This is a genomic window from Streptomyces longwoodensis (assembly GCF_001514125.1).
GTDB classification, from domain to species: Bacteria; Actinomycetota; Actinomycetes; order Streptomycetales; family Streptomycetaceae; genus Streptomyces; species Streptomyces longwoodensis.
The window spans coordinates 491,673-545,118 of sequence record NZ_KQ948553.1; the positions used below are offsets into that span (position 1 = coordinate 491,673).

At 72.2% G+C, this 53,446-nt stretch carries 58 protein-coding genes and 1 tRNA gene (2 of these 59 only partly in view); 23 read left to right on the forward strand and 36 right to left on the reverse strand.

Features of this window, described 5'->3' with window-relative positions:
- On the forward strand, window positions 1-359 hold the end of the coding sequence (locus AQJ30_RS17295; RefSeq protein ID WP_067234454.1) for an NAD(P)/FAD-dependent oxidoreductase. The gene continues 1,036 nt to the left of window position 1, outside the view; the window shows 359 of its 1,395 coding nt (coding positions 1,037-1,395); its start codon lies beyond the left edge, outside the window; it ends in the stop codon at window positions 357-359.
- 11 nt (window positions 360-370) lie between these two features.
- On the opposite strand, the gene AQJ30_RS17300 is transcribed toward AQJ30_RS17295, so the two are convergent.
- Window positions 371-784, reverse strand: a complete 414-nt coding sequence (locus AQJ30_RS17300; RefSeq protein WP_067234457.1) for an Imm10 family immunity protein — start codon at window positions 782-784, stop codon at window positions 371-373.
- Window positions 785-891: 107 nt separating this feature from the next.
- Between AQJ30_RS17300 and AQJ30_RS17305 the strand changes: the two genes are divergently transcribed.
- Both AQJ30_RS17305 and AQJ30_RS17310 read left to right on the forward strand, forming a co-directional pair.
- A complete protein-coding gene (locus AQJ30_RS17305; protein WP_067234458.1) occupies window positions 892-1,230 on the forward strand; it encodes a hypothetical protein in 339 nt (112 codons plus the stop codon).
- A 459-nt stretch (window positions 1,231-1,689) separates the two neighbouring features.
- Window positions 1,690-2,361 (forward strand): LolA-like protein, encoded by a 672-nt coding sequence (locus AQJ30_RS17310; RefSeq protein WP_245726966.1) that lies wholly within the window; start codon window positions 1,690-1,692, stop codon window positions 2,359-2,361.
- A gap of 67 nt (window positions 2,362-2,428) precedes the next feature.
- Here AQJ30_RS17310 and AQJ30_RS17315 read toward each other — a convergent pair.
- Window positions 2,429-2,502: transfer RNA gene (locus AQJ30_RS17315), tRNA-Thr, on the reverse strand.
- Window positions 2,503-2,720: 218 nt separating this feature from the next.
- On the opposite strand from AQJ30_RS17315, the gene AQJ30_RS17320 reads away from it, so the two are divergent.
- From AQJ30_RS17320 to AQJ30_RS17330, 3 genes are all read left to right on the forward strand, one after another.
- Window positions 2,721-3,806, forward strand: a complete 1,086-nt coding sequence (locus AQJ30_RS17320) for an ABC transporter ATP-binding protein (RefSeq protein ID WP_067234461.1) — start codon at window positions 2,721-2,723, stop codon at window positions 3,804-3,806.
- A 232-nt stretch (window positions 3,807-4,038) separates the two neighbouring features.
- Window positions 4,039-4,509, forward strand: coding sequence for a hypothetical protein (locus tag AQJ30_RS17325; RefSeq protein WP_245726967.1), 471 nt, complete (start codon window positions 4,039-4,041; stop codon window positions 4,507-4,509).
- A gap of 203 nt (window positions 4,510-4,712) precedes the next feature.
- Complete coding sequence (locus AQJ30_RS17330; RefSeq protein ID WP_067234464.1) at window positions 4,713-5,444, forward strand: nucleotidyltransferase family protein; 732 nt, start codon at window positions 4,713-4,715, stop codon at window positions 5,442-5,444.
- Between the two features lie 103 nt (window positions 5,445-5,547).
- Here the strand turns inward: AQJ30_RS17330 and AQJ30_RS17335 are convergent, their stop codons facing one another.
- The 6 genes from AQJ30_RS17335 to AQJ30_RS17365 all read right to left on the reverse strand — a co-directional run bounded on the left by AQJ30_RS17335 (window position 5,548) and on the right by AQJ30_RS17365 (window position 11,942).
- Window positions 5,548-7,233, reverse strand: coding sequence for a DoxX family membrane protein (locus AQJ30_RS17335; protein WP_079084105.1), 1,686 nt, complete (start codon window positions 7,231-7,233; stop codon window positions 5,548-5,550).
- 128 nt (window positions 7,234-7,361) lie between these two features.
- Entirely contained in the window at window positions 7,362-8,306 is a 945-nt protein-coding gene (gene rlmB, locus AQJ30_RS17340; RefSeq protein ID WP_067234469.1) for a 23S rRNA (guanosine(2251)-2'-O)-methyltransferase RlmB, read from the reverse strand.
- 88 nt (window positions 8,307-8,394) lie between these two features.
- Window positions 8,395-9,795 (reverse strand): cysteine--tRNA ligase, encoded by a 1,401-nt coding sequence (gene cysS, locus AQJ30_RS17345; protein ID WP_067234472.1) that lies wholly within the window; start codon window positions 9,793-9,795, stop codon window positions 8,395-8,397.
- A gap of 67 nt (window positions 9,796-9,862) precedes the next feature.
- Window positions 9,863-10,369 carry a 2-C-methyl-D-erythritol 2,4-cyclodiphosphate synthase gene (gene ispF / locus AQJ30_RS17350; protein WP_067234475.1) on the reverse strand — a complete coding sequence of 169 codons (507 nt, stop codon included), beginning with the start codon at window positions 10,367-10,369 and terminating at the stop codon, window positions 9,863-9,865.
- The gene (gene ispD / locus AQJ30_RS17355) at window positions 10,359-11,111 is read right to left on the reverse strand and encodes a 2-C-methyl-D-erythritol 4-phosphate cytidylyltransferase (protein WP_067234477.1); all 753 of its coding nucleotides are present in this window, start codon (window positions 11,109-11,111) and stop codon (window positions 10,359-10,361) included. The genes ispF and ispD overlap by 11 nt, the downstream gene beginning before the upstream one ends.
- Window positions 11,112-11,459: 348 nt before the next feature.
- Window positions 11,460-11,942, reverse strand: coding sequence for a CarD family transcriptional regulator (locus tag AQJ30_RS17365; RefSeq protein WP_003953493.1), 483 nt, complete (start codon window positions 11,940-11,942; stop codon window positions 11,460-11,462).
- Window positions 11,943-12,555: 613 nt separating this feature from the next.
- Between AQJ30_RS17365 and AQJ30_RS17370 the strand changes: the two genes are divergently transcribed.
- Window positions 12,556-13,215 carry a copper chaperone PCu(A)C gene (locus AQJ30_RS17370; protein ID WP_067234482.1) on the forward strand — a complete coding sequence of 220 codons (660 nt, stop codon included), beginning with the start codon at window positions 12,556-12,558 and terminating at the stop codon, window positions 13,213-13,215.
- A gap of 92 nt (window positions 13,216-13,307) precedes the next feature.
- Here the strand turns inward: AQJ30_RS17370 and phoP are convergent, their stop codons facing one another.
- Both phoP and phoR read right to left on the reverse strand, forming a co-directional pair.
- Window positions 13,308-13,979 (reverse strand): two-component system response regulator PhoP, encoded by a 672-nt coding sequence (gene phoP, locus AQJ30_RS17375; RefSeq protein WP_018568744.1) that lies wholly within the window; start codon window positions 13,977-13,979, stop codon window positions 13,308-13,310.
- Between the two features lie 5 nt (window positions 13,980-13,984).
- Window positions 13,985-15,292: a two-component system sensor histidine kinase PhoR gene (gene phoR, locus AQJ30_RS17380; protein ID WP_067234485.1), complete on the reverse strand. Its 1,308-nt coding sequence runs from the start codon at window positions 15,290-15,292 to the stop codon at window positions 13,985-13,987.
- Window positions 15,293-15,535: 243 nt separating this feature from the next.
- On the opposite strand from phoR, the gene phoU reads away from it, so the two are divergent.
- The 3 genes from phoU to AQJ30_RS17390 all read left to right on the forward strand — a co-directional run bounded on the left by phoU (window position 15,536) and on the right by AQJ30_RS17390 (window position 16,973).
- Complete coding sequence (gene phoU / locus AQJ30_RS17385) at window positions 15,536-16,222, forward strand: phosphate signaling complex protein PhoU (protein ID WP_067234488.1); 687 nt, start codon at window positions 15,536-15,538, stop codon at window positions 16,220-16,222.
- A gap of 158 nt (window positions 16,223-16,380) precedes the next feature.
- Window positions 16,381-16,545 (forward strand): hypothetical protein, encoded by a 165-nt coding sequence (locus tag AQJ30_RS37945; RefSeq protein WP_107119605.1) that lies wholly within the window; start codon window positions 16,381-16,383, stop codon window positions 16,543-16,545.
- A 179-nt stretch (window positions 16,546-16,724) separates the two neighbouring features.
- Window positions 16,725-16,973 (forward strand): SCO4226 family nickel-binding protein, encoded by a 249-nt coding sequence (locus AQJ30_RS17390; protein ID WP_067234491.1) that lies wholly within the window; start codon window positions 16,725-16,727, stop codon window positions 16,971-16,973.
- A 63-nt stretch (window positions 16,974-17,036) separates the two neighbouring features.
- Here the strand turns inward: AQJ30_RS17390 and AQJ30_RS17395 are convergent, their stop codons facing one another.
- A complete protein-coding gene (locus AQJ30_RS17395; protein WP_067234493.1) occupies window positions 17,037-17,837 on the reverse strand; it encodes a helix-turn-helix transcriptional regulator in 801 nt (266 codons plus the stop codon).
- A gap of 49 nt (window positions 17,838-17,886) precedes the next feature.
- Here AQJ30_RS17395 and AQJ30_RS17400 point away from each other — a divergent pair, with 49 nt between their 5' ends.
- The gene (locus tag AQJ30_RS17400) at window positions 17,887-18,312 is read left to right on the forward strand and encodes a DUF2000 domain-containing protein (protein ID WP_067234496.1); all 426 of its coding nucleotides are present in this window, start codon (window positions 17,887-17,889) and stop codon (window positions 18,310-18,312) included.
- A 53-nt stretch (window positions 18,313-18,365) separates the two neighbouring features.
- Here AQJ30_RS17400 and AQJ30_RS17405 read toward each other — a convergent pair whose 3' ends face one another.
- Window positions 18,366-19,688 (reverse strand): MDR family MFS transporter, encoded by a 1,323-nt coding sequence (locus AQJ30_RS17405; RefSeq protein WP_067234497.1) that lies wholly within the window; start codon window positions 19,686-19,688, stop codon window positions 18,366-18,368.
- 212 nt (window positions 19,689-19,900) lie between these two features.
- On the opposite strand from AQJ30_RS17405, the gene AQJ30_RS17410 reads away from it, so the two are divergent.
- Window positions 19,901-20,662, forward strand: a complete 762-nt coding sequence (locus AQJ30_RS17410; RefSeq protein WP_067234500.1) for a phosphoglyceromutase — start codon at window positions 19,901-19,903, stop codon at window positions 20,660-20,662.
- 461 nt (window positions 20,663-21,123) lie between these two features.
- Here AQJ30_RS17410 and AQJ30_RS36985 read toward each other — a convergent pair whose 3' ends face one another.
- Window positions 21,124-22,833, reverse strand: coding sequence for a GmrSD restriction endonuclease domain-containing protein (locus AQJ30_RS36985; RefSeq protein ID WP_245726968.1), 1,710 nt, complete (start codon window positions 22,831-22,833; stop codon window positions 21,124-21,126).
- A 664-nt stretch (window positions 22,834-23,497) separates the two neighbouring features.
- On the opposite strand from AQJ30_RS36985, the gene AQJ30_RS17415 reads away from it, so the two are divergent.
- Window positions 23,498-23,962, forward strand: a complete 465-nt coding sequence (locus AQJ30_RS17415; RefSeq protein ID WP_067234501.1) for a hypothetical protein — start codon at window positions 23,498-23,500, stop codon at window positions 23,960-23,962.
- A gap of 38 nt (window positions 23,963-24,000) precedes the next feature.
- Here AQJ30_RS17415 and AQJ30_RS17420 read toward each other — a convergent pair whose 3' ends face one another.
- Together AQJ30_RS17420 and AQJ30_RS17425 are read right to left on the reverse strand one after the other, a co-directional pair.
- Window positions 24,001-24,891, reverse strand: coding sequence for a DMT family transporter (locus AQJ30_RS17420; protein WP_067234836.1), 891 nt, complete (start codon window positions 24,889-24,891; stop codon window positions 24,001-24,003).
- Window positions 24,892-24,986: 95 nt separating this feature from the next.
- Window positions 24,987-25,613, reverse strand: a complete 627-nt coding sequence (locus AQJ30_RS17425; RefSeq protein WP_067234504.1) for a TetR/AcrR family transcriptional regulator — start codon at window positions 25,611-25,613, stop codon at window positions 24,987-24,989.
- Between the two features lie 104 nt (window positions 25,614-25,717).
- Here AQJ30_RS17425 and AQJ30_RS17430 point away from each other — a divergent pair, with 104 nt between their 5' ends.
- Window positions 25,718-26,374 carry a class I SAM-dependent methyltransferase gene (locus tag AQJ30_RS17430; RefSeq protein WP_067234507.1) on the forward strand — a complete coding sequence of 219 codons (657 nt, stop codon included), beginning with the start codon at window positions 25,718-25,720 and terminating at the stop codon, window positions 26,372-26,374.
- A gap of 17 nt (window positions 26,375-26,391) precedes the next feature.
- Here the strand turns inward: AQJ30_RS17430 and AQJ30_RS17435 are convergent, their stop codons facing one another.
- Both AQJ30_RS17435 and mshA read right to left on the reverse strand, forming a co-directional pair.
- Entirely contained in the window at window positions 26,392-26,904 is a 513-nt protein-coding gene (locus tag AQJ30_RS17435) for a type III secretion system chaperone family protein (protein WP_067234509.1), read from the reverse strand.
- Complete coding sequence (gene mshA, locus AQJ30_RS17440) at window positions 26,897-28,237, reverse strand: D-inositol-3-phosphate glycosyltransferase (RefSeq protein ID WP_067234512.1); 1,341 nt, start codon at window positions 28,235-28,237, stop codon at window positions 26,897-26,899. The genes AQJ30_RS17435 and mshA overlap by 8 nt, the downstream gene beginning before the upstream one ends.
- 428 nt (window positions 28,238-28,665) lie before the next feature.
- Between mshA and AQJ30_RS17445 the strand changes: the two genes are divergently transcribed.
- The 3 genes from AQJ30_RS17445 (at window position 28,666) to AQJ30_RS17455 (ending at window position 32,518) form a co-directional block, all read left to right on the forward strand.
- A complete protein-coding gene (locus AQJ30_RS17445) occupies window positions 28,666-29,457 on the forward strand; it encodes a class I SAM-dependent methyltransferase (protein ID WP_067234838.1) in 792 nt (263 codons plus the stop codon).
- Between the two features lie 271 nt (window positions 29,458-29,728).
- The gene (locus AQJ30_RS17450; RefSeq protein ID WP_067234514.1) at window positions 29,729-30,838 is read left to right on the forward strand and encodes a C40 family peptidase; all 1,110 of its coding nucleotides are present in this window, start codon (window positions 29,729-29,731) and stop codon (window positions 30,836-30,838) included.
- Window positions 30,839-31,156: 318 nt separating this feature from the next.
- Entirely contained in the window at window positions 31,157-32,518 is a 1,362-nt protein-coding gene (locus AQJ30_RS17455) for a PP2C family protein-serine/threonine phosphatase (protein ID WP_067234517.1), read from the forward strand.
- Between the two features lie 116 nt (window positions 32,519-32,634).
- Here the strand turns inward: AQJ30_RS17455 and AQJ30_RS17460 are convergent, their stop codons facing one another.
- The 5 genes from AQJ30_RS17460 to AQJ30_RS17480 all read right to left on the reverse strand — a co-directional run bounded on the left by AQJ30_RS17460 (window position 32,635) and on the right by AQJ30_RS17480 (window position 35,703).
- Entirely contained in the window at window positions 32,635-32,973 is a 339-nt protein-coding gene (locus AQJ30_RS17460) for a DUF2516 family protein (protein ID WP_079084125.1), read from the reverse strand.
- Window positions 32,974-33,137: 164 nt separating this feature from the next.
- Window positions 33,138-33,797 (reverse strand): hypothetical protein, encoded by a 660-nt coding sequence (locus AQJ30_RS17465; protein WP_067234523.1) that lies wholly within the window; start codon window positions 33,795-33,797, stop codon window positions 33,138-33,140.
- Between the two features lie 95 nt (window positions 33,798-33,892).
- A complete protein-coding gene (locus AQJ30_RS17470) occupies window positions 33,893-34,408 on the reverse strand; it encodes a helix-turn-helix domain-containing protein (RefSeq protein WP_067234525.1) in 516 nt (171 codons plus the stop codon).
- 109 nt (window positions 34,409-34,517) lie between these two features.
- Window positions 34,518-34,811, reverse strand: coding sequence for a DUF1330 domain-containing protein (locus AQJ30_RS17475; protein WP_067234528.1), 294 nt, complete (start codon window positions 34,809-34,811; stop codon window positions 34,518-34,520).
- Between the two features lie 13 nt (window positions 34,812-34,824).
- The gene (locus AQJ30_RS17480; protein ID WP_067234530.1) at window positions 34,825-35,703 is read right to left on the reverse strand and encodes a PhzF family phenazine biosynthesis protein; all 879 of its coding nucleotides are present in this window, start codon (window positions 35,701-35,703) and stop codon (window positions 34,825-34,827) included.
- A 152-nt stretch (window positions 35,704-35,855) separates the two neighbouring features.
- Between AQJ30_RS17480 and AQJ30_RS17485 the strand changes: the two genes are divergently transcribed.
- On the forward strand, window positions 35,856-36,218 hold the full coding sequence (locus AQJ30_RS17485) for a winged helix-turn-helix transcriptional regulator (protein WP_067234533.1): 363 nt from the start codon (window positions 35,856-35,858) through the stop codon (window positions 36,216-36,218).
- Between the two features lie 3 nt (window positions 36,219-36,221).
- On the forward strand, window positions 36,222-37,121 hold the full coding sequence (locus AQJ30_RS17490; protein ID WP_067234536.1) for a GNAT family N-acetyltransferase: 900 nt from the start codon (window positions 36,222-36,224) through the stop codon (window positions 37,119-37,121).
- A gap of 65 nt (window positions 37,122-37,186) precedes the next feature.
- On the opposite strand, the gene AQJ30_RS17495 is transcribed toward AQJ30_RS17490, so the two are convergent.
- The 5 genes from AQJ30_RS17495 to AQJ30_RS17515 form a co-directional block, all read right to left on the reverse strand.
- Window positions 37,187-37,681 (reverse strand): HAD domain-containing protein, encoded by a 495-nt coding sequence (locus tag AQJ30_RS17495; protein WP_067234538.1) that lies wholly within the window; start codon window positions 37,679-37,681, stop codon window positions 37,187-37,189.
- 85 nt (window positions 37,682-37,766) lie between these two features.
- Window positions 37,767-39,974 (reverse strand): HelD family protein, encoded by a 2,208-nt coding sequence (locus tag AQJ30_RS17500; RefSeq protein WP_107119608.1) that lies wholly within the window; start codon window positions 39,972-39,974, stop codon window positions 37,767-37,769.
- Between the two features lie 81 nt (window positions 39,975-40,055).
- A complete protein-coding gene (locus AQJ30_RS17505) occupies window positions 40,056-40,634 on the reverse strand; it encodes a TetR family transcriptional regulator (RefSeq protein WP_067234540.1) in 579 nt (192 codons plus the stop codon).
- A 92-nt stretch (window positions 40,635-40,726) separates the two neighbouring features.
- The gene (locus AQJ30_RS17510) at window positions 40,727-42,928 is read right to left on the reverse strand and encodes a phosphotransferase family protein (RefSeq protein ID WP_067234542.1); all 2,202 of its coding nucleotides are present in this window, start codon (window positions 42,926-42,928) and stop codon (window positions 40,727-40,729) included.
- A gap of 216 nt (window positions 42,929-43,144) precedes the next feature.
- Window positions 43,145-44,005, reverse strand: a complete 861-nt coding sequence (locus AQJ30_RS17515; RefSeq protein ID WP_067234544.1) for a winged helix-turn-helix domain-containing protein — start codon at window positions 44,003-44,005, stop codon at window positions 43,145-43,147.
- Window positions 44,006-44,191: 186 nt separating this feature from the next.
- Here AQJ30_RS17515 and AQJ30_RS17520 point away from each other — a divergent pair, with 186 nt between their 5' ends.
- Entirely contained in the window at window positions 44,192-44,374 is a 183-nt protein-coding gene (locus AQJ30_RS17520; RefSeq protein WP_067234546.1) for a hypothetical protein, read from the forward strand.
- Here the strand turns inward: AQJ30_RS17520 and AQJ30_RS17525 are convergent.
- Together AQJ30_RS17525 and AQJ30_RS17530 are read right to left on the reverse strand one after the other, a co-directional pair.
- Window positions 44,365-45,150: an HAD family hydrolase gene (locus AQJ30_RS17525; protein ID WP_079084109.1), complete on the reverse strand. Its 786-nt coding sequence runs from the start codon at window positions 45,148-45,150 to the stop codon at window positions 44,365-44,367. The genes AQJ30_RS17520 and AQJ30_RS17525 overlap by 10 nt on opposite strands.
- Window positions 45,099-45,980, reverse strand: coding sequence for a GntR family transcriptional regulator (locus AQJ30_RS17530; RefSeq protein ID WP_067234551.1), 882 nt, complete (start codon window positions 45,978-45,980; stop codon window positions 45,099-45,101). Before AQJ30_RS17530 ends, AQJ30_RS17525 begins: the two co-directional genes overlap by 52 nt.
- A gap of 194 nt (window positions 45,981-46,174) precedes the next feature.
- Here AQJ30_RS17530 and AQJ30_RS17535 point away from each other — a divergent pair, with 194 nt between their 5' ends.
- Window positions 46,175-46,357 carry a hypothetical protein gene (locus AQJ30_RS17535; RefSeq protein ID WP_067234554.1) on the forward strand — a complete coding sequence of 61 codons (183 nt, stop codon included), beginning with the start codon at window positions 46,175-46,177 and terminating at the stop codon, window positions 46,355-46,357.
- On the opposite strand, the gene AQJ30_RS17540 is transcribed toward AQJ30_RS17535, so the two are convergent.
- From AQJ30_RS17540 to AQJ30_RS17550, 3 genes are all read right to left on the reverse strand, one after another.
- A complete protein-coding gene (locus AQJ30_RS17540; protein ID WP_079084110.1) occupies window positions 46,347-47,273 on the reverse strand; it encodes a GntR family transcriptional regulator in 927 nt (308 codons plus the stop codon). The two genes, AQJ30_RS17535 and AQJ30_RS17540, sit on opposite strands and share 11 nt — an antisense overlap.
- Window positions 47,274-47,656: 383 nt before the next feature.
- Window positions 47,657-48,931: a GNAT family N-acetyltransferase gene (locus tag AQJ30_RS17545; protein ID WP_067234559.1), complete on the reverse strand. Its 1,275-nt coding sequence runs from the start codon at window positions 48,929-48,931 to the stop codon at window positions 47,657-47,659.
- Window positions 48,932-49,014: 83 nt separating this feature from the next.
- Window positions 49,015-49,731 carry an RsiG family protein gene (locus AQJ30_RS17550; RefSeq protein WP_342671631.1) on the reverse strand — a complete coding sequence of 239 codons (717 nt, stop codon included), beginning with the start codon at window positions 49,729-49,731 and terminating at the stop codon, window positions 49,015-49,017.
- 159 nt (window positions 49,732-49,890) lie between these two features.
- Between AQJ30_RS17550 and dtd the strand changes: the two genes are divergently transcribed.
- Entirely contained in the window at window positions 49,891-50,316 is a 426-nt protein-coding gene (gene dtd, locus AQJ30_RS17555) for a D-aminoacyl-tRNA deacylase (RefSeq protein WP_067234562.1), read from the forward strand.
- A gap of 33 nt (window positions 50,317-50,349) precedes the next feature.
- Here the strand turns inward: dtd and ygfZ are convergent, their stop codons facing one another.
- The 4 genes from ygfZ to AQJ30_RS17575 form a co-directional block, all read right to left on the reverse strand.
- The gene (ygfZ, locus tag AQJ30_RS17560; RefSeq protein ID WP_067234566.1) at window positions 50,350-51,315 is read right to left on the reverse strand and encodes a CAF17-like 4Fe-4S cluster assembly/insertion protein YgfZ; all 966 of its coding nucleotides are present in this window, start codon (window positions 51,313-51,315) and stop codon (window positions 50,350-50,352) included.
- A gap of 9 nt (window positions 51,316-51,324) precedes the next feature.
- The gene (locus AQJ30_RS17565; RefSeq protein WP_067234568.1) at window positions 51,325-51,762 is read right to left on the reverse strand and encodes a Fur family transcriptional regulator; all 438 of its coding nucleotides are present in this window, start codon (window positions 51,760-51,762) and stop codon (window positions 51,325-51,327) included.
- 90 nt (window positions 51,763-51,852) lie between these two features.
- On the reverse strand, window positions 51,853-52,428 hold the full coding sequence (locus AQJ30_RS17570) for a heme-binding beta-barrel domain-containing protein (RefSeq protein ID WP_067234571.1): 576 nt from the start codon (window positions 52,426-52,428) through the stop codon (window positions 51,853-51,855).
- 245 nt (window positions 52,429-52,673) lie between these two features.
- The gene (locus AQJ30_RS17575; RefSeq protein WP_067234573.1) at window positions 52,674-53,207 is read right to left on the reverse strand and encodes a hypothetical protein; all 534 of its coding nucleotides are present in this window, start codon (window positions 53,205-53,207) and stop codon (window positions 52,674-52,676) included.
- Between the two features lie 34 nt (window positions 53,208-53,241).
- On the opposite strand from AQJ30_RS17575, the gene AQJ30_RS17580 reads away from it, so the two are divergent.
- Window positions 53,242-53,446, forward strand: the 5' portion of a protein-coding gene (locus AQJ30_RS17580) for a DsrE family protein (protein WP_067234575.1). It continues 158 nt past the right edge of the window; the window shows 205 of its 363 coding nt (coding positions 1-205); its start codon is at window positions 53,242-53,244; its stop codon lies off the right edge, out of view.

The following is a 53,446-nucleotide window of genomic DNA, read 5'->3' on the forward strand; positions in this document are numbered from 1 at the left end:
TCGAGCACGCCTGGTCGGGCGTCCTGGGCGTCCCGCGCGACTGGTGCGCCACGGTCACCCTCGACCGCGCCACGGGCCTCGGCTGGGCGGGCGGCTACGTCGGCTCGGGCGTGGCCACCACGAACCTGGCCGCCCGCACCCTGCGCGACCTGGTCCTCACCGACACCCCCACCGACCTCACCACCCTCCCCTGGGTCCACCACAAGGTCCGCCGCTGGGAACCGGAACCCCTCCGCTGGCTGGCGGTCCACACCCTGTACGCGACGTACCGCACGGCGGACCACCGCGAAGAATCCCTCCGCACACCGGGCACGTCCCGCCTGGCAACGGCAGCGAACCGCATCGCGGGCCGCCACTGATCCGCCCCGCGCTATAGGCCGACCACGCTCGGGCGCGCCCCGGGGCGTCCGTACGCCACGACGCGCAGCAGCACCGCACGCATGCGTGCCACGTCGACGGCCGGTGCCCGCAGCAGGACCTCGACGACGGGGTCGGCCAACCCGAGCGCGTGCAATGCCGAAGGATCCAACGTCACCCGCAGCACGTCGCCGTCCAGTTCCACCCCACGCACACAGCCGTACGCGGTGCCCTGGTCGGGCGTGACAAGGCAGTGGGTGTCCATCCCCAAGGACACGTCCTGGGCGTCGGGCGCCTCGAAGCCACACATGAACAGCAGGGAGAACCCACCCTCGTCGTCCGACTCGGCCACACCTGCCATCACGCAGTCGTCCCGACCGGGATCATCGAACCCACAAGCGACCTGCGCCGTGAACCGGTAAGTCATAGGAAAGTTCCCCGCACTCGCGCCAAGACCGGCTGAAACTTGTTAGCTGTGGACGCCCTCAATGTCAGCATGGGACATCAGCCGCCGTCCCCTCCCGGAGTATCGGCATGGAGCAGCACCGCATAGCCGACCTCCTCCAGGACGGCTCGGAGGTGACGGCCTTGGCCCGGGCCGCCTTGCTCGACGGTGGCGTGGGCGTCGTCTGGGAGGGGACCACGGCCTCCGAGTCGCTCGCCAGGATCTATCGCCGCCGTCTTGGGCTCACGCAGCGCACGGGGCAGGAAACACTCGGGCTCGAGCGAGCCGTGGAGCTCCTGGACTCCCACCCGTCACCGATCCGGCTCGGACAGGTCACGTCACCGGACGGCCAATGGGTCTACATGCTCTTCCTCTCTGCAGATGCGCAGTCGCTCATCGCTTGTACTGGCGTCAGGCAGAGTCGATGACGGGGCCGCTGTGTCGGGCCGCACGCCCTCACGACCTCGTTGTCGAGTGGTCACGGCGTCCGTCTCAGGACGTGGCCCAAGGCGATGAGACCGAGCCCGATGACGACCAGTGACGGGCGGGCTAGGCCACCGGCCGCGACGAACAGAGCTCCCGCTCCCCACAGTCTCGGCTGCCGGACATGACGCGGTAGCCATGCACCCGGCAGCCTGCCCAGCAGCACACCGTGCAGGCCGAGAACGACACCCGCGAGCCACAGTCCTCCCACCAGCAGCACGATCGGCAGCAGGACGACTGCAAACGACGGCGACATCGCCAATTCCCCCGAGAGCTTCGCACGTTGACTCCGCCGCAGCAGTTTCGCACGCCCGTGCGGCACCCTCCTCGGGACTGCGGCGAGTCCCCTGGCATGATCGCGTTCAGACCTGAGGGGGGCTCTCGTGCGAACGACACCTACTGCCGTGACGACGGTCCTGGCGTGCTGCGTCATGGCCGGCGCCGTGACGGGCTGCGCGGGCGGGGGCACGAGCGAGCCACCTCCCGCCGCCGATCAGATGCTCGACGAGGCAAATGCCACGATGCGCGGCCTGAGGTCGGTCACCATCGACTCGGTCACCAGGTCGACCACGGGTGGTGACTTGTCCAGCAGGCTGACGACCGATCTCAAGGGCACGTGCGCGTTCGAGCTGACCTCGGACACGGGTGCCAGGCTCGACCAGATCCGGATCGACGGCACGGACTACGTCCGCCCGAACCGAACCTACGTCGAGGAGTGGAGCCGTTCGGTGGCCGGCACAGGCGAGCAGGGCTTCTGGGCCAGAACCCCGGTCAGCGCGTCGCGGGAGGGGGACGGGCTCTCCCAGTGCACGCATCCGTTCGCGTCCTTCGGCAAGGTGAAGAAGGGCCGGCCGACCGAGATCGACGGCGTCGCGGCGATGTCCCTGGAGGTGACCGACGCGACGTCCGGCGCCTACACCTTCTACGTCGCCACCGAGGGCAGGCCCTACCTCCTGAAGGTCGTCTACAAAGACGCCGAGATGGACACCACCACGTCGTTCAGTGCCTTCGACGAGCCACTGGACGTGCACCCCCCGGACCAGGCCAAGGTGCTGGACCTGGGCGGCACCGGCTGAGGACGGGTACGGCGCCGAACGCCCCGGACCGATCACCGGCCGGGGCGTTCGTGCCGCTGTGCGGCGGAGCCCCCTGTCGGATTCGAACCGACGACCTTCGCTTTACAAGAGCGGTGCTCTGACCAGCTGAGCTAAGGAGGCGTGCGCGGGTCCGTAGGACGCGTGCCCGTGCAGTGTACCCAGGTCGTCCGGGGGGCCCGGCGAGAATTTCCCCGAAGTTCACAGTCCTCCGGGTACTGACAGGGCGGGTGAATGGCAGGTACCGTCCTGACCCAGTTCACTCGTGTGGACTACACCAACCACCTTCCTACAACGGATCGTCCGGCACGTTCCTGCCGGTAGAAGGGGGCCCATTCACCATGGCCACTGTCACGTTCGACAAGGCGACCCGGATCTACCCGGGTTCCGACAAGCCCGCCGTCGACGCCCTGGACATCGAGATCGCCGACGGGGAGTTCCTCGTCCTGGTCGGTCCCTCCGGTTGCGGCAAGTCCACCTCCCTGCGCATGCTCGCGGGCCTGGAGGACGTCAACGGCGGAGCCATCCGCATCGGCGACCGCGACGTCACCCACCTGCCGCCGAAGGACCGGGACATCGCCATGGTGTTCCAGAACTACGCGCTCTACCCGCACATGACGGTCGCCGACAACATGGGCTTCGCGCTCAAGATCGCCGGCGTCAACAAGGCGGAGATCCGGCAGAAGGTCGAGGAGGCCGCCAAGATCCTCGACCTGACCCCGTACCTGGACCGCAAGCCGAAGGCGCTCTCCGGCGGTCAGCGCCAGCGCGTCGCCATGGGCCGCGCCATCGTCCGTGAGCCGCAGGTCTTCCTCATGGACGAGCCGCTGTCCAACCTGGACGCCAAGCTCCGCGTCTCGACGCGTACGCAGATCGCGTCCCTGCAGCGCCGCCTCGGCATCACCACGGTCTACGTCACCCACGACCAGGTCGAGGCCCTCACCATGGGCGACCGCGTCGCGGTCCTCAAGGACGGCCTGCTCCAGCAGGTCGACACCCCGCGCAACATGTACGACCGCCCGGCGAACCTCTTCGTCGCCGGCTTCATCGGCTCCCCGGCGATGAACCTCGTCGAGGTCCCGATCACCGACGGCGGCGTGAAGTTCGGCAACTCGGTCGTGCCGGTGCAGCGCGAGGCCCTGTCCTCCGCCACCGACAAGACCGTCACCGTCGGCGTCCGCCCCGAGCACTTCGACGTCACCACCGACCCGGCCACGGGTGTCGCGGTCGTCGTCAACGTCGTCGAGGAGCTGGGCTCCGACGCGTTCGTCTACGGCACCGCGCAGGTCGGCGGCGAGGCCAAGGACCTGGTCGTCCGCGTCGGCGGCCGTGAGGTCCCGGAGAAGGGCAGCACGCTGAACGTCGTACCGCGCTCGGGCGAGACCCACGTGTTCTCGACCTCCACGGGCGCGCGCCTCTCCGACTGACGTCACCGGCCGCCACACCGTCGGCCCGCCTCCCCGCGGGCAACCGGAAGGGCCCCGCAGCACGCGTGCTGCGGGGCCCTTCCGCTGTGTCTCCCCGCCGCTCCGACACCACGGTGGAACCGGCGTTCCGAGCGGTACCCGTCAACCCACTACCCAAAAAGGTGCACGGGTTCATCCCCCGACCGGGTGACTCAATGTCGCCAAATCACTACCGGGCGCTACCCTCACTCGCGTGAAGCACTCCGTGAAGCACTCCAGCTCCTCCCCCGCAACGCGACGCGGCCAGGGCCCCGCCCGCCACATCGGCCGCACCCTCGCGCTCGTCCTGCCCGTCGTCCTGGTGCTCTCCGGGACCCTCGCGGTGACCCGCGTCAACTGGTCGGGGAACCCGGCGGACTCGGTGCTCGCCGCGTCCGACGTCGCCGCCGCGGGCGACGCCAAGCACACCGCCCCGCGCGCCCCGCAGGACGTGCTGCGCGACCGGCTGCTCACCGAGCTCCAGGAGAAGGACCCGGGCACCGCGCTCACCCACCTCCAGGAGGCGGTCAACGGCAAGCCGTCGCTCGCGCGGCACTGCGCCTCCATCGCCCGCGCCCTCGGCCGCGCCGCGGTCCGCGTCTACGGGCCCACCCGTGCGCAGTCGTACGCCCGCCCGGTGTGCGACACCTCCTTCGCCTCGGGCGTCCTCGCGGCCCACAGCTGAGCCCACGGCGCAGGCGTACGGCCGTGGTCAGAGGTGAGGTACCGCCCGTGCCGTGACCGTCGTCGGCGACGACGGTCACGGCCACCGTCGGGAAAGGCCCGCACGCGACCTGCACGGGCCCGGAGCGGCGCCCACCAAGACGGCCGCCGGCGGACCCGGTTCCCGGCCTCAGGCGCCCGCGCGGCGCCACGTACAGTGCCGTCATGACCCATCCGCACGCCGCGTCCCGCCCGACACAAGCCGTCGTCCTGGCCGGTGGCCAGGGCTCCCGGCTGCGCCCGTACACCGACGACCGGCCCAAGCCGATGGTCGAGATCCCCGGCACGGGGACGCCGATCATAGGTCACCAGCTCGGCTGGCTCGCCGAGGAGGGCGTCACGGACGTCGTCGTCTCCTGCGGCCACCTCGCCGAGGTGCTCCAGCAGTGGCTCGCGACGGCCGACCTGCCGCTGAAGGTCACCACGGTCGTCGAGCACGAGCCGCTGGGCCGCGGCGGCGGCCTGAAGTACGCCGCCGCCCACCTGCCGCACCCCGACCGGCCCTGGTACGCCACCAACGGCGACATCTGGACCCGCTTCTCGCTGCGGGACATGGCCGACTTCCACACCGAGCGCGACGCGGTGGCCACCCTCGCCCTCGCCCGGCCCCGCATCCCCTGGGGCGCCGTCCAGACCGACGGCTTCGGCCACATCACGGACTTCATCGAGGCGCCGCCGTCGACCTTCGAGATCAACGCGGGCGTCTACGTCTTCTCCCCGGCGTTCGCCGACCTGCTGCCGGAGCGCGGCGACCACGAGCGCACCACGTTCCCGCGCCTCGCCCGTGAGCTGCGCCTGGCCGGCTTCCCGATCCCGCAGGGCGCCTACTGGCGGGCCATCGACACCGCCAAGGACCTGACCGAGGCCGCCAAGGAACTGGCCGCCCTCGGCCGCTGACACCGAGGGGCACCCGCGCCGCTCCCGCCCCACGACAGCCCACGGCAGAGGACCCCGCACCCGAAAGGTGCGGGGTCCTCTGCCGTGTGCAAGACGCGTTCCGCTAGCCCAGCAGACCGCCCACCAGGCCCGGGCGGTCCGAGTGGGACGAGCCGCCGTCCGAGCCACTGCCGCCGCCCGTCGAGCCGCCGCCGCCCGAGGAGCCGCCCGACGTCGGGCCGGAGGACGTGCTCGGCGCCTCCTGGACCGGCGAGGACTGCTCGGGCGGGCTGTCGTCGCCGACGGTGCCCTGCGTCTGGCTGGGTGCGCCGGTGCTCGAGGTGTCCTCGTCGCGCGGGGCGCCGGAGTCCTCGCGGTCCTCCCCGGCGGACGGCTCCGAGGTGGCGCCCTGCGTCGGGGAGGCCGACGCGGCCGGCTTGCGGCTCGCCCGGTGCTTGCCGGGCTCGCCGGGCAGCGGGGTCCCCGGCAGTTCGTTGCGCGGGGCCTCGCCGGGCCCGGGCACGACGACCCGGTCCGAGTCCCGCACCGCGCCGCCGAGCAGCGAGCCGACGAGCAGGGTGAGGCCGACGGTGACCGCCGTGACGAGGGCGCCCCGCCGCAGCACGTACCGGCGCAGCTCCCACAACTCGGAGCGGGGGCCGAGGCGCCGCCAGGCGCTCGCGGCGAGCCGGCCGTCGATCGAGTACACGGGCGCGCCCGCGATGATCAGCGGCGACCAGGCGGCGAGGTAGATGATGTCGGGCGCGTCGTAGACCGGGACGGTCTTCCAGCTGACGGTGACGATGAGCGCGGCGGAGAGCAGCGCGCCGACCACCGCCGCGACCCGCTGCCAGCAGCCGAGGACGGTGAGGACACCGACGACGACCTGGAGGAAGGCGATGACGAGCCCCGAGCCGATGGGGTGGTGCAGCGCGAACTGCCGCAGGGGCTCGGCCACTTCCCACGGGTGCAGGGTGTTGAGCCACTTGACCATGGAGCCGCGCTTGCCGCCGTCGAAGTAGACGGGGTCGCACAGCTTGCCCATGCCGGCGTAGAGGGAGATGAAGCCGAGAAAGACGCGCAGCGGGAGCAGGACGACGCCGAGGTTCATCCGGCGGCCGGGGTAGTAGGCGTGCCGCGCGGGGTCGTCGCCGTGCCGCTTGCCGCGCGCCGCCGCGCCGGGGGCGTCCGGGTCGTCGCGGTCGGCGTCGGCGTACCCGGCTCCGGGGAACGCCGCCGTCTCGGACAGCGCGCCGCCGTCGTAGGCGCCGTAGGCGCCGGTGTCGTCGTACGCGCTGCCGACCGTGCGCATCGGCGGGAGCAGCCGCTGGCCGCCGTCGCCGTGGCTGCGCTGGGCGCCGACGACCGGGGTCTCCAGGGTCTGCGCGGTGACGTCGTCGTAGCCGCCGACGTCGACGCGCGGAATGACCTGGGTGGCGCCGGCGTCGGCGCGGCCGTCCTCGCCGTGGCCGACGCTGCCCGCCCGCACCGCCTGGAGCAGCCGGTGGGCGCCGGTGTCGTCCGGGGCGGTCTGGCCGCTCCACACGACGGGCCGGCGCCGGGCGACGGCGGCGGCCTCGGCGGAGCCGGGCGTGCGCGCGGTGTCCTGGGCGGCGCTCACGGGCCGGGCGATCCGCGAGGAGGAGGCGCGCCACGACGAGGCGCCCAGCAGCACGCGGAAACTGGCGTGATTGACGATGATCTGCGCCGGATCGCTCGGCACCTTCACCATGCTCAGCGCGGGAGCGTCGTCGAGATCCGACGAGCGGTCCCCCGTGGGTGTGCGGGGTGTTCTGGTGTCCACACTCATCTAACCGAGTGACGTGTGGTTAGGACACTGCTTTGACCGGTCCGATCTGTCCGGACCCCGTCAAGGTTGCCCTGCTCCCGCACAACCCGCCGGAATCGACCCGTACGGGCGGCCTGCCGGACAGGTGTTCAGACCCGTCGGCGTGCCGCCTCGTAGAGCACGATGCCCGCCGCCACACCGGCGTTGAGGGACTCGGCGCCGCCCGGCATCGGGATGCGCACCCGGTAGTCGCAGGTCTCGCCGACGAGCCGGGACAGGCCCTTGCCCTCGCTGCCGACGACGATGACGACCGGGCCCCCGAGGGCGTCCAGCTCGCCGAGGTCGACCTCGCCGTCCGCGGCGAGCCCGACCACGACGACGCCCGCCTTCTTGTACGCCTCCAGCGCGCGCGTCAGGTTGGTGGCGCGCGCGACCGGCGTACGGGCGGCGGTGCCCGCGGACGTCTTCCAGGCGCCGGCGGTCATGCCGGCCGCGCGCCGCTCGGGCACGACCACGCCGTGACCGCCGAAGGCGGACACCGAGCGGACGACGGCACCGAGGTTGCGCGGGTCGGTCACCCCGTCGAGGGCCACGATCAGGGGGTCCTCGGCCGCCTCGGCGGCGGCGTCGGCCAGGTCCTCGGGGTGGGCGTACTCGTACGGCGGGACCTGGAGCACCAGGCCCTGGTGGTTGAGGCCGTTGGTCATGCGGTCCAGCTCGGGGCGGGGCGCCTCCATGAGGTTGATGCCGCCGCGCTCGGCCGCGAGCTGGAGCGCCTCGCGCACCCGCTCGTCGTTGTCGATGAACTGCTGGACGTACAGCGTCGTCGCGGGCACGCCGCCGCGCAGCGCCTCGACGACCGGGTTGCGGCCGACGACGAGCTCGGAGGCCGAGCGGCCGCCACCGCGCCGCTGCGGGGCACGGCCGCCCTGCGCGCGCTTGATCTTGGCCTGCGCGGCGCGCTGCTTGACGTGGCCCTTGCGCATTTCGGCGGGGGGCGTCGGCCCCTTGCCCTCGAGGCCCCGGCGCCGCTGGCCGCCACTGCCGACCTGCGCGCCCTTCTTGCCGGACATGCGGCGGTTGTTCCCGGCCATGACCTACCTGTCTTCGTGAAGCGGGTGAACGTACGTGAGTGCCAGTGTGCCGCCCGGCGGGCCGGGCGGCACACTCGTGTGCGGTCCGCTACCGCGGACCGAGGGTCCAGCGCGGACCCTGCGGGCTGTCCTCGATGGCGAGCCCGGCCTGCTGGAGCTGGTCGCGGATCGCGTCCGCGGTGGCCCAGTCCTTGCGGCCGCGCGCCGACTCGCGCTGGTCCAGCACGAGCCGTACGAGACTGTCGACGACGCCGTGCAGGTCCTCGCCGGCGTCGGCCTCGCCGGCCCAGTGCGGGTCGAGCGGGTCCAGGCCGAGGACGCCGAGCATGGCGCGGACCTCGGCGAGCCGGGCCACCGCCGCATCCTTGTCGTCGGCGGCGAGGGCGCTGTTGCCCTGCCGGACGGTGGTGTGCACGACGGCGAGGGCCTGCGGGACGCCCAGGTCGTCGTCCATCGCCTCGGCGAAGGCGGGCGGCACCTCGGCGGCCGGCTCGACGGTCTCGCCGACGAGTTCGACGACCCGCTGGGCGAAGCCCTCGATGCGGCCGAACGCGGCCTCGGCGTCGCGCAGCGACTCCTTGCTGTACTCGATCATCGAGCGGTAGTGCGGGGTGCCGAGGTAGTAGCGCAGCACGATCGGGCGCCACTGCTTGACCATCTCGGAGACCAGGACGCTGTTGCCCAGCGACTTGGACATCTTCTCGCCGCTCAGGGTCACCCAGGCGTTGTGCACCCAGTACTGGGCGAAGTCGTCGCCGTACGCCTTGGCCTGCGCGATCTCGTTCTCGTGGTGCGGGAAGATCAGGTCGAGGCCGCCGCCGTGGATGTCGAAGGCGCTGCCCAGGTACTTGTGGGCCATCGCCGAGCACTCCAGGTGCCAGCCGGGCCGGCCGCGGCCCCAGGGCGTCTCCCAGTCGGGCTCACCGGGCTTGGTCGCCTTCCACAGCGCGAAGTCCCGCGGGTCGCGCTTGCCGGTGATGCCCTCCTCGGAGGGCTGGCGCAGGTCGTCCAGGTCCTGCCGGGACAGCTCCAGGTACGCCGGCCACGACCGGACGTCGAAGTAGACGCTGCCGTCGGCCTCGTAGGCGTGGCCGCGCTCGATCAGGCCGCGCATCATCTCGACCATCTCGGTCACGTGGCCGGTGGCCCGCGGCTCGTAGGTGGGCGGGAGGCAGCCGAGGGCGGTGTAGCCGTCGGCGAAGGCCCGCTCGTTCTCGTAGCCGATGGCCCACCAGGGCCGGCCCTGCTCGGCCGACTTGGAGATGATCTTGTCGTCGATGTCGGTGACGTTGCGGATGAACGTGACGTCGTAGCCGCGGTAGGCGAACCAGCGGCGCATGATGTCGAAGTTCAGGCCCGAGCGGATGTGCCCGATGTGCGGGGCCGCCTGCACGGTGGCGCCACACAGGTAGATCGAGACGCAGCCCGGCGTGAGCGGGGTGAAGTCACGGATCTGCCGGGCGCTGGTGTCGTACAGGCGAATAGTCACGGGTCCAGGGTAGTGGGCGCGGGCCGCTGCGCGTGCCGTGCCGGGCATCACGCCCCGCGCCCTGCGGTCAGCGGTCCGGGCCGGCCTGCGCGACCAGCGCCGTCGCCACCGCCATCAGTCCCTCGTCCCGCCCCGGGAAGCCCAGTCCGTCGGTGGTGGCGCCGGACACGGTCACCGGGGCGCCGGCCGCGTCCGACAGGATCTTCTCCGCCTCGTCCCGGCGCTTGCCGATCTTCGGGCGGGGGCCGATCACCTGCACGGCGACGTTGCCGATGACCCAGCCGGCCGCGCGCACGATGCGGGCCGCCTCCGTCAGCAGGGTCACCCCGGACGCGCCGGACCACTCGGGCCGCCCGGTGCCGAAGTGCCGGCCCAGGTCACCGAGGCCGGCGGCGGAGAAGAGCGCGTTGCACGCGGCGTGGGCGACGACGTCGGCGTCGGAGTGCCCGGCCAGTCCCGGCCCCTCCCCCTCCCACTTCAGGCCGGCGCACCACAGCTCGCGGCCCTCCTCGAACGCGTGGATGTCGGTGCCGATGCCCACCCGGGGCAGCACGATCCGCGGCTCAGAAGCCATCGTTGAGCCTCCTGCGCGCCAGGACCGCCTCGGCGAGGACCAGGTCCAGCGGGCGCGTCACCTTGAACGCCTCCTCGTGGCCCGGTACGACCACGACCCGCTCGCCGAGCTGTTCCACCATGCTCGCGTCGTCGGTCACCTCGCCGGTCACCGACGCGTGGGCGCGGACCAGCGCCTCCCGGTCGAACCCCTGGGGCGTCTGCACCGCGCGCAGCCGGGCCCGGGACGGGGTGGAGAGCACCGGCTCGGGGTCGCCGGGCGTCCCGGCCGGCTCGACCTCCTTGACGGTGTCCGCGAGCGGCAGCGCCGGCACGACCGCCGGGGCGCCCTCGCGCACCGCCTCGATCACCGCGTCCACCGTGTCGACCGGCACCAGCGGCCGGGCGGCGTCGTGGACCAGGACGATCCGGTACTCGGGGGGCAGGGCCTCCAGCCCGAGCCGCACCGACTCCTGGCGGGTCCCCCCGCCGGGGACGACGACGAAGTCCGTGCGCTCGGGCAGCGCGTGCGCGTCGAGGAGGGACTTCACCTCCGCCGCGCCGTCCGGCGGGGCCACGACCACCACGAGGGACACCGCGCGCGAGGCGGCCAGCGCGCGCACCGCGTGGATGAGCATGGGGGTGCCGTTGAGCGTGCGCAGCGCCTTGGGGGCGCCGGGACCTAGGCGAACTCCCCTGCCTGCGGCGGGAATCACGGCCGCCGTACGGGCCGGCGGGGGCGCGGGAAGCGAATCGTCAGACATCGGTTCCTGTCAGGTTTGTGTGCTCAGCCTACGTGGGTATGGCCTGGGGAGTGCCGGGCGCGACGCTTGACCAGACCCTTCCGTGACGCACCGGTCGAGCCGCTCGGCCCGGGCCCGGCACGCCAAGTATCGGGGGCTTCCCCCGACGTACCCGCCCCAGGTGCCGGTCCTCGTGTGCCGTCGTGGCGGCATCGGTGACCCGCCGGAGCGCACCGGCGTCCGTACGGCAGCCGGGTACGAACATGCCGCAGCGCCCGGCGACGAGGAATTCGTCATCGGGCACCGCGGCATTTCGATGTGCTGCTGGATGCTGCTGTCTGGGCTGCGCCGGACCAGGGGGGCCTGACGTCAGGAGGCGAGAACCTCGTCGAGCAGCGCCTCGGCCTTGTCCTCGTTGGTGTTCTCCGCGAGCGCGAGCTCGCTCACCAGGATCTGGCGGGCCTTGGCGAGCATGCGCTTCTCACCGGCGGAGAGTCCGCGCTCGCGCTCACGACGCCACAGGTCACGCACGACTTCCGCGACCTTGATGACATCGCCGGAGGCGAGCTTCTCCAGATTTGCCTTGTAACGACGCGACCAGTTCGTGGGCTCCTCGGCGTACGGCGCGCGCAGCACCTCGAAGACCCGGTCCAGCCCGTCCTGACCGACCACATCACGCACGCCGACGAACTCCGCATTGTCCGCTGGCACACGCACCGTCAGGTCGCCCTGGGCGACCTTCAGCACCAAGTAGGTCTTGTCCACGCCTTTGATCTGGCGAGTTTCGATGGCCTCGATCAGCGCGGCCCCGTGATGGGGATAGACCACGGTGTCGCCAACCTTGAACGTCATGTGACAGGTACCCCTTCCGTGGCTATCCAGGGTAACACGGAAACCGGCGGTTCTGAATGGCGTTTTCGCAGGTCAGGGCATATCTCGGGGCTTGACAACAGCGACAGGAACGTGCTGCGCGGGGTGCCCGGAAGCAGGTATTCGCAGGTCGGAGCGGCTGTCCGAGCCGGGTGAAACGCGCACGTCACACGCGTCCGGAGCCCCGCGAAGACGCCCGAAACGCACCGAATGTCTGGTTCCAAGCGTGCGACTTCCGCTACTCCGTTCGGTGCGCGGAGTCGGATCCGCGTCGTTTCCGGAATTGATCACGACGACCCCGAACGAGCGGTGATCAATTCCGGGGACGGCAGCGCATTCCGCCACGGAAAATCCCCGGGCACGGGCCGTCGACGCTTATGTGAATGGCGGGCGTCGGAGTCAGTTGTGACTCCTGAGGCGCATGTGACAGGTGGGGCGGATGGTGCTCGATGACCTCCGCGACCGGCCCGGTGTGCCTTAGAGGCGGGTCGGGTGCGGCGCCCCGGGAACGGCTCGGTAACCTAAGGCCGCTGACTGACCCTTAGGGCGGCTTTGTCAAGGGAGCCGTCCGTGCGTTCAAGGAGTTGCCGCCGCCGTGAGCAGCAGCCTTCGACGCGGCGCCCTCGCCGCCTCCGCCCTCGCGTTCTCGATCGCCACGCTCGCCGGCTGCGCGGCCGGCAACAACGCCCAGACACTGGAGATCAAGCCGGACAACGCGGCCGTCCACGTCGGCGACATCAAGATCCAGAACGCCACCGTCATCACCCAGCCCGACCGCGAGTCCACCGGCCCGGCCGTGGTCGCCGCCACCATCTTCAACGGCGGTGACACCGACCAGACCCTCGACTCCGTGACCGTCGAGGGCGCGGACAAGGACGCCCAGCTCTCCCCCGCCAAGGGCCAGAAGGGCAAGCTGGTCGTCCCGGCCGGCGGCTCCCTGGTCCTCGGTGGCCAGGACAACGCCTCCGCGGTGCTCTCCGGCAGCCCCGAGGCCGTCCAGGACGGCAACGCGCAGAAGGTGACCTTCACCTTCAGCGAGACGGGCGAGGTGAGCCTGCGCGCCTTCGTCGTGCCGGCCAAGAGCTACTTCTCCGGCTGGGGCCCCACCGACGTCCCCAGCGCCTCGCAGAGCCCGTCCGCCTCGCAGAGCGCGCCCGCGTCGGCGAACCCGAACACGGACGTCTCGGGCGCGAGCGAGTCCCCGGCCGCCGCCGAGTCCTCCTCGCCGTCGGCGTCGGAGTCCGCGTCCCAGTGACCCGGCCCCGGGCCTGACGCCCGCGGAACCACGGAGAAGGGCGGCACCCCTTGGGGGTGCCGCCCTTCTCGTCGTCATGGGGTGCGGGCGGCCTACGGCTCGAACTTGTAGCCCAGGCCGCGGACCGTCACCAGGTAGCGCGGGGCGCCCGGGTCCGGCTCGATCTTGGCGCGCAGGCGCTTGACGTGGACGTCGAGGGTCTTGGTGTCGCCCACGTAGTCGGCGCCCCAGACGCGGTCGATCAGCTGCATGCGGGTCAGGACGCGGCCCGCGTTGCGCAGGAGCATCTCCAGCAGGTCGAACTCCTTCAGCGGGAGGTCGACCTTCGAGCCGGACACCGTCACGACGTGGCGGTCCACGTCCATCCGGACCGGCCCGGCCTCCAGCGCGGCCGGGGTGACCTCCTCCGGCTCGCCCCGCCGGCGCAGGACGGCGCGGATGCGGGCGACCAGCTCGCGCGAGGAGAACGGCTTGGTGACGTAGTCGTCGGCCCCTATCTCCAGGCCGACCACCTTGTCGATCTCGCTGTCCTTGGCGGTCACCATGATGACGGGGACGTTGGAGCGGCCGCGCAGCTGGCGGCACACCTCGGTGCCGGGCAGCCCCGGCAGCATCAGGTCGAGGAGCACGAGGTCGGCGCCGTTGCGCTCGAACTCGTCGAGGCCGTCGGGCCCGGTCGCCGCCACGGCGACCTCGAAGCCCTCCTTGCGGAGCATGTAGGACAGGGCGTCGGAGAAGGACTCCTCGTCCTCGACGACGAGCACACGGGTCACGGAAGGACCTCCGGGGCGGAAAGCGTTTCGTACGCGGTGGAGTCGGGGGATGCGGCAGAAGAGGGGTGGGACGGGCCGGCGGCGGAACGCCGGTCCCCGTCTCGGACGTCGTCCTCGTCGTCGAGAGCGGGGTGCTGCAGGGCCCGGTCACGGGCGGCGCCCGCCTCCGGGAGCCGCAGGGTGAACGTGGAGCCCTGACCCTCGGAGCTCCAGACCGTGACCTCCCCGCCGTGCGAGGCGGCCACGTGCTTGACGATCGCCAGCCCGAGCCCCGTACCGCCGGTGGCACGGGAGCGGGCCGGGTCGACCCGGTAGAAGCGCTCGAAGATGCGCTCCTTGTCCTTGTCGGAGATGCCGATGCCCTGGTCGGTCACGGCGATCTCGATGAGGTCCCCGCCGGGCGCGGTGATCCGGCGCACGGCGATCCCGACGCGGGTGCGGGCCGGGGAGTAGTTGACGGCGTTCTCGACCAGGTTGCCGAGCGCGGCGGCCAGCTGGCCGCGGTTGCCCCACACGTGCAGGTCCGCGGTGCCGCCGGCGGCCATGGTGATCTGCTTGGTGCCCGCCTGGTGCCGGCACCGGTCGATCGCCTCGGCGACCAGCTCGTCGATGCGGACCGGCTCGGCGTCCTCCAGCGGGTCGTCGTTCTGCACCCGGGAGAGGTCGATCAGCTCCTGCACGAGGTTGGTCAGCCGGGTCGCCTCGATCTGCATCCGGCCGGCGAAGCGCTGCACCGCCTCCGGGTCGTCCGAGGCGTCCAGGACGGCCTCCGACAGCAGGGAGAGCGCCCCGACCGGGGTCTTCAGCTCATGGCTGACGTTCGCCACGAAGTCGCGCCGGACCGCCTCGATGCGCCGCGCCTCGGTGAGGTCCTCGACGAGCAGCATCACCAGCCGGGAGCCCAGCGGGGCCACGCGCGCGGAGACCGCGAGCGCGTCGCCGCGGCCGGTGCCGCGCCGCGGGAGGTCCAGCTCGACCTGGCGTATCTCGCCGTCGCGCCGGGTGTCCCGGGCCATCTGGAGCATCGGCTCCACGGCCAGCTTGCCGCCGCGGACCAGCCCGAGGGCGTACGCCGCGGAGCTCGCCTTGACGACGGCGTCGGCCTCGTCGAGGACCACCGCGGAGGACCGCAGCACGGAGAGCACGGTGTCGACGCCGGGCGGGAGCACGGGGTCGGTGTGCAGGGAGGTGCGGGTGGGACGGCTCTGGTCGCGCTCGCTCCAGCGGAACGCCAGCATGGCGATGACACCGGTGAGCACCCCGGCGATCGCTGCCGCTGCGGCGACCGCCGCGTTCACGTCCATGCGTCCAGGTTAGGCATGCCGTCCGTGCTGGCCACAGCCATCGAGGTGCGACCTCGAACACTCGTCGCCCAGAGTTCACCTGGGAGCCAGGGGTGGTTCATTTGAGGGGACGGAAACCGACGCGTACGGGGCACACCGTGGGAACGTGGGGTTCGCACCGCCGGTTCCCGGACCGGGACGTCCCCGGCACCCCCGAACCCGGAACCCCCTGGACCCCAGGAACACATACGAGAGGGAAGCCTGATGCGGGACGCGTACCACGAGGAACTTGACTCGATCGGCGACGGTCTGGTGGAGATGGCCCGGCTGGTCGGCTCGGCGATCGGACGCGCCACCACCGCGATCCTCGACACGGACCTGAAGCTGGCCGAGAGCGTCATCGAGGCCGACAAGAGGGTCGACGAACTGCAGCACGAGCTGGAGGCGCGGGCCATAGCGCTGCTCGCCCGCCAGCAGCCGGTGGCGACGGACCTGCGCATCGTCGTGACGTCGCTGCGGATGTCCGCCGACCTGGAGCGCTCCGGCGACCTCGCCCAGCACGTGGCGAAGCTCGCCCGGCTGCGCTTCCCGGACCGCGCCGTCCCGCACGACCTGCACGCCACCATCCTGGAGATGGGGCAGCTGGCACAGCGGCTGATGGCCAAGGCGGCCGAGGTGATCGTCACCAAGGACGTCGACCTGGCGATGCAGCTGGAGCAGGACGACGACGAGATGGACCTGCTGCACCGCACGCTCTTCCAGCACCTGATGGACGAGCGCTGGCGGCACGGCATCGAGACGGCCGTCGACGTCACCCTGCTCGGCCGCTACTACGAGCGGTACGCCGACCACGCGGTGGCGGTCGCCAAGCGCGTCGTATTCCTGGTGACGGGCGAGCACGCGGACCTCCTCGGCGCGGACTACCAGCCCGAGATCCAGGCCGAGGCGTAGCCCGCGGCGTCCCCGCGCGAGCCGGCTGCGGGAAGCCCGGGGAAGCCGGAGGGGGCGGGCGGGTGCCCGGCGGGGCGTGGGCGAGCCACTGTGCGCCGTTGATGCGCCCAGCCCGGCGGGCATGCAATGGGTACAGGCACCAGCCTCGAGGAGGGTCCATGGCCGAAACCCCCAGCACCCCCGGTACGACACCCGACCCCACGCAGGAGCGCCCGACCGAGCGGCCCGCCGAGATCAGGAACCTCACCCTGATCGGCGCGTGCGGCTGCGGCTCGGGGTGCGGGTGCGGGTGCCAGTCGGGCAATCCGTGCCAGTGCGGGTGAGGTGAGCGAGGACGAGCCAGGGCCCCGGCGGGCTGCCGCCGGGGCCCTCGTCGTACGGGAGGCGTGCGCGCGGGGGCGTGCGCGCGTGCTGCGGTGTCGGCCGGTGATCGTCTGCGCGTCGGCGCGGGGCGGCGCAGCATGGAGGGAGGGCGGGTCGGAACCGAAGGAGGTGCGGGAACATGCCCAAGTTCATGGACGTCCACCGCGGCATGGCGGGCATCACCGAAGAGCAGCTGATGGAGGCCCACAACGCCGATCTCGCCATCGAGGGGGACGAGCACGTCCACTTCGAGAGCGCCTGGGCGGACCCGGAGGCCGGCGTCGTCTACTGCCTGTCCGAGGCCCCCTCGGCCGAGGCGGTCCAGCGCATCCACGAGCGCGCGGGACACAAGGCGGACGAGGTGCATCCGGTGCCGCTGAGCGTCTGAGGGAGGACCGTGCCGGGCGGGGCCGGGCTCCGGACCCCCGGACCAGGCCCGGCCCCGCTCGGTTCAGCGGGCCGAGCGGCGGTAGCGCCCCGGGGGCACGCCCACCAGCCTGCGGAAGTGGCGGGTCAGGTGCGCCTGGTCGAAGAAGCCGGCGGTGGTGGCGACCTCGCCCGGCGGGAGCCCGTCCAGCAGGAGCCGGCGGGCCCGGCCGACCCGGCGGGACGTCAGGTACTGGTGCGGGGCGATGCCGTAGGCGCCGCTGAACGCCCGTACGAGATGGGCGGGATGGGCGTGCAGGAGGCGTGCGGCCTCCTCCAGGGTGACGCCGTCCGTGACGCGCGCGTCGAGGAGCTCGCGGAGCCGGCGGGCGAGGGCGGGGTCCCGCGCGTCCCGCCCGGTCGGGCGCAGCCGTTCGTCCAGGCGCGCGCGCAGGTGCTCGGCGACGAACGTCAGCCGGCTCTCCGCCTCCAGCTCGTCGCCGGGGCGGGCCAGTGCCGTGTGCAGCCGACCCACGCGGCGGCGCAGCAGCGCGTCGCGCAGGTCGGGTCCGTCGACGGCCGCCCCGATCAGGTCCTCGCCGAGCACGCTCGCGTCGAGGTACACGACCCGCTTGCGGAAGCCGTGCGGGGTGGCGGGGGCGCCGTTGTGCGGGACGTGCGGGGGCAGCAGGGTGACCGTGTCGTGCGGGGTGCCGTGCTCGTGCCGCTCCAGGTCGTACCGCACGGCGCCGTCGTCGACGATGAGCAGCGTCCAGGCGTCGTGGACGTGCATCGGGTAGGCGTACTCGGTGAAGTGGGCGTGGAACACCTCGGTGACGCCCCGGACGCGGGGGCGCCAGGCGGTGACTTCCTGCCGGGCGGCCATGCAAAGAACGTACAAGACGGGGTCGTACGGGGCTCGGCAGTCTCGTGGCATGAGCACTGAACCCCTCCGTTTCGACACGAAGATCGCCGTGCTGCTGCGCGAGGACCTGGAGCCGTGGCAGCGGCTGAACGTCACCGCGTTCCTGGTCAGCGGGCTGGGCACCCAGGTCCCCGAGGTGATCGGGGAACCGTACGAGGACGCCGACGGGGTGGGCTACCTGCCGATGTTCCGCCAGCCCGTCCTGGTGTTCCAGGGCACCAAGGAGACCCTGAGGGCGGCCCACGCGCGCGTGCTGTCGCGGGCGCTGCCCCGGGCCGTCTTCACGGGCGATCTCTTCACGACGGGCAACGACCGCGACAACCGGGCGGCGGTACGGGCCGTGCCGACGGCCGAGCTGGACCTGGTGGGGCTGTCGGTGTACGGGCCGCGGAACGCGGTGGACAAGGTGGTGAAGGGGGCGCGGATGCATCCGTAGGGGGCGGTTGCGGGCGCCCGCTGGGCGGATCGCTCGCTCGGCGGGCCGCGGGATCAGGCGGGTTGGGCGGGGCGGTCGGAGTCGGTGGGGAGGTCGGCGTTGGTGGGGCGCTCGGCGTCGGTGGGGAGGGTGGTCCGGGGTGCGAGGGCGGCGGCCCCCTCCGTGTCCTCGTCCCCGTGGAGGCGGCGCATGAGGGCGGCGTAGCCGAGGCCCGCCACCGTGCCGACGACGGCGCACAGCCCCCAGAGCCACTCCGCCCCGAACCGGTCGATGACGAAACCGGACATCAGCGGCGCGACGAGGGCGGCCACGGCCCAGGAGAGGGTGTACATGCCCTGGTAGCGGCCGCGGCCGTGGACCGGGGAGAGGCGGACGACGAGCCCGGTCTGGGTGGGCGCGTTGACGATCTCGGCGAGCGTCCACACGCACACCGTGAGGGCGAAGGCTCCGACGGACCCGGCGAAGGCGGTGAGGCCGAAGCCGAACCCGGCGAGGACCGAGGAGACGACGAGCAGCCGGCGCGGGTCGCGGTGTTCGATGAAGCGGGTGACGGGGATCTGGAGGGCGACGATCAGGACGCCGTTGACGGCGACGGCCATGCCGTAGTCGGCCGGGGTGAACCCGGCGGCACCCATGGCGACGGGCAGGCCGACCGAGCCCTGCTGGAAGATCAGCGCGATGAGGAACGACAGTCCGACGACACCCATGAAACGGCCGTCGCGCAGGACGTGCCCGAGGCCGACGGCGTCGGCCGGGCCGGCGTCGGCCTTCGGCGCGGGGGCGGGCCGGGACTCGGGCAGCTTGAGGAAGACGACGACCGCGCAGGCGAGGGTCATGCCGGCCTCCAGGAGGAAGCCGGCGCGGTAGCTGACCTCGGCGATGAAGCCGGCGGCCATGGAGGAGACGGCGAAACCGAGGTTGATGGCCCAGTAGTTGAGGGAGAAGGCGCGGACGCGGTCCTCGGGGCGGACGATGTCGGCCATCATCGCCTGCACGGCGGGCCGGGAGGCGTTGGAGGCCATGCCGACGAGGAAGGCGACACCGGCGATCGCGGCCGGGTGCTCGACGAAGCCGAGCAGGGCGACGAAGACGGCGGTGGCGGTCTGGGCGACGAGCAGGGTCGGGCGCCGGCCGAGCCGGTCGGCCATGACGCCGCCGGCGAGGGAGGAGAGGACGCCGCCGAGACCGTGCAGGGAGGCGACGAGGCCGGCGAAGGAGGCGGAGTAGCCGCGGTCGAGCGTCAGGTACAGCGCCATGAAGGTGGCCACGAAGGCGCCGAGCCGGTTGACGAGGGTGCTCGTCCACAGCCACCAGAAGGCGGGGGGCAGGCCGGAGACCGACTCGCGGGTGGCGCGTCCGAGACGGGTGACGGGCATGGCGGGACCCCCGGTGGTGTGCGGATGCCTGGGAACGGCCGGGCGGACGACCGTGGTGACGGGTGACGATCGGCCGGGTAAGCGGCTGCAACGGCAGGCACACCTTACGAACGGGTCCGGCGGGGAGGCCACTCGATTAACAATCCCCGTCAAGCGTCCGCCTGTCGGGCACGGCCGCCCCGCGCCCAAAACCTTGGATTACGCTCATACGCATGGCCGACGCACCGTACAAGCTGATCCTCCTCCGCCACGGCGAGAGCGAGTGGAACGCGAAGAACCTGTTCACCGGCTGGGTGGACGTCAACCTCAACGAGAAGGGCGAGAAGGAGGCAGTCCGCGGTGGCGAGCTCCTGAAGGACGCCGACCTGCTGCCCGACGTGGTCCACACGTCGCTCCAGAAGCGCGCGATCCGCACGGCCCAGCTCGCGCTGGAGGCCGCGGACCGCCACTGGATCCCGGTCCACCGCAGCTGGCGCCTGAACGAGCGCCACTACGGCGCCCTCCAGGGCAAGGACAAGGCGCAGACGCTCGCCGAGTTCGGCGAGGAGCAGTTCATGCTGTGGCGCCGCTCCTACGACACCCCGCCGCCGCCGCTCGAGGACGGCACGGAGTTCTCCCAGTCGGACGACCCGCGCTACGCCTCCATCCCGCCGGAGCTGCGCCCGCGCACGGAGTGCCTGAAGGACGTCGTCGTCCGCATGCTGCCGTACTGGTACGACGGCATCGTCCCCGACCTGCTGGCCGGCCGCACGGTCCTGGTCGCGGCCCACGGCAACTCGCTGCGCGCCCTCGTCAAGCACCTCGACGGCATCTCGGACGCGGACATCGCGGGCCTGAACATCCCGACGGGCATCCCCCTCTCCTACGAACTCGACGCCGAGTTCAAGCCGGTGACCCCGGGCGGCAAGTACCTCGACCCGGAGGCGGCCGCGGCGGCGATCGAGGCGGTCAAGAACCAGGGCAAGAAGAAGTAGACAGTTTTGATCAAGCCCCCTGCCTGCGGCCTTCCCGTGGGCAGGGGGCTTGCTGCTCCCGTCGTCGACGTGCCCGGTCCGTCCCGCACTCGACGGCCCGGAGACAGCCCGCAGGCATGCTCGTCGAATCACTTATCTGCATACCCGAGTTGGAACGCCCCTTGCGCACTGTGAGCCGACGCTCACACTTGTGACCATGCGAGCGATCGGTCGCCGTGCCCCGGTCGACCCGCCTTGTGGCTCTCTGCCCGCGTGCGGCCGGGCCTCTGACCGACGCCACTGCCACGCACGCTCACGCAGCAATCAGCCGCCTGCAGTTCGAGAAGAGGTTTGCCGCGGCTGAGACGGTGGGCCTCACGGCTTCAAGCAGCCACTTCGAAACGTCACGCTCTATGTTCACCCATGCCCTTCGCACCAAACCCTGAATGTGCTTCACCGCCCTACTTGCAGGGCGTGCGCCGTCAACTGAACCCCTTTGCTAGCGCCGCAATCTTCCTAACTTCGGTGACTTCTTCCGTAGAAGATCCTCGCCTGATGAAGACACGATCCGCACAGTAAGAGAGATCGTTCTGGCCGGGAATCAGGACCCTAATGACCGAAAGTCCCTTGTATTCGATTGTATCCACACCGCTCAGGATCTGAGTAGCCAGCGGATCGCTGATTGGCTGCTGACTCAGTTTCGTCACAAAGCGCTGCACGTAAGCATCCAACGAGATCTTCAAGGCGTCTGCTTCCCTATCCACACCCACGACGTAATGGTGTCGGCCGACCGGGACAGCGGCCACAGAGTCTAGCGCTTCGACTCGCTTTACATCGGCCTCTTTGTCCGCCACTCCGATGAACAGGTACCCCTCATGCCCTCGCTGCACGTTAGCGATGCCGCAAATTGTTTCGGCTAGCCTCACAAAGAGCTCATCGTCCCTCGTCCTTCGGTGATCTAGCCTAAGAACTCCCTGCTTGAACTCATACCGACTGGTTTCGATCCTGGATCTGCGTAGCGAATTCTCGAAATCTAGCGCCAGGCCGGGGCCGTGTCCAAATACAGGCGGAACCTTGGCCACGAAATACCTCTGAATCAACCCCGTGATCATGTCGATATTAGAGGTACGATCCTCCGCCGAAGTATAATGACGTGCACTTTTGAGCCTGGGTCCCACATTCCTGAGAGCTGCCACGATGGCCGCATTATCGGCAGGCGAGTGCTGTTGACGAACAATGAGTTCGAAGAACGACATAAAAATAGCATAGAAAGGGGTGCGAATGGGGTTGCCGCTACCAGGACGAACTAGGTTTCTTAAGCCGTTCGGTCCAGCAACCTGGGAATCAATCACCTCAGTGAGGACGGAAAAAGTAGACTGGATTTCAGCTTGGAGACGTTTACCTCCATAAGCCGCCAAAGCCCTCTCCAGGCGTTTGTGCTTTTCGCTTTGCGAGTCATAGATTTCGTCGAACTCTTCCTTACTTGCAGGGAAGGGGTTTCCGGATAGAATGGAGGCGGAAATATCTGCCACCATCTGCTCATCATCCCCCTCCCGCAATTGCTTCACGTTAAGAATTCCATGCCTGATCCACACCGTATCCTCTGCCCGCACTCCGTATTGCTGGTTTTCCCGGGATGATTCGATAGAGATGCTCGGCATATCGTGCAACAAGAGCACGTCATCTGATACGTCACCCCGCAAAGAGCTCGCAACCGTTCGCACAAGCTCCGAGAAGGGGTTGAGCATTCCAGCTTGCCGCTTTTCCTGCGCGCTCAATTGGCGCCCATTAGAGTTGATCCGACTGAAGACATCGGTGATTTGCCCCTCAGTCTGAGTTGGAAAAATCGTGACAGCCAACTGGTAATCAACCAGGTTTGCGCACTTGTCGGCAGGCAGTAGGCTCTGAGTGTGAGCAGGCTTGAAAGCCCCGGCAGCAGCCGCTTGGCGCGCTCTGGCGCTCTGCCCTAGATCGAAATACATGCCATCATAATCAAACTTTTGTTCAATAAACGAAAAGATGGCATCGAGGCGCTGCATTCCGTCAATAATCTCATATTTCCCACTACCGTGAATCTCGGGCCTTTCGGCTAAAAGAATCAGAGGAATTGGATAACCGCCTAGGATGCTATCAATCAGAAGCTGTTTTTCGGCGACTGACCAGACGAGCTTTCGCTGATACCGTCGATTCACGAGGAGTGAGTCCTCTCTGAACAGTCGATACGCCTCCGTAACGCTCATACCTCGGGGGGTGATTGAAACGTGAACCTCAGAAGACAACATCCGCTCCCTCTTTTGACAGTTCTACCGTCACAGCTTGGCACGCACGAGCAGTCTGCGTCTGAGTTTTGGCCACGACTCATGGCTTCAACGGACGTCCGGCAAACGTGATCCGCCCCGGTTCTGCATCTCTGCGTGCTGCGTGCGACTGCAAGGGGACTAGCTGGCATGGGTGGCGCCACGAACACTGGCGCAGGCACCATGAGCGGTCCCGCACGTATGCCCCGACCAGGCAGGCACCTTGACTGACCGCGCTGTAGGCCAAACGCGGATAACGTTGGTCGCCCCCTCACGCCGGGCGCGCAGCCCCAGGGGCCGCTCCTAGTGCCAGACCCGTGCGATCGCTTGCGGGGAACCACAGACAGTGAGGGGGCAGGACAATCAGCCGGTCTGGTCCCGCTGACACTTCGTCGCAGGAGAGGCCCAGCAACCTTTCGCAAGCTCCGTACGCCGGAATGCCCGTCTCGGCTCCCGTAGTCCCTCCTCGGCATGCAAGCCTCATTGGCCTGAGCGGCGTTTCGGCGGCGAAGTCGGTCGACGGACCGACTGCTGCCCGGACACATGGTCAGCTAGAGGCGTGGAGTCCATCATCGCCAGCGCCGTAGCCGTCCTCGGGACCCTGCTCGGGTCCGGGATCACCCTGGCGTTCCAGCAGCGCACCACCGACCGGAGTCACCAGTTCGCCCGGCGCGAGAAGTTGCGGCAGGAGCGGCTCGATGCCTACTCCGCCTATGCCGGCACGCTGGTCAACTACCGCCGCTGTCTGATCCACCTCTGGTTCTGCGAGCACGAGCAGCCGCCGCCCGAGGAGCCGGACGCGGTGCGCATCCGTGCCTATGACCTGCGCTCCGCCGCGCAAGAGGCCCTTTTCCGGGTGCAGATGCTTACTGATGACGCCGATCTCAATCGGGCTGCGGGAGATGTGCTCGACGACGTCACGATGCTCCAGAAGGCGCAGGACAGGGTCGCACTGGACGAGTTGAGGGTCCGGACCCGGGACGACATTGCGCGGCTCGTCAGTTCGGCGAAGCAGCATCTGTGAGGGGGGCCGGGCAGCCCGTTCAGACGCGTGCCGGAGGCCTAGGCACCCGCATTGCCCCTCCACGTCAGCACCGTCAAGCACGCCCCCACCAACCCCACCCCCAACCACCCCACCCCCGGCAGGTGTTCCCCCACGATCAGTACCGCCAGTACCGCCGCCACCGCCGGTTCCAGCAGGGTCAGGGTCGTTGCCGTGCTCGGTCGGACGTGGGTGAGGCCCCAGCCGAAGAGGGCGTAACCCGTGAACATGGGGATCAGGGCCATGTACGTGCCGACCGCCGCGTTCGTCCAGGAGGCCAGCAAGGGTGCGCCCGTTGCCAGGAGGACGGGGAGCAACAGCAGGCCGCCCAGGCCGAAGACCGTGCCCATCGCCGCACGCGAGGAGATGCCGCGGGTGATCAGGCGGTGTGCTGCCCAGGAGTACAGGGCGTACGTCGTCGCCGCGACCAGGCCGAGGCACACGCCGAGGACCGTTTCCGCGGCCGAGCCCCCTCGGGCCGCGGACCCCGCCCCCATCGTCTCCGCCGCGCACAGCAGCACCGTCCCCAGCACGCCCAGCGCCGCGCCCGCCTTCCAACGCCGCGTCAGGCTCCCGCCGTCCAGCACCCGTTCGATCAGCGCCGATGCCAGCGGGGCCGTGCCCAGGGACACCACCGTGCCGACGGCCACCCCGGCCAGGCGCATCGACGTGTAGAACGCCAACGGGTACACCGCCACCGCCAGCGCGCCCAGCGCCACCGTGCCCCCACCGGCGCGCAGCGCCCGCCTCTCGCGCGCGATGTGCGCCCACGCCGTCAGCGCCTGGAGCAGACCGCCCAGGCCCATCGCCACCGCGCCGATCGCCAGCGGGCCCACCCCCGGTGCGAAGGTCGCCGCCGTGCCCGTCGTGCCCCACAGCACCGAGGCGGCCAGGACGCACAGGGTGCCCACGGTCGCCGCCGAGGGACGAGCCGTCGACGGTCGTAGGTCGGCGTCCGCCGGCCGGGTCCGTTCCGCGGCGGCCGCCACCGGCGAAGAACCCTCCTTCACGACCTGCCCACCCCCTCCAGCACGCGCGCCGCCAGCTCCCGCGCATGCCGTACGCGCGTGTCCTCGCCCTCCAGGCCCGCCCGGGCCATCGCGCCCTCCAACAGGAACGACAGGTGTTCCGCCGTCGCCCGCACCTCGTCCGGGCGGTCGGGCAGCAGGTCGCGCAGGTGCCCGGCGAGCAGGGCCTCGACCTCCTCCTTGTGGCGGCGCACGACCGCGCGCCCCTCGTCCCCGACGGGCAGTTCGGCCGCGGCGTTCAGCAGGCCGCAGCCGCGGAAGCCGCGCTCGTAGGCGAAGGCCGCGTGGTCGGCGTACGCGTCGAAGACCGCCAGGACGCCTTCGCGTGGGCCCTCCGCCCGGTCCAGGCGGGCGCGGTACAGGCCCAGCCACTCCTCGTGCCGGGCGTCGAGGTAGGCGCGGACCAGTTCGGACTTGGAGGAGAAGTTGTTGTACAGGCTCATCTTCGCCACGCCGGCGTCCGCCGTGATCGTGTCGATGCCGGTCGCCGCCACGCCGTCGGCGTAGAAGCGGCGGGCCGCGGCGGCCAGCAGGCGTTCGCGGGCGGGGCGCCGGCGCCGGCCCGCGGTCCCGACGTGCGCCGCCGATCCCTCGGTCTCCTTCATCGTTCACCCCAGCGACGTAGGTAGGTAGGTCGGTCTACCTAGCGTAAGCCATGGGTGGCCGGGCACGTCTAGTCCCACGTCCGTCCGCGCGCCGAGGGGGCCCCATGGACTGGCACACGTGGCACCGCGCCTACGACGCACCCGACTCCTACCTCAGCCGCCGCCTGGCGCTGGTGCGGGAGCGGATCGCCGAGGCCCTGGACGACGCGCCGGACGGGCCGTTACGCGTGGTCAGCGTGTGCGCGGGGCAGGGGCGGGACCTGATCGGGGTGCTGGCCGGGCACCCGCGCCGGGACGACGTACGGGCCCGGCTGGTCGAGCTGGACGAGCGCAACGTCGCCCACGCGCGCCGCGCCGCCGCCGCGGCCGGGCTCGACCGGGTCGAGGTGGTCGCCGGGGACGCCTCCGCGACCGACGCCTACGCCGGGATGGCCCCGGCCGACCTGGTGCTGCTGTGCGGGGTCCTCGGGAACCTCACCGACGCCGACGTACGGCGCACCCTCGACCACTGCACCCGGCTGTGCCGGCCGGGCGGCGTGCTGGTGTGGACACGGACGCGGCACCACGACACCGGGGTGTGCGGGTGGCTGGCGGAGCGCGGCTTCGTCCCGCTGTGGGTGTCGGGGCCGGAGGTGCCGTACGGCGTCGGCGCGCACCGGTACGCCGGTCGGGGCGGGCCGTGGCCGGCCGGGCGGCGGATGTTCACCTTCGTCGGGTACGACGCGCTGCACGGGCGTCCCGGGCCTCCGCCGCATCCCTGACCCGTCGGAGCAAGCAGCTAGGCCCGCTCGCCCTCCGGGCGGGTCAGGTGGGCGAACGCCTCCAGGTTGCGCGTGGACTCGCCGCGCGAGACCCGCCACTCGTACTCGCGCCGGATCGCCGACGCGAACCCCAGCTCCAGCAGGGTGTTGAAGGCGCCGTCGGCGGCCTCCAGGACCTGGCCGAGGAGGCGGTCGACCTCCTCCGGGGTGACCGCCGCCAGGGGCAGCTTGGCGGTGACGTAGACGTCGCCGAGGCGGTCGACGGCGTAACTCACGCCGTACAGCTTGAGGTTGCGCTCCAGGAGCCAGCGGTGGACGCCGGCCTCGTTCTCGTCGGGGTGGCGGACGACGAAGGCGTTCAGGGAGAGGGAGTGGCGGCCGACGCGCAGGGAGACCGTCGTGGCCAGCTTGCGGGTGCCGGGGAGCTGCACGACGTACGTGCCGGGCTCGGGGCTCTCCCACTCCAGTTCGGCGTCCCGGAGGGAGCCCTCGACGGTGGTCTGCGCGGCCTGTTGCTGTGCGTCACCCATGGTGCGAGCGTACGCGACGGCGGTGGGCGTGCAGGGCGGCCGTGTACACCTCGGCGGTCGCCCCCGCGGCCCGGTCCCAGCCGAAGGACTGCGCGTGCCGGGCGGCGGCCGCGCCCATCCGGGGGGTGAGCGCCGGGTCGTCGGCGAAGCGGGCCAGTACGCGCGCGTAGGCGGCCGGGTCGTGGCCCTGGACCAGGAAGCCGGTCTCGCCGTCGCGCACCGCGACCGGCAGGCCGCCGACCGCCGCGGCCAGCACGGGCGTGCCGGTGGCCTGCGCCTCTATGGCGACCAGCCCGAACGACTCGCTGTAGGAGGGCACGACCAGCACGGACGCGGCCCGGAACCAGTCGGCGAGCTGCTCCTGCCCGACGGGCGGCCGGAACCGTACGACGTCGGCGATGCCGAGCCGGGCCGCGAGCTTCTGCAGCCCCTCCGGCTTGGCGAGGCCGCTGCCGCTCGGGCCACCGACGACGGGGACGACGATGCGCGAGCGCAGCTCGGGACGCCGGTCGAGGAGGGCCGCCACCGCGCGCAGCAGCACGTCGGGCGCCTTCAGGGGCTGTATGCGTCCTGCGAAGAGCGGGACGAGGGCGTCCTGCGGCAGGTCCAGACGGGCGCGGGCGGCTGCGCGGCCGTCTGCGGTGCGGAAGCGGTCGAGGTTGACGCCGGGGTGGACGACGGCGACCTTGCCGGGGTCGGCCGCGTAGTGCCGGACGAGCTCGTCGGCCTCCTCGGTGGTGTTGGCGATGAGGCGGTCGGCGGCGTCCACGATCTGGGTCTCGCCGATGACGCGGGCGGGCGGCTCGGGGGTGTCGCCGGCCGCCAGGTTGGCGTTCTTGACCTTGGCCATGGTGTGCATGGCGTGCACCAGGGGGACGCCCCAGCGCTGGGCGGCGAGCCAGCCGACGTGGCCGGAGAGCCAGTAGTGGGAGTGGACCAGGTCGTAGTAGCCGGGGCGGTGGCCGGCCCAGGCCTGCATCACGCCGTGCGTGAAGGCGCACAGCTGGGCGGGCAGGTCCTCCTTGGCGAGGCCCTCGTAGGGGCCCGCGTCGACGTGCCGGACGAGGACGCCGGGGGCCAGCTGGACGGCGGGCGGCAGGGCCGCGGTGGTCGCGCGCGTGAAGACCTCGACCTCGATGTTGAGGGCGGCGAGGCGCTGCGCGAGCTCCACGATGTAGACGTTCATGCCGCCGGCGTCGCCGGTGCCGGGCTGGTGCAGCGGTGAGGTGTGCACGGAGAGCATGGCGACGCGGCGTGGCCTGCGGTGCGGCAGCCGGAGCCGTGAGGGCGTGGCGGGAGAGCGACGCCCGAGCCTGCTGACGTACTGGCTCACGTGGCGTTCCTCCTAGCTGCGGGCATGCCGGACGGAGGGGGTGGGGCTCCCTCCAAGCTGGTGCAACGTCGGAGGGGCGGACTCCCATTCCGGTCGGGGCGGTTTTTGCCGAGGGATTACCGGGCTTCGCTCAACCGTTCGACGCGGCGCTGCGTCACGGGTTTCGTGGGGTCATGGGGTCGTGGTCTGCGTCAGGGGATTCTCGGGCCGGTGTCCGACGCGGTGCGCGGCGAAGGGCCAGCCGCCCCGGTGCGCAGCGAAGGGTGTGTCGCCGCGGTGTGCGGCGAAGGGTTCTCCGCCGCACACCGTCGATCGACCGCCACCCCACGTGGTACGTCCCGGGTGCCCCGCTTCCCGCGCCGCATACCCTCGTACGCATGACCTCCCGCACCACCCCCCGTTCCCCGGGCACGGCCGCGCGCCGCCCCGTGGGCACGGTCACGCGCGGGACGACGAACCCCAACCGGCTGCGGCGCATGGACCGCTGGATCGCGGCCGCGCACGGCGCCGAGCTGCGCCGGGCCGCCGACCCGGTGGCGGTCGACCTCGGCTACGGCGCCGCCCCCTGGACGGCGGTCGAGCTGCTGGCGCGCCTGCGGTCCGTCGCGCCGCACGCGCGCGTGGTCGGCGTCGAGATCGACCCCGCGCGCGTGGCGGCCGCCCGGCCCTACGAACGGGACGGGCTGGTCTTCCGGCACGGCGGCTTCGAGGTCCCGCTGGCCGGGCACCCGTCGCTGATCCGGGCGGCGAACGTGCTGCGGCAGTACGACGAGGACGAGGTCGCCGGGGTCTGGGAGCGGCTGTGCGCGCGGCTCGCTCCGGCCGACCCGGCGTCCGGGTCGCGGGGCGGGCTGCTGGTCGAGGGGACCTGCGACGAGATCGGCCGGCGGCACGTGTGGGTGGCGCTCGGTCCCGAGGGGCCGCGGACGGTCACCTTCGCGACCCGGCTGGGCTCGCTGGACCGGCCCTCGGACCTCGCGGAACGACTGCCGAAGGCGCTGATCCACCGCAACGTGCCCGGCGAGCCGGTGCACGCCTTCCTGCGCGACTTCGACCGCGCCTGGGCCGCCGCGGCGCCCTACGCCTCGTACGGCGCGCGGCAGCGGTGGATGCGGGCGGTACGGGACCTGACGGCCGACTGGCCGGTGGTGGACGGGCCGGTGCGCTGGCGGCAGGGTGAAGTGACGGTGGCTTGGGGGGCGTTGGCGCCGCGGGGGTGACGGCGCTTCAGCCGACCACCCCAGCCCCACCCCTGACCCTGCCCCTGACCTCCGGGTTCCCCTTACGTTCCCCCCAGTTGTCCCCGGATCGCACCCACCCCGGAACGATCTCCGTGAGGCGTTCGTCACACAGGCGGGGACCGCGTCATGACCTGGCCGTCGTGGCGGGAAGTGACCGGACGTACTGCCTCTGTCGTTTTCGGCCGCGGCATGGCACGATCCCCCAGGCGTCCGTAAGTTACTGACGGTAAATCAGTTTGGGGGTAGCGACATGGCGAGCGGCACGACACGCGGCGGCCTGATCGCGGCGGCCGTGACCGTGGTCTGCGCGGTCACCGTCCTGGCGGCACCCGGCACGGCATGGGCCGGCCCGAACCCCGCACCGTCGGCCTCCGCCACACCGGCACCGGGCACGACACCCACGGCACCCACGGCACCCGCACCCAGCAAGGACCTCCAGGCCGTGCGGGCGCAGCTGGACACGCTGTACCACGACGCGGCGGTCGCCACCGACGCCTACAACGCGGCCGAGGAGGCCGCGAAGAAGCAGTCCGCGGCGCTCGTCGAACTGGCCCGGAAGATCGTCAAGGGCCGGGAGCGGCTGGCCGAGTTGAAGACCCGGGCCGGTGCCGCGGCGGCCGCCCAGTACCGCACCGGCGGGCTGCCCGACGAGGCCCACCTGCTGCTGAGCGACGACCCGCAGGAGTTCCTGGACGGCACCGGCCGCGTGCTCCAGGGCCAGAAGGCGACCAAGGGCCTGCTCGCGGAACTGACGCAGACCCAGCAGGACTTGGAGCAGTACGCGAAGGACGCCTCCGCGCAGTGGCAGAAGCTGGAGGCCAACCGCAAGGCCAAGGCGAAGGCCCAGAAGCGCATCGAGCAGCAGATCGCGGCGGCCGAGGAGCTCGAGTCGCAGCTGGAGAAGCAGGAGAAGGAGCGCCTGGCCCAGCTGGAGCAAGAGGCCGCGCGGCAAGCGCAGACCGCGTGGCTGGACACCGGTGTCCTCAAGGGCGCGCAGGGCAGGGCGACCACACAGGGCGCGAAGGCGGTCCGGTTCGCCACCGCGCAGATGGGCAAGCCGTACGAGTGGGGCGCCGAGGGCCCGAAGACCTTCGACTGCTCGGGGCTGACCTCGCAGGCGTGGGCGCACGCCGGGGTCCCCGTCCCGCGCACCTCGCAGGAGCAGTGGAAGCAGCTGCCGCACGTCGCCGTGGAGGACATGCGCCCCGGTGACCTGATCATCTACTTCAAGGACGCCAGCCACGTGGCGCTGTACGTCGGCGACGGCACGATCGTCCACGCCCCGCGGCCGGGGCGGACGGTGACGCTGGCGGGCGCGGGCTCGATGCCGATCCTGGGGGTCGTCCGGCCGGGGGCGTGAGCCGGGGCACGTGATGTCGAACACGCGCGGCCCGGAGGCGACATGAGTCCGACATGACGGACCCGTGACCCGAGCCACGTGACCCACGGCACGGCCAACGGCCCACAAACCCGGCGAAGACGTGACGTTCGTCATCCCCGCCGGTCGTGGGGGCCGCCCAACTGCGCTGGCGGGACCGGCACATGACGGCGGTCCGCGGACGACCCGCGTGCCGTGGACCATTCCCCCGCGGCGCCGGTTGCGGCTATGGTCCCCGTCGGTGGGTCGAGGTCCCTCGTCCCCGCCGTGCCCTCGGGGGGAGGGAAGGAACCCAAGACGATGCCCGTACCCGTACCGCGGCAGAGAGCGATCCCGGCCGTGGAGAGCGGTCAGGCGCGGACCGCGTCGCCGCAGGGCGGCGGCGCTCCCCTCGAGGAAGAGGCGAACAACCGAGCCGCACGCACCGACGGCCGCAAGGAAGCGACGGTCGAGACCGCCGCCACCGCCACCACCAGTACCCCGGCCAACCTGGGCCTGCTGCTGATCCAGGACGACCCGGCGGCCGCCCCGGTCGTGCCCGGCCTGCTCGACCAGGCCGGCAAGCCCATCCGGGTGCGCACCGCCCGCAACCTCACCGAGGCCGAGCGGCTGCTCACCGACGACGTCCACTGCATCCTGCTGGACCTCGCGCTGCCCGTGACCGGCCGCGCCCAGGAGGACGACGACGAGCTCGCCGTGCTCAAGCAGGTGCTGCGGCTCGCGCCCCGGCACGCCGTGCTGGCGCTGACCGCGTCCGGCGACGCCGAGCGCGGCGCCGAGGCCGTGCGCGTGGGCGCCCAGGACTACCTGTTCCACGAGGAGCTGGACGGACGGCTGCTGAGCCGGGCGATCCGCTACGCCGTGGAGCGCAAGCGGTCCGACAGCGCGGAGCGCCGGCTCGCCGAGGGCAGGCTGCGCGCGCAGGAGAACGCCCGGCTGGAGCGGGGCCTGCTGCCCACGCCCCTGCTGGAGGGCTCCTCGCTGCGCTTCGCCGCCCGCTACCGCCCCGGCCGCTCGCGCGCGCTGCTCGGCGGGGACTTCTACGACACCGTGCGCACGCCCGACGGCACCGTGCACGCCATGATCGGCGACGTCTGCGGGCACGGGCCCGACGAGGCGGCGCTCGGCGTGGAGCTGCGCATCGCCTGGCGGGCGCTCACGCTGGCGGGGCTGTGCGGGGACGAGCTGCTCGGCACGCTGCAGCAGGTGCTGGAGCACGAGCGGGACGACGACGAGATCTTCGCGACGCTGTGCACGGTGGACATCGCGCCGGACGGCCGCCGGGCCGGCCTGTGCCTGGCCGGCCACCCGGCCCCGCTGATCGCGCGGCCCGACGGACCGGCCCGCCTGCTGCCGTACGACAACAACGGCCCGGCGCTGGGCCTGCTGCCCGGCGCCCGCTGGCCGCGCACGCAGGTACAGCTGGGTGCCGAGTGGAGCCTGCTGCTCTACACCGACGGCCTGATCGAGGGCCGGGTCGGCACGGGGAGCCGGGAGCGGCTCGGGCAGGACGGCATGGTGGAGATGATCCGCCGGCTGCTCGGCGAGGGCCTGCGCGGCGAGGAGCTGCTGCGCTCCTCGGTGAACGAGGTGCGCGAGCTCAACGGCGGCGAGCTGACGGACGACGTGGCGCTGATGCTGCTGGAGCGGACGCGGGACTGACGGAACCCCTCGTCGGGCGGCTTCCCACCGTCAGCGGCACGCGCTGTACGGCCCCGACGTGAGCGTCGGCTGTCCGAAGCCGCCGCGGCCGTACGGGGTTTCGTGGACGCGGGCTGTCAGCGGCCGCCGTTGTACGGGCCGTACGGGCCGTCGCTGCTGGAGCCGCGGCCCCGGCCGCTGCGGCCGCCGCCCGGGAGGGAGCGCAGCGCGGGGCGCACGTCGACCATGTACACGATCGTCGCGATCAGGCCGATGATCGGCAGGAACGACAGGATGTTGAAGATCAGGTTCACCACGAAGGCGAGCGCGAGGACGATCAGCCAGAAGGGCTTGGTCTGCTTGTCGGCCGCGCGGTAGGCGTCCTCGCGGCGCGTGGCGGCGTCGATCAGAGCGAAGCCGCTGAAAAGGATCAGCGCCATGCTCAGCAGCCACATGAAGCCTGCGAACCCCTGCATCAGCACTACGTCCACCACCCGACTCGGCGCGTCTCTACGCGGTCACCGTACCCGCAAACCGTGTCACCGCCACCCGCGTTCGGGACGGTGTACCAGGAGAACGGGCCGGACGCTCCGGGAGTGCCCGGAGTGCCGGCCCGATCCGTGTGCCGCCCGCGTCGGGGTCACTTGGCGGGCGGGGGCGTCTTCTTGGCGGTGGTCGTCGTCCGGCGGGGCGCCGGGGTCTTCTTCGCGGCCGGGGTCTTCTTGGCCGAGGCGGACGCGGCGGTGGCCGTGCCGACCGTGCCGCTGTCCTCCTGGACCGTGACGGGCTGCGGCTTGGGCGCGGGGTCCGACTCGACGGCGACGGCGAAGTTCTCCACGCCGTCGGCGACGCTCTCGATGCCCTCGGCGACGGTCTCGATGCCCTCTGCGGCGCCGCCGCGCCACTGCCGGACGGCCTGCTCGCCGTGCTCGGCGACCTTCTCGTAGGCCTCGCGGGCCTTGACGGCGTACTCGGCGGCGACGCCGACGCTGCGCAGGGCGAGGTCCTGGGCGTTCTCGCCCAGCTTCTTCAGGTCGCCGTCGAGGGAGGAGAAGAAGTCGGTGACCCGGCTCTGCAGGGTCTCCTGGGCCTCCTTGGCGCGGGCGGCGGCCTTCTCCTGGACGTCCTTGGGGTCGGTGTTGCGCACGGCCTCGAAGCGGGCCGGGGCCTCGACGCGCAGCTGCTCCACCAGGCCGGGCACCTTCTTGGCCTGCTGCAGCGCCAGGTCGGCGGTGCCGGCGGCGAAGTAGAGCGGCGTGGGGTCGCTGAGGGTCTTGCGCAGGTCGTCGGTGATGGCCATGGTGAGGGTCCTCCCTTGCGCGCGTGGTGCGCGGTCGTCGTGTTCGGCTGGGGGTGGTGTCGCTCCGCGGTCGGACGGTCGGTCCCCTGGTCCGGTCAACCGGCCGTCTGCCGCGGATCGGCGTCGTCGTCGTACCCACCGAGCGGGCCGTGGTCGTCGTGTCCGGCCTCTTCGCCGACGGTACGACCGCGGTGGGCGGCGGTGCCGTCGACGCGCCCGGGGGGCGCGGCGTCGGCGGGGCGCTCGCCGCGGGTGTCGATGTCGAAGCCGTTCTCCTTGCGGAACGACTCGTAGATCTGGAGCAGCGCCCGCTTCTGCTGCTCGGTGAGCGTCGGGTCGGCGAGGATGGCGGCGCGCGTCTCGACCTCGTCGCGGTCGCGCTCGGCGTCGAGGATCCCGGCCCGCACGTACAGCGTCTCGGCGGAGATCCGCAGCGCCTTGGCGACCTGCTGCAGCACCTCCGCGCTCGGCTTGCGCAGCCCGCGCTCGATCTGGCTCAGGTACGGGTTCGACACCCCGGCAGCGTCGGCGAGCTGCCTGAGCGACAGCTGGGCGTTGCGCCGCTGCTCGCGCAGGTACTCACCGAGATTGCCGACGTTGAGCGATGCCATGCCCCCAGCGTGCCCCACCCCTGCTAACAATTGCAAGCAATCGCTAGCAAGAGTGTGTCACGCCACCCGGAAGGAGGGTGACTCCTCCTCCCTGCCGCAGCATCGGTCGTCAGTCGAGACCCTCGATGATCCGGAAGTCGCGCTCGACACCGTCGGCGAGTACGGCCAGTGCCTCCTGGTACGCGGCACTCGCGCGTGCGGCGACCGCCTGGTCGAAGCTGTCGAACTCGATCAGGACGGTGCGCTCGGCGATTCCGGCGTCGTGGGCGACGACCCGGCTGCCGCGGGAGAGCAGCCGTCCGCCCGCGGCCCTGACGGCCGGACGGGCGAGCTCGTCGTAGGCGGCGACCCTCTCGGGGTCCGCGACGGTGCGGTAGACACTGACCCAGTAGCCCTTGGCCACGGTTCCTCCTCTGTCAGAAACGGGTTGGCCCGAGACCTCGTACGACCGTGCGCGCGATCGCCGCTCGCCCGCCGACGCGGATCCGCAGTCCCGTGCGGTCGTGGCGGGTGGTCGCCGTGACGGTGGACGGGCTGCCGAGGTGATCTCCCATGTCGACGGCGAGGCGGTGCGTGCCGGACCCGGCGGCGTGCGCCGCCAGGCAGGCCGTGCTGTTGGCGTTGGCGATGTCCTCGGGGACGCCGATCGACGGCGCGAACATCCGGGCCGCCGCTCGGCCGTGCCGGTCCGGGGGCGAGTAGGCGTAGCAGCCGAGCAGGCCGTGACGGTCACAGGCCGCGCGCAACCGGGCCAGGTCCGGCGTGAGTTCGGCCAGTACGGCGCGCGACCGGAGGGGCAGCAGGAGCCTCGGCCGCCCGTTCGACGCCACACAGGCCTTGTCGGCGACCGCGCCCGCCGTCAGTCCGAGGCCGGCTGCAACGGCCCTCAACTCGGGCCCAGCCGCGCTCCGCAGGCTCACCGGGCCCGGGTCGAACGACGCCGTCAGGCCGTCACCGTCGCGGCTCGCCCGACCGGTGAAGGTGCGGTGGGCCGTACGCAGGACGGCGCGGTGGTCGCGGTCACCGCCGTCCCGTTCGGCGAGCACGGCGAGGGCGGCGACGGTGCCGTGGCCGCAGGCGGGCAGTTCGGCCCGGGCGGTGAAGAACCGCAATGTGTAGGCGGGATGGCCGCGCTCGGTCCCGGCCGAGCGGAGGAAGACGGCGTGCGACGTACCCCACTCCGCCGGTATGCGGCGTCGTTCCTCGTCGGTGAACGGCGCATCGTCCAGGACGGCGGTCGGGCTGCCGCCCGCGCCGTCCCGCTGACACGCGTCCACGACCACCACTTCGGGCATGACGCCGACCTCCTTCGCTTCGATTACCGAAGCGGTCGTCGATGCTAGCGTGTCGGAATCCGAAGCGGCAACTCTGGAGAGCGGGACGTCTCGACATGGCAACACCCCGACCTGGCAGCCCCGTTCGCGGCTCCACCACCGGCCGGCCACTCATGGCCGCACTCGATCTGTTCGGGCGGCGCTGGAGCCTGCGCATCCTGTGGGAGCTGCGCGCGGGACCGCTGGGCTTCCGCCCCCTGCAGAAGCGGTGCGACGACATGTCCTCCAGCGTGATGCGGCAACGCCTGACCGAACTGCTGGACGCCCGGGTGATCCACCAACTGCCCGACAGCCGCTACGAGCTCACCCCGTTGGGGCAGGAGGCGCGCCACGCCCTGAACCCCCTCGCCCGCTGGGCGGAGCACTGGGCGGCCACGATCGACCCGCACCTGGCGGACCGCACCGACGACCGGTCCGCCGGGGGTGCCCCGCATGCGGACACCGTGGGCGAGGGGTCGCCGGAAGGGAAACCATGAGGCATGCGCGCCGATGACTCACGCCCCGCCGCCCCGGACGACTGGCACCTCGTGGACGACGTCGGGGAGTTCCTCCGGCGGGCCGGCGGGTTCCTGCGGGGGCGGCCCTGGATGCACGTCATGCAGTCGACGTGGGCCGAGCGGGTGCGGGTGCGCGGGGCGGGGGCGTTCGGGCCCGGGGCTCCCGCCTTCGGCCTGCTGGTGCAGGGCGGTGAGGTGCGCGGGACCTGCTACCTGCTCCCGCCCGGCACGCTGGGCCTCTCCCCGCTCGCGCCCCCGCAGGCCGACGCCCTCGCCGCCCGGCTGGCCGCCCTCGGGCACGCGCCGCGCTCCGTCAGCGCGGACCAGGACACGGCCACCGCGTTCGCCGGGGCCTGGCAGCGGCACACGGGGGCGACGGCGCGACCGCGGGACGTACGGGTCCGTCTCTACCGCCTCGGCACGCTGACCCCACCGGAGCCGATGCCGGCGGGCCGCAGCCGCGTGCTCGGCGAGCAGGACCTGGAGGAAGTCATCCACTGGTGCGGCGCGTTCGCCCGGGCGCTCGGCGAGGCCGCCCCGGCCGACGCCGCGTCCTGGCCCCGCACCCGCTTCGCCGACAAGCGCTACACCCTGTGGGAGACCCCGGACGGCACCCCCGTCTCCGTCGCCGGCATGAACCCCCTGATCGGCGGCCAGATCCAGGTGGACATCGTCTACACCCCGCCCGAGCTGCGCGGACACGGCTACGCGGCCGCCGTGACGACCGAGGTGACCCGGGCCGCCCTCACCCAGGGCGTCCGGGACGTCGTCCTCTTCGCCGACCGCTCCAACCCCACGAGCAACGCCCTGTACCAGCGCCTGGGGTACCGCGCGGCGGCGGACTGGGGGGCGTACGACTTCACGTACACGGGGCGGGCGTAGCGGACACCGTCGTAGTCGCCCTGGCTGGGGCTGCAGCCGGGCCGTGGCGGTGGCCGTCGGCGGGTTCATCGGCCTCGGCGCAGGCCGGCTCGCGCGAGTCGCTCCCGCAGGCCCGCCAGGTCGGCCTTCGTCAGGCCGACGCCGGGGTCGACCCGGTGGAGGAGGGCGGGCGCCGGGTGCCGGGCGGCCACCCACGCGCGGTCGGCGTCGGTGATCTCGTCGTCCAGCCAGACGAAGGGGCGGGCCGCCGCCCGGGCGAGGAGCGCCTCGGTCTTCCAGTGGACCCCGCCCGGCCGGGGCGTCTCGTCCGTCTCCTCGGGCCAGTCCACCACCGGCAGGGGCGGCAGGCCGAGCCACGGTGCCACCACGCTGTTCGCGTCCTCGCCCCAAGTGGTGGCCCACGTCAACGTGCAGCCGAGCGACAGCAGGCAGGGCCCGAGGGCCGGATCGAGCCGGGCGAGCAGCGGGTGGGCGGGAGGCGTGGGGCCGGTGTACGTGGCGCACGGCGTCCGTCCGCCGAACGGGATCAGCGTGCCGTCGATGTCCAGGAAGAGCAGCATCCGATCCAGGATCAGTCCCGGAAGCCCTCCTTGGCCAGGAGTTCGTCGATGCGGGTGCGGTGGGCCGACCGTCGGCGGGCGCCTCTCAAGTCGGCGACGCCTCCGCCTCCTCCCACGGCAGCTCCCTCGTGTGCACCACGTCCAGCCGTGACACCGCGCGCGTGAGGACCACGTACAGCCGGTGCAGGCCCCGGGGGCGGGTCTCCGCGATCGCCGCCGGTTCCACGGCGACGACGTGGTCGTACTCCAGGCCCTTCACCAGGCTCGCCGGGACCACCGTCACCCGGGCCGTCGTGGCCTCCGGGCCCGTCGTCGCGATGCCGGCCGCCGTGAGGGCGCGGCGGACCTCGTCCGTGTGGGCGTCCGCCGACACCACACCGACCGAGCCCTCGCGGTCGAGGGCGTCGCGCACGGCGTCGGTGACCGCGGTGAGCAGGTCGCCGTCCGCGCGACGCAGGCGCAGTTCGCCGTCCGTGCGCAGCGACCGCGCGGGCGGTACGTCCACGTCCAGCTGCGGGAGCAGCCGGTTGGCGAGGTCGGCCACCGCGCCCGGCACGCGGAAGCCCGTGGTGAGGGGGACGACCGGCGCCCCGGGCCGCCCGAGGTGGGCCATCTGCACCGGCCAGGACCGCGCGGCCCACGGGGTCGTGCCCTGGGCCAGGTCACCGAGGACCGTGAGGGAGCCGAAGCGGACGCGGCGGGCGATGGCCCGGCACTCCATCGGGGAGAGGTCCTGCGCCTCGTCGACCACGACGTGGCCGTACCCCTCGGGGTGGTCGATCAGGCCGGCGACCTCGTCGAGCAGCACCTGGTCGGCGGCCGACCAGCGCGCGGACTTCCAGGAGCGCGGGGGACGCGGCGGGCGCAGCGCCCGTTGCTCGGCCGGGTCGAGCAGGCCGTCGGCCGCCCGGGCCAACGCCTCGGCGTCGGCGAGGAGTTCGGCGACGACCTCCTCGGGCCGCACCTTCGGCCAGACGGCCTCCACGCAGGCGCTCACCACCCGTGCCCGCTCGACGCGCCGCACCCAGGAGGCGGGGCGCGGGCCGGCCCGGCGCTCGGCCTGGTCCTGGATCCGCCGCACGATCCGGGCCCGCACCCGCTCCCGCCCGATCGCGTACGGCGGCTCCTCGGCGCGCACCCCCGCGACGACCGCGGCGAGCTCATCGCGCGTGACGCGCCACCGGCAGGAGTCCTCGGCGATGACGACGCCGGTCGCGCGGTCGGCGCTCACGCGCGCGTAGAGCGCCCGGCGCAGCACCTCCGCCATCCGGGCGTCGTGCTTGACGCCCGCGGCGAGGTCGCTGTCGGTGCCGGTCACCGGGTGGCGGGCGATCTCGTCGTGCAGGGTCGACTGCCGTACGCCCGTCTCGCCGAGGGAGGGCAGCACCTCGGCGATGTACGAGAGGAAGGCCCGGTGCGGGCCGAGGACGAGCAGGCCGCCGCGGTGGATGCGCTGGGGGTGGGTGTAGAGGAGGTAGGCGGCGCGGTGCAGGCCGACGGCGGTCTTGCCGGTGCCGGGGGCGCCCTGGACGCACACGGTGTCACCGAGGCCGCCGCGCACGAGGTCGTCCTGCTCGGGCTGGATGGTCGCGGCGATGTCCCGCATCGGGCCGACGCGGGGGCGCTCGATCTCCTGGGCGAGCAGGGCGCTCGGGGCGGAGGCCGGCCCAGGGGGCGCCCCCTCCCCCGCGCGGGCGCCCAGGTGCTCGTCCTCGAACCCGGTGAGGTCGGCGGAGTCACCCCGGCTGCCCGGCGCCCAGCCGAAGCGGCGGCGGACGACCACGCCCTGGGGGTCGCCGGCGCTCGCCTGGTAGAAGGCGCGGGAGACGGGAGCGCGCCAGTCGACCACGAGCGGCGGGGCGGCCGGGTGCTCCCCGATGCGCAGGCGGCCGATGTGCAGCCCGCCGAGACCGGCTCCCGGGCCGTCGTCGCCGAAGTCGAGCCGGCCGAAGAACAGCGGGCCCTCGGGCAGTTCGCGCAGCGCCTTGGCGTGACTGCGCAGCCGGTACCCGAGGACCTCGGCGTCGGCCCCGGAGGCGGAGACGTCCTCACCGATGACGACCTGTTCCTCGGCGCCGTCGACCATGGCGGCGAGGGCGGTGCGGCAGCGGTCGTGGTGGGCGCGCTCGCGGTGGAGTTCGGGGCGGAGGCCGGGGTACGGGTGGTCGGGGTGCGGGTGATCGGGGTGCGGGTGATCGGGGTGCGGGTGGTCGGGGTGCGGGGCGTGATCGACGTGCCGGGTGGCCTCAGGAGGGGTGTCGTGGGCGGCGGCGGGAGCGGCGGAGTCGGTCATGCGTCGAGGGTACGGCATCGTCGTTACCGAGTAACATTTTTTACCGAGCCTCGCTGCTCGGGCCCCTGCGGTGCTGCGCCCTCACGCGCCGGCGAACCGCCGCAGCCCCTCCTCCAGCAGCCCGAAGGCCCGCTCCGCCGCCGCCACCGCCTCCGGCCGTACGGCGTCCACCGGCTCGCCCGCCGCGACGCGCCGGAAGTTCTCCTCCGCGAGGATCCGCTGCGCCGCGACGACCTGCCCGGCGGCGAGCCGGGACTCCAGGTCGCCGCCGAGGGCCTCGGCCAGGGCGGCCTCCGAGCGTTCGAGGTGGCGGTACATGCGGGCGACCAGGGACGGGGTGCCGTAGACGAGGGAGTGGAAGGCCACGACCTGCGGGTGGTCGTTGAGGCCGGTGACGGGGTCGCCGGCGGCGAGCCGTTCGAGGAAGTGGCGGCGCAGGGCGTGCAGGGGCGGCACGTCCGGCGCGGCCTCGACGACCCGCGCCGCCTCCCGCTCGTGATCGGCGATCCGGTGCAGGACGAGGTCCTCCTTGGCCGGGAAGTACCGGAACAGCGTCGGCTTGGAGATCTCCGCCGCGGCGGCCACCTCGGCGACGGACACGGCGTCGAAACCGCGCTCCAGGAAGAGCCGGATGGCCGTCTCCGACACGGACTCGTACATCCGCTGCTTCTTGCGCTCCCGCAGGCCCGGGGGGCGCGTTCCGTGATCGGTCACGGGGGTGAGCCTACGCAGCGGGACGTGCCGGAGCGCTCCTAGGTGAGGGCACGCAGAAGGTAGGGGTTGGCCGGGGCCGGCAGGGGTCGGCCGAGCGCGGCGGTGGCGGCGGTTAGCGTCCCGGCGTAGGAGTCGACGGCCCGGCGCACGTTGGGCGCGTCCAGGCCCGCGCCGGTGACCAGGCGGTCGAGGTCGAGGTACGCGGAGCGGATCAGCTCCAGCCAGCGGTAGACCCTCCAGTCCTCCCGCCAGTTCACCGTGTGCTGCGGCGGCATCCGTGCCTCCCAGCGGCGGAAGAGGCGCTCCCTGATCTCCGGCCGGGTGGGGGTCAGGTGCAGGTGCCGGACCAGGTCGTAGAGCGGGTCACCCACCACCGCCATCTCCCAGTCGATCAGGGTGACGCCCAGCCGGTCGGGGCGGCACACCAGGTTCCACGGGTTGAGGTCGCCGTGCAGGAGGGTGGGGGTGCGCTCGGTGACCCGGTGCCGGAGCAGGACCTGCCGCAGCACCCTGGGGCCGGGCAGGCCGAGGCCTCGGGCCAGTTGCCCGGTCTGCGGTGACAGGTGCCGGACCAGCAGCACGAGTTGCTCGGTCAGCCAGGTGTGGAAGCGGCCCTCGCCGGCCGTCGGGTCGAGGTGGCGGTAGTCGACCTCCGTCAGGGCGCACAACTGGTCGACCAGCCCGTCCGCCTCCCGGGGGCGCAGGCCCCTGACGGGGTGCACGGGCGGCTGGTCGGGGTGCGTGCCGACGTAGGTGTGCACGGCGAAGTGGTCGTCGCCGTGGCTCGTGCCGAGGGCCAGGGCACGCGGGGCCGACACCGGGATCTTGGATGCCTCGATGGCCCGGAGCACCGCGTGCTCGCTCAGGTAACTGCGCTCCCGGCGGGGTGCCCCGGGCAGCCGGCGGCGTACCACCACCGGGGGACGGCCGTTCGACGGCTGGACCACCACGTTGCGGTGGGCGGAGCCCTCGAACACCCGGTGCGCCGGGGCCACCGCCTCGGCCGCCAGGACCTCCTCGACGTGCTCGCGACGGAACCCGGGCGTCCCGGGCAGGCGCTCGTCGGGGCGCCACGCCGGGACCCGGTCGCGTCCGGCACCGACGATCCCGGCGGGGTCGTGACCGCGCGCCGCCAGCCACCGCAGCAGCGCCTGCTCGATCTCCCCGGCCGGGGGAAGGACGCGCAGGCGCAGGGGACGCTGCGCGGTGAGCAGGGCCCGGCGCACCTCCACCGTGGCCTCGTCGAGGCGCCGGCGCGTGGGGGAGGTCTCCAGGGAGCGGGCGGTGCGCATGATGTCCGGGTAGACGGACTGCGCGTGTTCGAAGGCGAGGTAGTGGCGCAGGTCCCGGTCCAGGCCGTCGACGGCCGCCGGACGCACCTCGCCCATGGCCCGTGCCCATGCCTCGATCACCTCGGGGCGCTGGTGGTCGGGGTAGCGCATGCGGACCAAGTGGGTGGCGAGGTCGTGCAGCGGATCGCCGTAGGTGGCCAGTTCCCAGTCGAGGCAGACGAGGGGCGGGTCGCCGGCGTAGGAGACGATCAGGTTGTCGCGGTGGAGATCGCCGTGCAGCAGGCCGTACGGCCGCCGGGTCAGGGCGGGGAGGTTCTCGGCGAACGACAGCAGGGCGCCCGCGGGGATGCCGAGGTCGGCGAACAGCCCGCCGAAGTCGGCCTCGTTGGCCCGGCGGACCTGCCGGTCCGCCAGTCCGGCCAGGGTCCTCAGGAAGCCCCTGCTGTCGGTGTGGTCGGCGGGCCAGTCGTCGGGCAGGGGCGGCAGGGTCTCCGGCGGCACCAGGGCCGTCCCGGCCAGCAGTCCGGCGAGTTCCTGCACCAGCAGGGAGTCGACGGGCTTGTCGCCGGGGCAGAGCGCGGACAGCGGCGCGCCCTCCACGTAGCTGTGGACGGCGAAGCCGGGCTGTTCGGCGAGGCATTCGGGGGTGTGCGGCAGGGCCGCGTGCACGGCGCGCAGGACGGCGGCCTCGTCGTGCCACGTCCTGATGACCACGGAGGGCGCGTCGCTGCGGGGGACGCGCACCGTCACGGGCGTGCCGGGCGGGCGGCGCAGCAGCGGGGCCACCGCCGGGGTGACCGGGAGGACGTAGTTGCGGTTGTGGTGGCCGCTGGCCGCCCGTCCCGTCGACGCGGCGGTGTCGGCGAACCCGCACAGGAGCACGGACGCCGTCCCGTCGTCGGCGGGTCGCTCCCCGAGGAGAGAGAGGGGAACTGAGGGGTCGACCACGGGGCCGCTCCGGTACTCGCGCTGGGATCGGATGGTGAGGCACACGTTAGATGCCGTGCAAGGGGCCGCACGACCAGAGCGCCGATCGGGTGGGCACAACGGGTGGTCGGCCACTCGTCCGCGCCGGTCGTTCGACAGTGGCGTGTTCGCCATCCATACGTACGGGCGGGTGAGGTTGCTCGCGCGGTTCGCGATGCTAGCGCAGCCGGGTTGCGGTCAGGTGGCGAGTCCGTTCCAGACCGAGTCGAACCACGCCTGCATGGATTCGACGAAAACGGTGCCGGACGAGTCCGGTTCGTCGTCCTTCACGTGGTGCGTGAGGGTGGCGCCGAGCCCCAGCACGTCGAGGGCGGTCACCTCCTCCTCCTGCACCCTGATCCGGCGCTCCACCACCTCGTAGGGGCCGAACAGCGCCTCGGTCCCGTTGAGCAGGTAGAGCTTGAAGGTGGGAGTCAGCCGGACCCGCCGGAAGGTGACCGCGACCGACGGCACGAGCCCCTCGGTCCTGAGGTCGTCGAGCGCCTGGAGCAGCGACTCGGTGTGCCGGCGGGTGATGGCCCGCATGCGGTGGAGCAACCGGGTGTCACGGGGGTCGCCCTTGACCGCCGGGTACGGCAACGGCTCGGTGTCGTCGGGCAGGAGCATGCGCAGGGCGATACCGGCGGGGGCGATCTCGCCGGCCCGGATGCGCTCCACCTGGAGCCGGATGTGGGCGTCCAGCGATTCCGAGGTCAGGGTGTACACGTCGAGCGTCACGTGGGGCTGTTCGAAGACCGCGCCCAGCAGGGGCCCCAGGGTGGTGCCCTGCCGGGCGCCGGTCCTGGGCGAGTGGATCCGCTGGGTCTTGACCACCCGTGAACCGCTGCCCTGCCGGCTCTCGATCCAGCCCTCGCTGACGAGTTCGCGCATGACCCGCTGGACGGTGTCGCGTGACACGTCGAACTCAGCGGCGAGTTCACGCTGGGGCGGCAGGTAGGAGCGCAAGGGGTAGCGGCCTTCGGCGATCCGGGTCAGGAGCGTGCTGAAGACCCGCTGGAACTCCTTGCCGCCCCCCTCACCGCTGCGTTGCGCGTCCATGGCACGACCGTACCGCTGTCCGTCCGGCGACCGCACCACTTCCAGTCCAATCGTCACACCCGAACGCCCGTCTGCTCCTGCCGGTTAAAGGATCAGAAGGACCGGGGACATACTCGGTACGACAACCAGTCCAATTGGACCGGGAGTTGATCGGTTCGCGAAGGTCGTCAGGACAGGGGGACGGGGATGCTTCTGCTCACGGCACTGTGCGGGCTGGCCGAGTGGTCCGCGGCGTCGCTGGTGCAGTCCAGGCTCGGCGTGGTGGGGATGGTGCTGCTGTTCGGACTCGGGGTGGGGATCAGGGCCCGGCACGAAGGGCTGGCCGTGGGTGCGGCCGTCGTCCTGGTGGTGCTCCTGAGTCAGGCGTGAACCTGCCAGAGCACCTCGTGGATCAGGCGCAGGGAGTCCACGACCGCGGTGGCACCCGCCTCCCTGAGCACCTTCTCCTTGCGCTCGTTGCGCGCGTAGCCGAGGAAGGGGACCCCGGCGGCCCGGGCGGCCTGGAAGTCGGACGCGGTGTCGCCGATCATCAGCGCGTCGCCGGGGGCCGAACCCGTAGCGCTGAGGGCGCGGTTGAGGCAGTACGGGTCCGGCTTGAGGAGCTGGAGGTCGTTCGTGCGGCCGTAGATGTGGGGCGCGAAGCAGGACAGCAGGCCCCGCTCGGTCAGGTAGGAACGCACCACCCGGGGCGCGTTGTTGGTGGTGATCACCATCCGGGAGCCCACCGCCACCCAGGTGCGGATGACCGGGTCGGCGTACGGCGTGGGCATCGCGGACTCGGCCGCCTTGAGCTCCTCCGCGGTCAGGTGGTCCTCCAACCGGGCGACGAGGTCGCTGCCGGGCCGGTGGCGGTCCACCGCGCGCAGCAGGACGTGCGGGTCGGTGGACCGCCGCTCGTCCGGGGTGAGCAGCTCGCCCAGCCCCAGCTTCTCCAGGTGGCCGATCAGGCCCCTCGCCACGTCCGCCGCGGGGTGCCCCGCGAACAGCCGGCAGACCGGTCCGTCGAAGTCCCACAGGACGACCCGCGCCCGAACGATCAGCTCCCGCAGCTCGCGCAGCTCCATGGTCTCGTTCTCGGTGTCGGTAGAAGTCACTAGGAGAGTGTCAGGTCCGACGTGATGGTTTCCCAGAGGGCGTCGAACCACTTCTGGGATTCCGTGACGAACGCGGCGTCCCGTTCGCCGGACTTCTTCTCGAAGGAGAACAGGAGGGACTCCGAGCCGAGGGCGTCCCACATCTCCAGGGTCCGGCTGTCGTACTCCTCCTCCCGGCGTTCGAGCATGTAGTAGCCGAGCAGCGCCTCCTCGCCGTTGAGGAGGTACAGCTTGACCGGCGGGGTGAAGGGCAGCGCGCGGAAGGTGACGCTCACGTCGATGTTGTGCACGGAGCGCAGGGCCAGCAGGTTGTGGCGCAGCACCTGGGCCTGGGCGTTGCGCATGGCCAGCCAGCGCTCGTGGACCGGGTCGTCGGCGGTGTGGCCCCCGACGAGGACCGGGAAGGCGAGGTTGATCTCCCGGGACGGCAGCAGGACGCGGAAGCGGATGCTCCGGGGGCGGCTCGAGCCCTCGTAGATCCGGCGGACCGGCTCGCCGAGGGCGAGCATCAGGGTCTCGGAGGTGTGGCTGACGACGTCCACGCACACCTCGGGGGCGGCGAACGCCTTCGTGAGGCGGGGGGCCAGGCCGACCGTCGTGGGCAGCGGGGTGTCGCCGCCCGTCGGCCGGGGCTCCGCGATCCGCGGCGGGCTGCCCTTGCTGACGTTGGTCAGCAGGCCGTCCTCCTGGAGGGCGCGCAGGGCCTGGCGGACGGTGCCCCGTTCCACGCCGAACTCCTCGGCGAGTTCGGCCTGGGTGGGCAGCCGGTCACCCGCCCTGAGCTCGCCGGCGCGGATGCGTTCGCGCAGGACGTCGGCGATCTCCTGGGGCGTGAGCCGCTTGCTGCCGTTCACTGCCACGTTCTCCTGGGTCACAACCAAACGCTACAACTTAGATCCATCTACGGGGAGTTGCCGGAAAGCTGTTTGAGGGTTGGTACCAAGTGGGGACAACCTTAGTGAAGTTGGTTGCCAACTCAGTCGAGTTGGCGGAAGGTTTGCCTCCCCCTCGACCGGGGACGCCGGCCTTCGCGTCCCGCCTCCGCACGACCGGACCCTCCGAAGGGAGGAAGACCGTGCCTGCCTACGCCCTCCTCTCCGCACTCCTCGAACAGGCCGTGCAGTGGAAGTACGGCACCGCCGGCGCCGCCGGACTGCTCCTGCTGACCCTCGGCCTGCGGGCCAGGATCCCCGCCGCCGTCTCCCTCGGTGCCGTGATCCTCGCGGTGCTGGTCACCGGGCCGGCGGTCAGTTCGTGAGCACCAGCTGCGAACTGATCGTCTCCCACAGCGCGTCGAACCACAGGTGGGACTGTTCCACGAACGTCGTGTCCCGCGCCCCGGCACCCCGCTCGAAGGCGAACAGCATCGAGCGGGTGCCCTCGGCGTCGTACATCTGGAACTGCTCCTGGTCGATGAGCTGCTCGCGCCGCTCCAGCGTGTAGTACGCGAACAGCGCCTCCGTGCCGTTGAGGAGGTACAGCTTCACCGGCGGCGTGAACGGCAGCGCGCGGAAGGTGACGCCCACGTCGATGCCGTGCGTGCTGCGCAGGGCCAGCAGGTTGTGCCGCAGGACCTGCACCTGCGCGTTGCGGTGGGTGAGCCAGTGGCGGCGCAGCCGGGCGGCGGCCGAGCCGTCGGTCACCGGCGCCGGGAACGCCAGGTCGATGTCCCGGGACGGCAGCAGCACCCGCACGTCGACCTTGGCCGGATTCAATCGGCCCGCGTGAATCTGCCGGAGGGGTTCGCCGATGGCAAGTGTGAGCGAGACGGAGGTCAGGCAGAGCGCGTCGATCCGCACGTGCTCCGCCGCGAACGCCTCCGCGATCCGCGGCGCCAGCGCCACCATCGTCGGCTGCGGCGGCGCCGTCGGCCCGGCCGGGACCCGGCTCAGCCCCAGGTCGGGGGCCACGGTGGCGGGTGCGCCCTTGGAGACGTTGGTGAGCAGGCGCTCCGCCTGGAGGATGCGCAGGGCCTGCCGTACGGCACCGCGTTCCACTCCGAACTCATCGGCCAGCTTGGCCTGGGTGGGCATGCGCTGCCCCGGCCGCAGCACCCCGGACCTGATCCTGGCGCGCAGCTCGTCGGCCACCTCGCGGTGTGATGTCCGTGGCCGTTGTTGCCCTTTCCGCCCACTGGCGGAGGCGTGCTCCGGCTCCACGTCCGAACAGTACAACTTCCCGCCATCTTCCGGCAGTTCACGAAGAGATGGTTATGAGACGCTTCCCAACGGACATAAGTACAGTGAAGTTGGCTGCCAACTTCCCCGACATGGTCACGCTTCCTGGTGGTTGGTCGGGCTCCCTTCCGGAGGGGAGCCGGGAGTCCGGCACACGGCCACCACGATCAGCACGGCCGCCACGAGCGCACAGCCACAACCGCACAGCGAGCACAGCCGGCACAGTCACAACCCAAGACCGGGCACAGCCACAACCGAACACCGAGCACGAACCGCACAGTCACAACTGAATGCCGGTGCCCGACACCGGTACCGCACCGCCACAACCGAACAGCTACGGATACCGCACCACCACCGTCGCCGTCCGGAAGGAACCGCCCTCAGAAGATGTCCGGGCACCACGGTCGCCTGGGCGTACGCAGCAGGGCGTCTGCCTTCCGGGCGGCGCCCGCGCGTTCCTCCCGCACCCGGCCCGCCGCCGCGAGCCGCACCGCCGACTCCCCGCCCAGCCACAGCGACGCCAGGTCCGCCACGTCCAGCGTGAGGTCGGCGCTCCGGGAGGTCGGCACGCAGGAGCCCCCCTCGGGCGACGCCGTCAGCAGGTGGCGGCCCCCGGTCAGCCCCGCGTGGTCCAGCACCTCCAGCACCAGCTCGCCCTCCCCCTCGTACGTCCGCGCCTCCAGGGCCCGTACGACGTCCAGGAGCCGCAGCCACATCCAGTCGGCCCGCATCGTGATCCGGGCGGCGCGCGGGTCCGGCAGGAACAGCGGGAGCAGGTCGTCGGGCGCGCGGTCGCCGGAGGTGACCGTGGTGACCCAGTCGATCGAGCACAGGTAGTGCCACAGCGCCCGCTCGGCGGCCGGGGTGCTCCCCAGCAGCCAGAGCACCGACGCCGTGTTCAGCGGCTGCTTGGCCTCTCCCCACCGGTCGTCCGTGCGGTACGCCACCATGCCCTCGACCTCCCCGGCCGCGGAGCGGTACACGGCGAAGAACGGCTCGGTCCACTCCGGCCGGGTCCGCAGCACCCCGGTGGCCACCTGCCACCAGCGCTCGGGGCGGTCGATCGCGCCGGGCACCGCGCGGCGCACCCGGTCGTACAGCTCGGGGCCCAGCTTGCGGATCTCCGCGCCGTCGACGAGGTCGATGCGGCCGCCGTCGTCGGGCACCGCGCGGCGCCGGTCGAGGCCGGTGCGCGGCACGTCGACGCTCCACCGGGCGGCCCAGGTGGCCGGTCCGAAGCCGTACCGGCCGTAGATCGCGTACTCGGCGGCGATCAGCGTGGCGACGACGTCCCCGCGCTCCTTCGCCGCGGCCAGGTCCTGGCTCATCATCCGGGTGAGCAGGCCCCGGCGGCGGTGGGTGGCCTGCACGGAGACGTTGGTGATCGCGTCGGCGGCGACGACCGTGCCGCCGACGGCCGTCAGTTCCTGCGGGAACGAGCGGAACGTCGCCACGCACCGGCCCGCGTCGAACGCCCCCAGGGTCCGCCGGGGGTCGATCCCCGCCGCCCGGTCTGCCAGCTCGCGCTCCGAGATGCCCGGGCTGCGCAGGAAGCCGAGGTCCAGGGCCCGGATCCAGGCCGGTGTCTCGGCCTCGGTGATCGGACGGACGTCGAGGGCGTCGGCACGGTCGGCGGACTCGGCAGGGCTGGTCATGGGGCCACGGTAGGGAAACGCCCCGGTGGTGTCGCCCGGTTTTCCGCGCGCCGGGCCCACGCGCCGGTGCGCCCCCGGGCGGGCTACGCCAGCAGGTCGTCCACCTGGGCCTCGCCCTCCCGGTAGCGGCGGGTGATCTCCGCGCCGCAGTCGTCGGCCGTGAGCTGGAGGAGCTGGCGGCGACGGGAGACCTGCTGCTCGTAGCGGACCAGGCGGGCCATCGCGTCGCGCAGCTCGGTGTCGGTGCGGGCGTCGAGGTCGGACAGCTCGACCTCGTCGAGCATCTCGGCGGCCAGCCGCCGGTACTCCTCGCTGTGCGGGACGCCGACCGTGACGTGCCGGGCGGAGGAGCGCTGCCGGGCCGGGGCGTCGGTCAGGATCTCCGGCAGCCGGTCCACCACGTCCCCGTCCCCGGGCGGTGTGGGACCGCGCCGGGACAGCTCGGCGCGCAGGATGTCGATGCGGCCCTGGAGGAGCCGGCGCAGGTAGCTGAGGTCGGCCTCGTCGCGCTGGGCGTCCCGGCGCAGGGTGCGCAGCTGCGGCAGGCTCAGCCCGGACAGCTCGTGGCCGGGCGCCGGGTCGGCCACCTCGCAGACGCCGGCCACCTCGCAGACGCCGGCCACCTCGCGGGCACCGGGCACGGCGCGGGCGCCGGGCGCCGGGAACGCCGCCGCCGCGCCGACCGCCTCGAACGCCCCCTCCGCGTCGGGCGGGTGCGCCGGCAGCCGTGGGCTGTCGGTGCGCTGCACGGGCGTGCGCTGGGTGGCCGTGCCCGACCGCCCGGTACTCGGTGTGCTCATGTGCCTCTACCGTCCCCTCGACCGGCGTGTGGGAAGCATCGTGCCACCCCAAGTGGCCGCTATGTGACCGAGTGCCCCCGAACGGCCCCAGATGGGGCCTTAAGGATCAAAAAGAAGGCCCGGTACGGGGGTTGCCGGGCACAGGGCATGATGGGCCGCATGCGAGCGGTGGTACAGCGGGTCGACGGTGCGAGCGTCGTCGTGGACGGCGAGACGGTGGGCGCGATCGAGGGCGAGGGACTGTGCGTCCTCGTCGGGGTCACGCACGAGGACACCAAGGAGAAGGCCGCCCAGCTGGCCCGCAAGCTGTGGTCGGTGCGCATGCTGCAGGACGAGAAGTCGTGCAGCGACGTCGACGCGCCCCTGCTCGTCATCAGCCAGTTCACGCTCTACGGCGACGCCCGCAAGGGCCGCCGCCCCACCTGGAACGCGGCCGCCCCCGGCGATGTCGCCGAACCCCTCGTCGACGAGGTGGTCGCCCAGCTGCGCGCGCTGGGCGCGACGGTGGCGACGGGCCGTTTCGGGGCGCAGATGCGGGTGTCCCTGACGAACGACGGCCCGTTCACCGTCCTGCTGGAGATGTAGCCCGCGCGCCCGGCCGGCGCGCGGGGGCGCTTCCTACGGCTCGACGACGGTCTCCTGCGCCGCAGCGGTGTCGCCGGCGACCAGGCGGGCGTCCAGGGGGACGTTGCGCTTGACGAGGGCCAGGGCCACCGGGCCCAGCTCGAAGTGGCGCACCGACGACGTCACGAAGCCGACCTTGCGGCCGTCGGGGTCCTCGTCCGCGACGCGGATCTCGGTGCCGGGCGCCGGCAGGTGCACCTCGCTGCCGTCCAGGTGCAGGAAGACCAGCCGGCGGGGCGGCTTGCCGAGGTTCTGCACCCGGGCGACGGTCTCCTGGCCGCGGTAGCAGCCCTTCTGCAGGTGCACGGCGCTGCCGATCCAGCCCAGCTCGTGCGGGATGGTCCGGTGGTCGGTCTCGAAGCCGAGGCGCGGCCGGTGCTGCTCGACGCGCAGCGCCTCGTGGGCCAGGATCCCGGCCGGGGAGCCGACCTCGGCCGCGTAGGCCTCCAGGTCGGCGCGCGGCAGGAACAGGTCACGGCCGTACGGCGTCTCGCGGACCACGACGCCCTCGGGGACCGGGGCGATGGAGCCGGCCGGCAGGTGCACGACCGCGGTGTCGGCGGTGCGGTCGGCCACCTCGACCCGGTAGAAGAACTTCATCGACTCCAGGTACGCGAGCAGCGCGTCCTGGGTGCCGGGCTCGACGTGGGCCCACACCGTGGTGCCGTCGTCGACGAGGTACAGGGCGTGTTCGATGTGGCCGTGGGCGGAGAGGATCAGCGCCTCGGTGGCCCGGCCGGCGAGCAGGTCGCTGACGTGCTGGGTGAGCAGCAGGTGCAGCCAGCTCAGCCGGTCCTCGCCGGAAACGGTGACGACGCCTCGGTGCGAGAGGTCGACGAAACCGGTGCCGTCGGCGAGGGCACGCTGCTCACGGAACAGGTCGCCGTAGTGCGCGGCGACACCTTCGTCCACGCCCTCGGCGGGGACGGCGCCGGGCAGGGACAGCAGGGGGCTCTTCATACCTCAAGACTACGACCCGGTACTTGAACCCTTGAGCGAGCAGTCCCGGCAACGGCCGAAGATCGCGAAGTGCTTCATGTCGGTGTCGAAGCCGAACTGCTCGCGCAGCTTCGCGGTGAACTCCGCCGCCACGTCCACGTCCGCCTCGATGACGTTCTGGCAGTCCCGGCAGACGAGGTGGATGTGGTGGTGGCGGTCGGCCAGGTGGTACGTCGGCGCCCCGTGGCCCAGGTGGGCGTGGCTGACCAGCCCGAGCTCCTCCAGGAGCTCCAGGGTCCGGTACACCGTGGAGATGTTGACCCCCGAGGCCGTCTTCCTCACCTCGCCGAGGATGGCGTCGGGGGTCGCGTGCTCCAGGGTGTCCACGGCTTCGAGCACGAGTTGCCGCTGCGGGGTCAGCCGGTAACCCCGCTCCCGCAGATCGCTCTTCCAGTCGGTGCTCACCACAGGGGCCAGTCTAGGCCCGTGTCGTGCGGATCACTCCGGGGCGGCGGGACGGCGGACCGCCGCCGGGGCGGCGGCGGTCCGGTCGGCGCGCTACTTGAAGAAGGCGATGCCGTCGTCCGGGAGGTCGCCCGGCAGGGCCTTCGCCCAGCGCTCGACGTCCTCCGGCGTGACGACCTTCTTCAGCTGGGCCGACATGTACGGGCGCAGCGGGACGTCGGGGGTCTGCTTCTCGCCCACCCACATCAGGTCGCTCTTGACGTAGCCGTACAGCCGCTTGCCGCCGCTGTAGGGCGGGGAGCCGGCGGTGCGGGCGACGGCGTCCGTGGCCAGGTCGATCTGGGGCTTCTTGTCGGCGAGCAGGCCGTACCAGATCTCGACGACGCCGTCGTCACGGGTCATCGTCACCTCGACCCGGCGCTCGTCGTCGATCCGCCAGAAGCCGTGCTCGGACTCCAGCGGGCGCACCTTGTTGCCGTCCTCGTCCAGCACCCAGCTGGAGGAGTGGTACTCCAGGAAGTCCCGGCCGTCGTGCGTGAAGGTGACCTCCTGGCCGAAGTTGCACTTCTCGGCGCCGGGGAAGTCGTGCACGCCGGCGCCGGCCCAGTTGCCGAGCAGGAAGGCGAGCGGGACCAGGTTCTTGTGCAGGTCGGACGGAATCTCGATCATGAGAGGCGGTTCCTGGATAGGGGTCAGCGCTGGCCCTGGTACAGCTTCTTCACGGTCAGACCGGCGAAGGCGAGGACGCCGACGCAGACCAGGACCAGCAGAATTTCGAAGAAGAGTTCCACGGGATGCTCCTTGGGCGAGGATCGGAGGGTCCCCCGTCGGGGGAGTACACAGAGCCGGGCCCCAGCTTACGCGGCCGGGACCCGGGGCTCCGTGCGAGGGACGCCCTTGCGGGCCGCCGCCGGTCAGGCCGGCAGTTCGGACTGCAACGTCACGGTCTGCTGGAACGGCACGGCCGCGGCGGTGCCCTCGCGGGACTGCACGACCAGCCCGATCACGTCACCCGCCTGGACGTACGCCTGCCGCACCTGCTCGGGGCCGTACGGCTCGGCCTCGTCGTAGGCGAGCGGGTGATCTGGGCGGGCACGGCCGAGGCCGGGTGGTCCTCGTCGTGCGTCGTCTCGGCGGCGCCGCTGAGGGCGTACTCCGGTCGGTCGTACCGGACGAGGGACCCGAACAGCTCGTCGACGACCTCCGCCGTTGCCGAACTGCAGGAGGTGGATGCGGGTCCGGGTGCCGTCGGCGGTGGTCCAGCCGCGGGCGGCGACGTGCCGCAGCCCGTGGTCGGTGAGCAGCTTGCGCAGGTCGCCGTCGGTCGCCACCTGGCCGTCCTGGGCCGCGGACAGCGGTGCGACCCTGCCCTCGGGGGTGGGGTCGTGGTCGGCCTGGACGAGGTAGCCGACGCAGGTCCCGGCCAGCGTGCCGAGGGTGGTCCCCACAAGGAGTTGCGGGAGCGTTGATTACGATTCCGTCATGGCGAAGAAGCTGGTGATCAAGGTGACGGCGGGGGCCGATGCGCCCGAGCGGTGCTCGCAGGCGTTCACGGTGGCGGCCGTGGCGGTCGCCAGCGGCGTCGAGGTGTCCCTGTGGCTGACCGGTGAGTCGGCGTGGTTCGCGCTGCCGGGCCGGGCCGCGGAGTTCGAGCTGCCGCACGCGGCGCCGCTCCCCGAGCTCATCG

What these genes read in the sequence shown, in the direction of transcription:
- AQJ30_RS17300 (WP_067234457.1), bottom strand. Translation starts at nt 784, where the DNA reads ATGACTTACCGGTTCACGGCGCAGGTCGCTTGTGGGTTCGATGATCCC.
- AQJ30_RS17305 (WP_067234458.1), top strand. Translation starts at nt 892, where the DNA reads ATGGAGCAGCACCGCATAGCCGACCTCCTCCAGGACGGCTCGGAGGTG.
- AQJ30_RS17320 (WP_067234461.1), top strand. Translation starts at nt 2,721, where the DNA reads ATGGCCACTGTCACGTTCGACAAGGCGACCCGGATCTACCCGGGTTCC.
- AQJ30_RS17330 (WP_067234464.1), top strand. Translation starts at nt 4,713, where the DNA reads ATGACCCATCCGCACGCCGCGTCCCGCCCGACACAAGCCGTCGTCCTG.
- AQJ30_RS17335 (WP_079084105.1), bottom strand. Translation starts at nt 7,233, where the DNA reads ATGAGTGTGGACACCAGAACACCCCGCACACCCACGGGGGACCGCTCG.
- rlmB (WP_067234469.1), bottom strand. Translation starts at nt 8,306, where the DNA reads ATGGCCGGGAACAACCGCCGCATGTCCGGCAAGAAGGGCGCGCAGGTC.
- ispF (WP_067234475.1), bottom strand. Translation starts at nt 10,369, where the DNA reads ATGGCTTCTGAGCCGCGGATCGTGCTGCCCCGGGTGGGCATCGGCACC.
- ispD (WP_067234477.1), bottom strand. Translation starts at nt 11,111, where the DNA reads ATGTCTGACGATTCGCTTCCCGCGCCCCCGCCGGCCCGTACGGCGGCC.
- AQJ30_RS17365 (WP_003953493.1), bottom strand. Translation starts at nt 11,942, where the DNA reads ATGACGTTCAAGGTTGGCGACACCGTGGTCTATCCCCATCACGGGGCC.
- phoR (WP_067234485.1), bottom strand. Translation starts at nt 15,292, where the DNA reads ATGGACGTGAACGCGGCGGTCGCCGCAGCGGCAGCGATCGCCGGGGTG.
- phoU (WP_067234488.1), top strand. Translation starts at nt 15,536, where the DNA reads ATGCGGGACGCGTACCACGAGGAACTTGACTCGATCGGCGACGGTCTG.
- AQJ30_RS37945 (WP_107119605.1), top strand. Translation starts at nt 16,381, where the DNA reads ATGGCCGAAACCCCCAGCACCCCCGGTACGACACCCGACCCCACGCAG.
- AQJ30_RS17390 (WP_067234491.1), top strand. Translation starts at nt 16,725, where the DNA reads ATGCCCAAGTTCATGGACGTCCACCGCGGCATGGCGGGCATCACCGAA.
- AQJ30_RS17395 (WP_067234493.1), bottom strand. Translation starts at nt 17,837, where the DNA reads ATGGCCGCCCGGCAGGAAGTCACCGCCTGGCGCCCCCGCGTCCGGGGC.
- AQJ30_RS17400 (WP_067234496.1), top strand. Translation starts at nt 17,887, where the DNA reads ATGAGCACTGAACCCCTCCGTTTCGACACGAAGATCGCCGTGCTGCTG.
- AQJ30_RS17405 (WP_067234497.1), bottom strand. Translation starts at nt 19,688, where the DNA reads ATGCCCGTCACCCGTCTCGGACGCGCCACCCGCGAGTCGGTCTCCGGC.
- AQJ30_RS17410 (WP_067234500.1), top strand. Translation starts at nt 19,901, where the DNA reads ATGGCCGACGCACCGTACAAGCTGATCCTCCTCCGCCACGGCGAGAGC.
- AQJ30_RS17425 (WP_067234504.1), bottom strand. Translation starts at nt 25,613, where the DNA reads ATGAAGGAGACCGAGGGATCGGCGGCGCACGTCGGGACCGCGGGCCGG.
- AQJ30_RS17430 (WP_067234507.1), top strand. Translation starts at nt 25,718, where the DNA reads ATGGACTGGCACACGTGGCACCGCGCCTACGACGCACCCGACTCCTAC.
- AQJ30_RS17435 (WP_067234509.1), bottom strand. Translation starts at nt 26,904, where the DNA reads ATGGGTGACGCACAGCAACAGGCCGCGCAGACCACCGTCGAGGGCTCC.
- AQJ30_RS17450 (WP_067234514.1), top strand. Translation starts at nt 29,729, where the DNA reads ATGGCGAGCGGCACGACACGCGGCGGCCTGATCGCGGCGGCCGTGACC.
- AQJ30_RS17455 (WP_067234517.1), top strand. Translation starts at nt 31,157, where the DNA reads ATGCCCGTACCCGTACCGCGGCAGAGAGCGATCCCGGCCGTGGAGAGC.
- AQJ30_RS17460 (WP_079084125.1), bottom strand. Translation starts at nt 32,973, where the DNA reads ATGCAGGGGTTCGCAGGCTTCATGTGGCTGCTGAGCATGGCGCTGATC.
- AQJ30_RS17465 (WP_067234523.1), bottom strand. Translation starts at nt 33,797, where the DNA reads ATGGCCATCACCGACGACCTGCGCAAGACCCTCAGCGACCCCACGCCG.
- AQJ30_RS17470 (WP_067234525.1), bottom strand. Translation starts at nt 34,408, where the DNA reads ATGGCATCGCTCAACGTCGGCAATCTCGGTGAGTACCTGCGCGAGCAG.
- AQJ30_RS17480 (WP_067234530.1), bottom strand. Translation starts at nt 35,703, where the DNA reads ATGCCCGAAGTGGTGGTCGTGGACGCGTGTCAGCGGGACGGCGCGGGC.
- AQJ30_RS17485 (WP_067234533.1), top strand. Translation starts at nt 35,856, where the DNA reads ATGGCCGCACTCGATCTGTTCGGGCGGCGCTGGAGCCTGCGCATCCTG.
- AQJ30_RS17490 (WP_067234536.1), top strand. Translation starts at nt 36,222, where the DNA reads ATGCGCGCCGATGACTCACGCCCCGCCGCCCCGGACGACTGGCACCTC.
- AQJ30_RS17495 (WP_067234538.1), bottom strand. Translation starts at nt 37,681, where the DNA reads ATGCTGCTCTTCCTGGACATCGACGGCACGCTGATCCCGTTCGGCGGA.
- AQJ30_RS17500 (WP_107119608.1), bottom strand. Translation starts at nt 39,974, where the DNA reads ATGACCGACTCCGCCGCTCCCGCCGCCGCCCACGACACCCCTCCTGAG.
- AQJ30_RS17505 (WP_067234540.1), bottom strand. Translation starts at nt 40,634, where the DNA reads ATGTACGAGTCCGTGTCGGAGACGGCCATCCGGCTCTTCCTGGAGCGC.
- AQJ30_RS17515 (WP_067234544.1), bottom strand. Translation starts at nt 44,005, where the DNA reads ATGGACGCGCAACGCAGCGGTGAGGGGGGCGGCAAGGAGTTCCAGCGG.
- AQJ30_RS17520 (WP_067234546.1), top strand. Translation starts at nt 44,192, where the DNA reads ATGCTTCTGCTCACGGCACTGTGCGGGCTGGCCGAGTGGTCCGCGGCG.
- AQJ30_RS17545 (WP_067234559.1), bottom strand. Translation starts at nt 48,931, where the DNA reads ATGACCAGCCCTGCCGAGTCCGCCGACCGTGCCGACGCCCTCGACGTC.
- AQJ30_RS17550 (WP_342671631.1), bottom strand. Translation starts at nt 49,731, where the DNA reads ATGAGCACACCGAGTACCGGGCGGTCGGGCACGGCCACCCAGCGCACG.
- dtd (WP_067234562.1), top strand. Translation starts at nt 49,891, where the DNA reads ATGCGAGCGGTGGTACAGCGGGTCGACGGTGCGAGCGTCGTCGTGGAC.
- ygfZ (WP_067234566.1), bottom strand. Translation starts at nt 51,315, where the DNA reads ATGAAGAGCCCCCTGCTGTCCCTGCCCGGCGCCGTCCCCGCCGAGGGC.
- AQJ30_RS17570 (WP_067234571.1), bottom strand. Translation starts at nt 52,428, where the DNA reads ATGATCGAGATTCCGTCCGACCTGCACAAGAACCTGGTCCCGCTCGCC.